Annotated in this window: 49 protein-coding genes and 2 pseudogenes (1 of these 51 running past the window's edge); 22 read left to right on the top strand and 29 right to left on the bottom strand. The window is 63.1% G+C overall.

Annotated features, from left to right (window positions below; translation table 11 throughout):
- Positions 1 to 6: 6 nt before the first annotated feature.
- Entirely contained in the window at positions 7 to 393 is a 387-nt protein-coding gene (locus ACZ0AV_RS05935) for an NUDIX hydrolase (protein ID WP_499150186.1), read from the bottom strand.
- A gap of 233 nt (positions 394 to 626) precedes the next feature.
- The gene (locus ACZ0AV_RS05930; protein WP_499150185.1) at positions 627 to 1,031 is read right to left on the bottom strand and encodes a DoxX family protein; all 405 of its coding nucleotides are present in this window, start codon (positions 1,029 to 1,031) and stop codon (positions 627 to 629) included.
- 269 nt (positions 1,032 to 1,300) lie between these two features.
- Between ACZ0AV_RS05930 and ycaC the strand changes: the two genes are divergently transcribed.
- A complete protein-coding gene (gene ycaC, locus ACZ0AV_RS05925) occupies positions 1,301 to 1,933 on the top strand; it encodes an isochorismate family cysteine hydrolase YcaC (protein WP_499150184.1) in 633 nt (210 codons plus the stop codon).
- Positions 1,934 to 2,338: 405 nt separating this feature from the next.
- Here ycaC and ACZ0AV_RS05920 read toward each other — a convergent pair.
- Positions 2,339 to 2,500 (bottom strand): annotated as a pseudogene (locus tag ACZ0AV_RS05920) (con-10 family general stress protein); the annotation flags it as partial.
- A gap of 396 nt (positions 2,501 to 2,896) precedes the next feature.
- Between ACZ0AV_RS05920 and ACZ0AV_RS05915 the strand changes: the two are divergent.
- Positions 2,897 to 3,166 carry a DUF1652 domain-containing protein gene (locus ACZ0AV_RS05915; RefSeq protein WP_499153302.1) on the top strand — a complete coding sequence of 90 codons (270 nt, stop codon included), beginning with the start codon at positions 2,897 to 2,899 and terminating at the stop codon, positions 3,164 to 3,166.
- A 111-nt stretch (positions 3,167 to 3,277) separates the two neighbouring features.
- Complete coding sequence (locus ACZ0AV_RS05910; RefSeq protein ID WP_499150183.1) at positions 3,278 to 3,520, top strand: hypothetical protein; 243 nt, start codon at positions 3,278 to 3,280, stop codon at positions 3,518 to 3,520.
- A 19-nt stretch (positions 3,521 to 3,539) separates the two neighbouring features.
- Here ACZ0AV_RS05910 and ACZ0AV_RS05905 read toward each other — a convergent pair whose 3' ends face one another.
- Both ACZ0AV_RS05905 and ACZ0AV_RS05900 read right to left on the bottom strand, forming a co-directional pair.
- A complete protein-coding gene (locus ACZ0AV_RS05905) occupies positions 3,540 to 6,062 on the bottom strand; it encodes a PAS domain S-box protein (protein WP_499150182.1) in 2,523 nt (840 codons plus the stop codon).
- A 289-nt stretch (positions 6,063 to 6,351) separates the two neighbouring features.
- The gene (locus ACZ0AV_RS05900; RefSeq protein ID WP_499150181.1) at positions 6,352 to 7,137 is read right to left on the bottom strand and encodes a substrate-binding periplasmic protein; all 786 of its coding nucleotides are present in this window, start codon (positions 7,135 to 7,137) and stop codon (positions 6,352 to 6,354) included.
- A gap of 339 nt (positions 7,138 to 7,476) precedes the next feature.
- Here ACZ0AV_RS05900 and ACZ0AV_RS05895 point away from each other — a divergent pair, with 339 nt between their 5' ends.
- Entirely contained in the window at positions 7,477 to 9,351 is a 1,875-nt protein-coding gene (locus ACZ0AV_RS05895) for a sensor domain-containing phosphodiesterase (protein ID WP_499150180.1), read from the top strand.
- A gap of 43 nt (positions 9,352 to 9,394) precedes the next feature.
- Here the strand turns inward: ACZ0AV_RS05895 and ACZ0AV_RS05890 are convergent, their stop codons facing one another.
- Together ACZ0AV_RS05890 and ACZ0AV_RS05885 are read right to left on the bottom strand one after the other, a co-directional pair.
- Positions 9,395 to 10,861: an alanine/glycine:cation symporter family protein gene (locus tag ACZ0AV_RS05890; RefSeq protein WP_499150179.1), complete on the bottom strand. Its 1,467-nt coding sequence runs from the start codon at positions 10,859 to 10,861 to the stop codon at positions 9,395 to 9,397.
- Positions 10,862 to 11,351: 490 nt separating this feature from the next.
- On the bottom strand, positions 11,352 to 12,413 hold the full coding sequence (locus ACZ0AV_RS05885) for an SDR family oxidoreductase (RefSeq protein WP_499150178.1): 1,062 nt from the start codon (positions 12,411 to 12,413) through the stop codon (positions 11,352 to 11,354).
- A gap of 85 nt (positions 12,414 to 12,498) precedes the next feature.
- Between ACZ0AV_RS05885 and ACZ0AV_RS05880 the strand changes: the two genes are divergently transcribed.
- Positions 12,499 to 12,879: a winged helix-turn-helix transcriptional regulator gene (locus ACZ0AV_RS05880; RefSeq protein ID WP_499150177.1), complete on the top strand. Its 381-nt coding sequence runs from the start codon at positions 12,499 to 12,501 to the stop codon at positions 12,877 to 12,879.
- Positions 12,880 to 12,930: 51 nt separating this feature from the next.
- Here ACZ0AV_RS05880 and ACZ0AV_RS05875 read toward each other — a convergent pair whose 3' ends face one another.
- Both ACZ0AV_RS05875 and ACZ0AV_RS05870 read right to left on the bottom strand, forming a co-directional pair.
- The gene (locus ACZ0AV_RS05875; RefSeq protein ID WP_499150176.1) at positions 12,931 to 13,278 is read right to left on the bottom strand and encodes a hypothetical protein; all 348 of its coding nucleotides are present in this window, start codon (positions 13,276 to 13,278) and stop codon (positions 12,931 to 12,933) included.
- Between the two features lie 58 nt (positions 13,279 to 13,336).
- Positions 13,337 to 14,782, bottom strand: coding sequence for a SulP family inorganic anion transporter (locus ACZ0AV_RS05870; RefSeq protein WP_499150175.1), 1,446 nt, complete (start codon positions 14,780 to 14,782; stop codon positions 13,337 to 13,339).
- 400 nt (positions 14,783 to 15,182) lie between these two features.
- On the opposite strand from ACZ0AV_RS05870, the gene fabV reads away from it, so the two are divergent.
- On the top strand, positions 15,183 to 16,388 hold the full coding sequence (gene fabV, locus ACZ0AV_RS05865; protein WP_499150174.1) for an enoyl-ACP reductase FabV: 1,206 nt from the start codon (positions 15,183 to 15,185) through the stop codon (positions 16,386 to 16,388).
- Positions 16,389 to 16,476: 88 nt separating this feature from the next.
- Here the strand turns inward: fabV and ACZ0AV_RS05860 are convergent, their stop codons facing one another.
- Positions 16,477 to 17,583 carry a Gfo/Idh/MocA family protein gene (locus tag ACZ0AV_RS05860; protein WP_499150173.1) on the bottom strand — a complete coding sequence of 369 codons (1,107 nt, stop codon included), beginning with the start codon at positions 17,581 to 17,583 and terminating at the stop codon, positions 16,477 to 16,479.
- Positions 17,584 to 17,789: 206 nt separating this feature from the next.
- Between ACZ0AV_RS05860 and ACZ0AV_RS05855 the strand changes: the two genes are divergently transcribed.
- Complete coding sequence (locus ACZ0AV_RS05855) at positions 17,790 to 18,188, top strand: DUF1090 domain-containing protein (RefSeq protein ID WP_499150172.1); 399 nt, start codon at positions 17,790 to 17,792, stop codon at positions 18,186 to 18,188.
- Between the two features lie 67 nt (positions 18,189 to 18,255).
- Here ACZ0AV_RS05855 and ACZ0AV_RS05850 read toward each other — a convergent pair whose 3' ends face one another.
- From ACZ0AV_RS05850 to ACZ0AV_RS05800, 11 genes and pseudogenes are all read right to left on the bottom strand, one after another.
- Complete coding sequence (locus ACZ0AV_RS05850) at positions 18,256 to 19,023, bottom strand: methyl-accepting chemotaxis protein (protein ID WP_499153301.1); 768 nt, start codon at positions 19,021 to 19,023, stop codon at positions 18,256 to 18,258.
- A gap of 90 nt (positions 19,024 to 19,113) precedes the next feature.
- Positions 19,114 to 20,118: pseudogene (locus ACZ0AV_RS05845) on the bottom strand (cache domain-containing protein); the annotation flags it as partial.
- A gap of 374 nt (positions 20,119 to 20,492) precedes the next feature.
- A complete protein-coding gene (locus ACZ0AV_RS05840; protein WP_499150171.1) occupies positions 20,493 to 21,323 on the bottom strand; it encodes a metal ABC transporter permease in 831 nt (276 codons plus the stop codon).
- Between the two features lie 2 nt (positions 21,324 to 21,325).
- Complete coding sequence (locus ACZ0AV_RS05835; RefSeq protein ID WP_499150170.1) at positions 21,326 to 22,180, bottom strand: metal ABC transporter permease; 855 nt, start codon at positions 22,178 to 22,180, stop codon at positions 21,326 to 21,328.
- On the bottom strand, positions 22,180 to 23,061 hold the full coding sequence (locus tag ACZ0AV_RS05830) for a manganese/iron ABC transporter ATP-binding protein (protein ID WP_499150169.1): 882 nt from the start codon (positions 23,059 to 23,061) through the stop codon (positions 22,180 to 22,182). Before ACZ0AV_RS05830 ends, ACZ0AV_RS05835 begins: the two co-directional genes overlap by 1 nt.
- The gene (locus ACZ0AV_RS05825) at positions 23,061 to 23,966 is read right to left on the bottom strand and encodes a metal ABC transporter substrate-binding protein (RefSeq protein ID WP_499150168.1); all 906 of its coding nucleotides are present in this window, start codon (positions 23,964 to 23,966) and stop codon (positions 23,061 to 23,063) included. Before ACZ0AV_RS05825 ends, ACZ0AV_RS05830 begins: the two co-directional genes overlap by 1 nt.
- A 265-nt stretch (positions 23,967 to 24,231) precedes the next feature.
- Positions 24,232 to 25,332: a polyamine ABC transporter substrate-binding protein gene (locus ACZ0AV_RS05820; RefSeq protein ID WP_499150167.1), complete on the bottom strand. Its 1,101-nt coding sequence runs from the start codon at positions 25,330 to 25,332 to the stop codon at positions 24,232 to 24,234.
- 41 nt (positions 25,333 to 25,373) lie between these two features.
- A complete protein-coding gene (locus tag ACZ0AV_RS05815; RefSeq protein WP_499150166.1) occupies positions 25,374 to 26,402 on the bottom strand; it encodes a histone deacetylase family protein in 1,029 nt (342 codons plus the stop codon).
- Between the two features lie 129 nt (positions 26,403 to 26,531).
- Positions 26,532 to 27,539: an AraC family transcriptional regulator gene (locus tag ACZ0AV_RS05810; protein ID WP_499150165.1), complete on the bottom strand. Its 1,008-nt coding sequence runs from the start codon at positions 27,537 to 27,539 to the stop codon at positions 26,532 to 26,534.
- A 187-nt stretch (positions 27,540 to 27,726) separates the two neighbouring features.
- A complete protein-coding gene (locus tag ACZ0AV_RS05805) occupies positions 27,727 to 28,599 on the bottom strand; it encodes a tetratricopeptide repeat protein (RefSeq protein WP_499150164.1) in 873 nt (290 codons plus the stop codon).
- 100 nt (positions 28,600 to 28,699) lie between these two features.
- Positions 28,700 to 29,497 (bottom strand): undecaprenyl-diphosphate phosphatase, encoded by a 798-nt coding sequence (locus ACZ0AV_RS05800; RefSeq protein ID WP_499150163.1) that lies wholly within the window; start codon positions 29,495 to 29,497, stop codon positions 28,700 to 28,702.
- A 244-nt stretch (positions 29,498 to 29,741) separates the two neighbouring features.
- On the opposite strand from ACZ0AV_RS05800, the gene ACZ0AV_RS05795 reads away from it, so the two are divergent.
- Positions 29,742 to 31,025 carry an MFS transporter gene (locus ACZ0AV_RS05795; protein ID WP_499150162.1) on the top strand — a complete coding sequence of 428 codons (1,284 nt, stop codon included), beginning with the start codon at positions 29,742 to 29,744 and terminating at the stop codon, positions 31,023 to 31,025.
- A gap of 73 nt (positions 31,026 to 31,098) precedes the next feature.
- On the top strand, positions 31,099 to 31,539 hold the full coding sequence (locus ACZ0AV_RS05790) for an HIT family protein (protein WP_499150161.1): 441 nt from the start codon (positions 31,099 to 31,101) through the stop codon (positions 31,537 to 31,539).
- 105 nt (positions 31,540 to 31,644) lie between these two features.
- On the opposite strand, the gene ACZ0AV_RS05785 is transcribed toward ACZ0AV_RS05790, so the two are convergent.
- Positions 31,645 to 32,574 carry a DMT family transporter gene (locus ACZ0AV_RS05785; RefSeq protein WP_499150160.1) on the bottom strand — a complete coding sequence of 310 codons (930 nt, stop codon included), beginning with the start codon at positions 32,572 to 32,574 and terminating at the stop codon, positions 31,645 to 31,647.
- A 159-nt stretch (positions 32,575 to 32,733) separates the two neighbouring features.
- Between ACZ0AV_RS05785 and ACZ0AV_RS05780 the strand changes: the two genes are divergently transcribed.
- A complete protein-coding gene (locus ACZ0AV_RS05780; protein ID WP_499150159.1) occupies positions 32,734 to 33,162 on the top strand; it encodes a 3-isopropylmalate dehydratase in 429 nt (142 codons plus the stop codon).
- A 37-nt stretch (positions 33,163 to 33,199) separates the two neighbouring features.
- Positions 33,200 to 34,492 (top strand): FAD-dependent oxidoreductase, encoded by a 1,293-nt coding sequence (locus ACZ0AV_RS05775; RefSeq protein ID WP_499150158.1) that lies wholly within the window; start codon positions 33,200 to 33,202, stop codon positions 34,490 to 34,492.
- On the opposite strand, the gene ACZ0AV_RS05770 is transcribed toward ACZ0AV_RS05775, so the two are convergent.
- Together ACZ0AV_RS05770 and ACZ0AV_RS05765 are read right to left on the bottom strand one after the other, a co-directional pair.
- Entirely contained in the window at positions 34,489 to 35,685 is a 1,197-nt protein-coding gene (locus tag ACZ0AV_RS05770; RefSeq protein WP_499150157.1) for an MFS transporter, read from the bottom strand. The two genes, ACZ0AV_RS05775 and ACZ0AV_RS05770, sit on opposite strands and share 4 nt — an antisense overlap.
- Positions 35,686 to 35,774: 89 nt before the next feature.
- Positions 35,775 to 36,503, bottom strand: coding sequence for a substrate-binding periplasmic protein (locus ACZ0AV_RS05765; RefSeq protein ID WP_499150156.1), 729 nt, complete (start codon positions 36,501 to 36,503; stop codon positions 35,775 to 35,777).
- A gap of 254 nt (positions 36,504 to 36,757) precedes the next feature.
- On the opposite strand from ACZ0AV_RS05765, the gene ahpC reads away from it, so the two are divergent.
- Both ahpC and ahpF read left to right on the top strand, forming a co-directional pair.
- Positions 36,758 to 37,321 (top strand): alkyl hydroperoxide reductase subunit C, encoded by a 564-nt coding sequence (ahpC, locus tag ACZ0AV_RS05760; RefSeq protein ID WP_499150155.1) that lies wholly within the window; start codon positions 36,758 to 36,760, stop codon positions 37,319 to 37,321.
- Positions 37,322 to 37,595: 274 nt separating this feature from the next.
- A complete protein-coding gene (gene ahpF, locus ACZ0AV_RS05755) occupies positions 37,596 to 39,149 on the top strand; it encodes an alkyl hydroperoxide reductase subunit F (protein WP_499150154.1) in 1,554 nt (517 codons plus the stop codon).
- A 65-nt stretch (positions 39,150 to 39,214) separates the two neighbouring features.
- Here the strand turns inward: ahpF and ACZ0AV_RS05750 are convergent, their stop codons facing one another.
- On the bottom strand, positions 39,215 to 39,610 hold the full coding sequence (locus tag ACZ0AV_RS05750) for a hypothetical protein (protein ID WP_499150153.1): 396 nt from the start codon (positions 39,608 to 39,610) through the stop codon (positions 39,215 to 39,217).
- Between the two features lie 137 nt (positions 39,611 to 39,747).
- On the opposite strand from ACZ0AV_RS05750, the gene ACZ0AV_RS05745 reads away from it, so the two are divergent.
- The gene (locus ACZ0AV_RS05745; protein ID WP_499150152.1) at positions 39,748 to 40,878 is read left to right on the top strand and encodes a M14 family metallopeptidase; all 1,131 of its coding nucleotides are present in this window, start codon (positions 39,748 to 39,750) and stop codon (positions 40,876 to 40,878) included.
- Between the two features lie 12 nt (positions 40,879 to 40,890).
- On the top strand, positions 40,891 to 41,106 hold the full coding sequence (locus tag ACZ0AV_RS05740) for a hypothetical protein (RefSeq protein ID WP_499150151.1): 216 nt from the start codon (positions 40,891 to 40,893) through the stop codon (positions 41,104 to 41,106).
- On the opposite strand, the gene ACZ0AV_RS05735 is transcribed toward ACZ0AV_RS05740, so the two are convergent.
- Together ACZ0AV_RS05735 and ACZ0AV_RS05730 are read right to left on the bottom strand one after the other, a co-directional pair.
- The gene (locus ACZ0AV_RS05735; RefSeq protein WP_499150150.1) at positions 41,072 to 43,444 is read right to left on the bottom strand and encodes an ATP-dependent DNA helicase; all 2,373 of its coding nucleotides are present in this window, start codon (positions 43,442 to 43,444) and stop codon (positions 41,072 to 41,074) included. The two genes, ACZ0AV_RS05740 and ACZ0AV_RS05735, sit on opposite strands and share 35 nt — an antisense overlap.
- Positions 43,441 to 45,099, bottom strand: coding sequence for a VRR-NUC domain-containing protein (locus ACZ0AV_RS05730; protein WP_499150149.1), 1,659 nt, complete (start codon positions 45,097 to 45,099; stop codon positions 43,441 to 43,443). Before ACZ0AV_RS05730 ends, ACZ0AV_RS05735 begins: the two co-directional genes overlap by 4 nt.
- A 151-nt stretch (positions 45,100 to 45,250) precedes the next feature.
- Here ACZ0AV_RS05730 and ACZ0AV_RS05725 point away from each other — a divergent pair, with 151 nt between their 5' ends.
- The 7 genes from ACZ0AV_RS05725 to ACZ0AV_RS05695 all read left to right on the top strand — a co-directional run bounded on the left by ACZ0AV_RS05725 (position 45,251) and on the right by ACZ0AV_RS05695 (position 54,305).
- On the top strand, positions 45,251 to 46,411 hold the full coding sequence (locus ACZ0AV_RS05725; RefSeq protein ID WP_499150148.1) for a two-component system sensor histidine kinase NtrB: 1,161 nt from the start codon (positions 45,251 to 45,253) through the stop codon (positions 46,409 to 46,411).
- 110 nt (positions 46,412 to 46,521) lie between these two features.
- A complete protein-coding gene (locus tag ACZ0AV_RS05720; protein ID WP_499150147.1) occupies positions 46,522 to 47,964 on the top strand; it encodes an ATPase domain-containing protein in 1,443 nt (480 codons plus the stop codon).
- Positions 47,965 to 47,992: 28 nt separating this feature from the next.
- On the top strand, positions 47,993 to 48,355 hold the full coding sequence (locus tag ACZ0AV_RS05715; RefSeq protein ID WP_499150146.1) for a response regulator: 363 nt from the start codon (positions 47,993 to 47,995) through the stop codon (positions 48,353 to 48,355).
- Between the two features lie 324 nt (positions 48,356 to 48,679).
- Positions 48,680 to 50,185: an ATP-binding protein gene (locus ACZ0AV_RS05710; protein ID WP_499150145.1), complete on the top strand. Its 1,506-nt coding sequence runs from the start codon at positions 48,680 to 48,682 to the stop codon at positions 50,183 to 50,185.
- Positions 50,186 to 50,690: 505 nt separating this feature from the next.
- Positions 50,691 to 51,797 carry a nitroreductase family protein gene (locus tag ACZ0AV_RS05705; RefSeq protein WP_499150144.1) on the top strand — a complete coding sequence of 369 codons (1,107 nt, stop codon included), beginning with the start codon at positions 50,691 to 50,693 and terminating at the stop codon, positions 51,795 to 51,797.
- Positions 51,794 to 53,110, top strand: coding sequence for a flippase (locus ACZ0AV_RS05700; protein ID WP_499150143.1), 1,317 nt, complete (start codon positions 51,794 to 51,796; stop codon positions 53,108 to 53,110). The genes ACZ0AV_RS05705 and ACZ0AV_RS05700 overlap by 4 nt, the downstream gene beginning before the upstream one ends.
- Before the next feature lies 1 nt (position 53,111).
- Complete coding sequence (locus tag ACZ0AV_RS05695; RefSeq protein WP_499150142.1) at positions 53,112 to 54,305, top strand: polysaccharide pyruvyl transferase family protein; 1,194 nt, start codon at positions 53,112 to 53,114, stop codon at positions 54,303 to 54,305.
- Between the two features lie 157 nt (positions 54,306 to 54,462).
- On the opposite strand, the gene ACZ0AV_RS05690 is transcribed toward ACZ0AV_RS05695, so the two are convergent.
- Together ACZ0AV_RS05690 and ACZ0AV_RS05685 are read right to left on the bottom strand one after the other, a co-directional pair.
- Positions 54,463 to 55,266, bottom strand: coding sequence for a WecB/TagA/CpsF family glycosyltransferase (locus ACZ0AV_RS05690; RefSeq protein ID WP_499150141.1), 804 nt, complete (start codon positions 55,264 to 55,266; stop codon positions 54,463 to 54,465).
- Between the two features lie 237 nt (positions 55,267 to 55,503).
- Positions 55,504 to 56,108: the 3' portion of a mannose-1-phosphate guanylyltransferase/mannose-6-phosphate isomerase gene (locus ACZ0AV_RS05685; protein WP_499150140.1), read on the bottom strand. It continues 826 nt past the right edge of the window; 605 of the gene's 1,431 nt are visible here — the last part of the coding sequence; its start codon lies off the right edge, out of view — the gene reads right to left on this strand; its stop codon occupies positions 55,504 to 55,506.

Raw genomic sequence — 56,108 nt, 5'->3', positions numbered from 1 at the left:
GCAGGGTCAGGCTTGCTCGGGGTGTTTTTCGCCGAAGTACAGCGCGAGCAGCTTGCGCGAGTCTTTCTTTACCGCCTTGTCCAGGTCGACAGGGGAAAACCACCGGCAGTCGGCTATTTCGTTTTGCGGCTTGGCGTGCAGCGAATCCGGCACGGTGGCGCGGAAGACATGGTGCGGGCGGCTATCGAATTGGTGCAGGGCCAGGAACTCGAGGGCTTCGGTATCCAGCCCGGTTTCCTCGCAGAGTTCACGCAGCGCAGCTTGCGCCGGGCCTTCGTTCGCTTCGATCTTGCCACCGGGCAAGGTCCATTTCGCCTGGGCTTTGCGCACCAGCAGTACCTTGTCCTGCCGGTGACAAATCACGGTGGCGCGGTGCTTTGCGGATTTGATCATGGGTTACCGTGCTTCAAATTGTTTCTAGTAATAAAGGGCACTGTAACGGCGTAAAGTTCGCCTTTTATGACCAGCGAACGGGTTGACCTGCTGCGCCATCGATAACCGACGGGTGGAAGCGCGCGATGGTTATCGTGTTCAGGCCGGGCAGCTTGCCCGGCAGGCCTGTATGGGTATCGGCACGCGGGCCATATCCTGAACCTGGACCCGCATGATTCGAGCCTGGATTGCGGTTACTGAAACGGCAGACGCCTGCCAAAGGCCAGCCGGCCGGGGCCGCTGATCAGCAGCGTGGTGAAGATGGCCGCCAGCAACCAGGCGAACTGGCCTTCGGCCAGGCTCCATTCGGGATGCACGAGTGCCAGCGATACCAGCAGCACCGCCAGGATCGGCAGGGTGGCGAGGCGCGTGAACGGACCAAGGATGATCAGCAGCGGACACAGCACTTCAGCGAATATGGCCAGGCAAAGCGTAACCGCCGGCCCCAGGCCCAGCGGGTCCTCGATCATGGCGAGTTCAGCCTGCATGTTCAGCAGTTTCGGCAGGCCGTGGATGCTCAGCAGCAGCAAGCAACCGCTGATGCGAAGAAAAAGCAGCGCCCAGTCGCTGCGATCACGGGCCGGGTTGGCTGCGTGCATGAGAAATCTCCAGTCAGATAAGAACCGCTACTGTGAGCTGCCCGCAAGGCGTCGTCTTGGATCGCTGTGCGGGCTTTTGGGCGGGTATCTCCAAAAAGCGTGGGCGCTGCGTTTTGATCGTTCTTTAAATAGAACGCTGTAGACGATTTTTGCCATCTGGTGCGAGAAGGGTGTCGAATTTAATCTTTACCACATGCAGCGACAACTGCACGACACCAACCAACTTCAGCCGAACGACTCGGCAGCCCACTGAAATCGAGGACCGCGCCATGACCACTTCCTTCACCTACAATCGCCTGGACAAAGACAACGCTGCCGTTCTGCTGGTCGATCACCAGGCCGGCCTGCTTTCCCTGGTGCGCGATATCGAGCCGGACAAATTCAAGAACAACGTGCTGGCCCTGGCTGACCTGGCCAAGTTCTTCAACCTGCCGACCATCCTCACCACCAGCTTCGAAACCGGCCCCAACGGCCCGCTGGTCCCCGAGCTCAAGGAGATGTTCCCGGACGCGCCATACATTGCGCGCCCTGGCCAGATCAACGCCTGGGACAACGAGGATTTCGTCAAGGCGATCAAGGCCACCGGCAAGAAGCAGCTGATCATCGCCGGCGTTGTGACCGAAGTCTGCGTGGCGTTCCCGGCGCTCTCGGCGCTGGAAGAGGGCTTCGATGTGTTCGTGGTGACTGACGCCTCGGGCACGTTCAACCCGATCACCCGTGATGCCGCCTGGAACCGCATGTCGAAAGCCGGTGCGCAACTGATGAACTGGTTCGGCGTGGCCTGCGAGCTGCACCGCGACTGGCGCAATGATGTGGAAGGGCTGGCGAAAATCTGTTCTGACCATATCCCCGACTACCGCAACCTGATGACCAGCTACAACGCGCTGACCGGCGGTAAATAAACCTCAGCTGATAGGGGAAACAGGATTTAAACGATCCTGTTTTTTCCGTGTGCATATTAAATGTACGGTAAAGCCCAAATAGGCAGACACCTGTCGTGTACTTCTGTACAGCGTGGCATAACGTTGTACATCGCTGTTGTGCGTATAAGTGCGCGCAGTATATCGGTCAATCTCCTGGTTTGAGATTGTCCGTGGGATGTGGGTGGGTTGTGCAACTTTCACTGGCGTATAAGTTCTTGTGCAAGAAACGTAAACGGCCTTCACCGTTGTTTGGATGCTGGCCAAGCCATCTGCCAATCGTGAGATAGAAAGGCGGTAAGAAGGTAATCCTGGAAGAGCCTGTTGGCACCGGTGCCAATTGAAAAGCAAGGCCCTGCAGACGCCTGGCCTTGCGGGAGGGGTTACTCAAGAGGCACGCTTGCCGCCACCACCACCGTGGCTGTTCTGGCCGCCCTTGCGCCCCGCTTCTGCAGCTTTCTGACGATCATTCGCAAAGTTTCCGCCACTTTGCTTACCTCCTTTACGACCAGCCTCGGATGCTTTCTGACGATCATTGGCAAAGTTGCCAGGATTACTGTGAGCCATGTTTTTATTCCTCGTTAAATGGTGGGTAAGGCTGGGCCTCATGAAGTACGAAGCAAAGACGGTGTGATTAGTTCGAGCGTTATAAGAGCGATGCCGATAAGTGGTATTCGTCATATTGAAATAAGATCATTTTGATTGCATGAGCTGGCGAGTAGTGGCGTGCAAAACGCCATGGGGTTCGCCGTTTGCAGTGCAATCTGCACTGTGAATTCAACTAACTTCTGGGGTTTCAGCCGCGTTCGATTTGGCATCGCTGATGCATGCCCCGTTCTCGTGCGTTGAGTATCGAGGGGGCGGAACGCTTCGTTATCGCAGCGCAGAAGAGAGCACTTTTTGTGCTCGCCCATAACGAAAGCCACTGAATCGAGGTGTGCTGTGATGATGTCGATTTTGGAACAGAGGCAAATCATCGAATCTGCCTTCTTGCCCCTGCACTGCCGATGCACCATCGAGGCGGGTGACACCGTCGCCATTCAAATCCGTTCTCCTGAAAGCGGCCACGTGCTGCTGGACGTCACAGGAATCGATCGCTCGGAGCTCTCCAGCTCACGAAGCATTTCGCAGCTGGTGCTGAGCCTGCGTCACCAGCTGGAAAACCACAGCCATTACCCAGGCCAGCAGCAGCGTGGCAACGACAGTTTCATCTAGATCCGGGCCTGTTGACCTCAAGCACCACCGCGCACTGCGGCTTGCGCTGACACCTCAACAGGTTCCAGGCACGGCAGTACCAAATGTCCTTCTCTCAGACGAGGTAAACGAATGAATAGCGATCAAATGGAGACCTTATGGGCCGAGCAACGCAGCGGCGTTCTCGCCGAGGCGCTTGGCATCAGCCGCGAGGACGTCGAGCAGTGGGTCATCGACGATTACCCCGATGCCGATACCGGGGGGCACGTTGTGGAACTCTCCGATGAAACGCCGCCCTCACTGGTCGACCGGCTCGGCGGCACCACCGTCAAGGTGGGACCGCTGAGCTTCAAACAGGGCCTGGAAGGCGCCTGATCGCGACGTCGGGCCTCTGTCAGGGAGGCCCGGCGATGTTGAACATCTGGGCGAGACGGATGGCGATGTCGCGTCGACGGAACGGCTTGGCCAGCACTTCGAAATTGCTGATTTGCATCGGCGTCAGGTTGGCGTAGCCGGTGATGATCAGCACGGGCAGCGCGGGCATTCGCTGGCGCAGTTCCTGTGCCAGCTGAGCTCCCGTCTTGTTTTCCATGATGTGATCGGTGACCAGCGCATCGGGCGTCAGGCCCTGCTCGATCAGCGCCAGCGCGGCGGCGGCCGAGTCGGCCTCGGTAACCTGGTAGCCGAGGTCGTGCAATTGCAGGCTGGTAGTTTCCCGGACCAGGCCTTCATCGTCGACCAGCAGAATGTGAAGGGGCCGCGGTGCCAGCGGCACTTCCTCACTGATGTCGGTATGTTCACATACGGCTGGCGCATCGGTAGTCGGCAGCCACAGGCTGACGCGCGTGCCCTGGCCCGGAGCAGAGGCAATACCGAAGCCGCCGCCCGATTGCATCAGCAAGCCTTGCACCATCGACAACCCGAGGCCTGTGCCCTTGCCGACGCCCTTGGTGGAGTAGAAGGGCTCAACGCAGCGGCGCAAGGTTTCTTCCTCCATGCCGCTGCCGGTATCGACCACCAGCAGGTGCACGTACTGGCCGCCGCTGAGGCCGCTTACGGCGTCTTCTTCCAGTTCGTTCAGCTCGGCGACGATCTTCAATCGTCCACCTTCGTCCATGGCGTCGCGCGCGTTGACCGCCAGATTGAGCAGGGCCAGTTCCAACTGGTGCGGGTCGATGAATACCGTGGGCAGATCGTGGCGAATATCGATGAGCACTTCGGTCATCGGTCCGAGCGAACGCTGGATCAGGTCGCGCATCTCGCCGATCAGGGTCGCCAGCGCAACGGCCTGGGGTTTCAGGGTTTGCCGCCGGGCGAAGGTCAGCAGGCGCCCCACCAGAATGCGGGCGCGATCGGCAGCCTGCAGCGCGCCGTCGATCAGTTTGATGTAGCGCTCATCCGGCAGGCGCCTGCGAATCAGCTCCAGCGACGCCATGATGGGTGTCAGCAGGTTGTTGAAGTCGTGGGCGATGCCGCCGGTGAGTTGGCCGACCATCTCCATCTTGTGGGCTTCGTGGAGCTGCGCCACCGCTGCCTCGCGCTGGGCGATCATGGTGGCGACGCGATCTTCGAGGCCCTCGTTGAGCTCGCGCAGTTCGGCCTCGGCCTGCATGCGTTCGCTGATGTCCACGCACACGCCGATCATCCCGATAACGGTGCGCTGTTCGCTCAGCAGCGGGGTCATGTGGTTCTGCAGCCACACGCTACTGCCGTCTGGGCGGTTCAGGCGGTGGATATTCTCGAACGGTTGGCCGCGCCGCAGGCTGTGCTCGCACTCGCTGATATCGCCCGCCGGATCCAACTCGCCAAGACCGCGGCCCAGTAGTTCCGCGCGGCTGCGCCCGACAATTTCGCAGTAGCGGTCATTCACCCGCGTGAGCGACCACGCATCGTCGTACACCGCGATGCCTGCGCCCGCCTGATCGAACATCGCCGAAAGCTGCGCAGAACTCGCACGCAGCGCGACTTCGGCGCGTGCATGGGTGATCCAGCCCCAGGCCAGCTTGGCGGTTTCTTCAGCCAGGTGCGTGGCGAATGCCGAGAGCGGGTGGGCGGCGCGGTACTCGATCACCAACACGGCTTCCAATGCGCCATGGCGCAGAACGGGAAAGTGCAGCGTACCAAGGTCACTATTGCCCGCCATGCCTGACAGGGGCTGGCCAGCCAGCAGGCGCTCGGTTTCAACCGGCGTGTAAGGGGGCAGCACCGGATTGCCGGCGGGGGCCGGCGGGTAACTTTGCTGCACGCTCAGCGTCGCGTCGCCAGCGTGGTGCTCGGCGAAGAACACCCGCCTCACATCCAGCTCCTCGGCCAGCCTGCGTAGCACGAGGGCGGTGAGTTTGTCGGGTTCGGTGATCGAAGGCAGCGCCTGGCTGAGTTCGAGCAGGAAGGCCTGGCGACGCTCGAACTGCACGCGCTGCGTAGTTTCGGTAACCACGCAGAGCACGCCGCCAACCGAGCCGTCCGCTTCGCGCACGGCCGAATAGGACACATCGAAGTAGACGGTTTCACCGCAGCCATGGCGCTCGATGTAGAAAGGCCGGTCCTTCGCCGAGAACGTTTCCCCGGTTTCCCGTACGCCCCGTAGCAGCGGTTCCAGGTCGTCCCACAGTTCCGACCAGTTTTCGATGGCCGGCCGCCCGAGCGCCCGGGGATGTTTTTCACCGATGCTCGGGGCGTAGGCTTCGTTGTACAAGGCCACGAATTCCGGGCCCCAGAACAGCGCGATCTGGGCTTTAACCGGCAGCACGGTAGCCATCAGGGTCTTGAGGCTGGGCGACCAACTGGCGGGGGGACCGAGTGGCGAATGGGTGAAGGCGCTGCTTTGCAGCAAGTCGGCGATTTTCCCGCCGTTAGCCAGGAACTCGAGGCGCTCAGTAATGGTGTTTTCTGATGCGGTGTTGGTTAGTGGGTCCATATCATCGAGGCGAGCGCGTAATTATTGAAAAAAGTCAGGCGGGTCATGCCTTTATGAGGTGCAAAAGCGCCGTTGCGTTCCACCGGTTTAAGTGCTTTTCGAACGCCAACCGCCTTTTGGGTCGCTCAACACCCGCAAGGCGCGTGCGGGTGGTCGGGCAGGGCGGCCACGCGCCGCGCAACCGGCGGATGTGGCCAGGAACACCGCGCCTCACCATCCGCCAGCACTGCGCCGGCTGACCAAGCCCGAAAGGGCGGGTGCAACGATTCCGTGATGGGCTCGATACCGCTCAGCGATTAGGGGGCGGGCTGCCGGCTTTGGTGGTCGGAAGGGCCAGATAGCTGCGACGAATACGCTCGACCTCACCACTGCGAATCATCGCTTTCAGGGCTGCGTTCAATTGCGGCAGCTTATCGGCGTATCGGCGTTGCAGCTTCATTACCAGCGGGGCATCGCTGAGCTTCGAGCCGCGGGCGAAAAGCCGGGTTTGCAGTTGGCTGGCGCTGAGCAGGCCGGTGAACACGTCATCCACCACTGCGATGGCGTCCACCCGCCCACGTGTCAGCAGATCCAGCAAGGCTGGCTCACGTGAGGTCTCCACCTTTACCAGCCGGCCGGCCTTGAATGCCGCATCGAGACGCGGGTAGGCATAGCCGCGCACGATGCCGATGCGTAGCCCTTGCAGCTTGTCGAGCGGCAGCGCACGCGCGGGGTGGTCGCTCAGGAAATACAGGTACTCACGAACCTGCAGGTAGGGCCGCGAATACACGAAGCGCTTGCCTGCATCCGTGGTGTTCCAAAGGGGCGAGTCCGCGTAGTTGAGGTCAAGGTGGCCGTCGTCGAGCAGCAGGTTGAGACGCTTGGCCGGGTAGAAGACAAACTCGATCTGCAGACCGCTGCGTTCCATCACCGTGCGCACGATGTCCACGGCGATGCCTTTTGGCTGGCCTTCGGTATCCTGGAAACTGTACGGGTGCCACTGCGTGCCGCCGCCCTGCAGCGGCTGTGCCCCAGCCGTGCTGCACCACAACGCCAGCAGCAGAAAGCAGCTGGAGAGCACCCGGCAATGCCTCATGGCAACCTCGTGAACATCCGATTCGATAGAGGCGTCAGTGTAAACCAGCACTGTGGTGGATTAATGTCGACTGCGATCCGCTCCTGGTCGATTGCAGGGTTTCGCCTGGCCGCTGCGCGGGTTTGTCCGGGGCACCATCCCCGGTAAAAAAACGCCAGGCCAGCGCCACACGGGTTGGCGCAGCCATGGCTTCACGATGCGTATGGTTCCCAGCCGCCCAACGGTCGTGCAGATTGGCACAACGCCACTATGGGTAATGATGTCATTTCGTTATCATCGCCCGTGGCGTCTACTGAATAGCCTGCGGGACCCGTTTTTTGCACACGACGAGACACAACGATGCAGGCACCCAACCCTCCACTTCCGATGAATGAGCTGAGCCGGCAAGCGCTGCTCGATGAGCATCCATGCCTCCTCGACAATCATGCCGATCCGCTTCTCGATGAAGTGGTGAAAATGGCCGCCGCCTACTTCAAGGCGCCTATCTCGCTGATCACCATTCTCGACCGCAAGCGCCAGTGGTTCCGCGCCCGCGTCGGCACCGAGTTGCAGGAAACGCCGCGTACCGATTCGTTCTGCGCCTACAGCGTTGCCATCGGTGAAAGCGTGGAAGTCTGCGATGCCCGCGAGGATGCGCGCTTTCGCTGCAACCCGCTGGTTACTGGCGAACCGGGTATCCGTTATTACGCCGGCGTGCCGCTGACACTCGACGAGGGAGTGATTCTCGGCAATCTCTGTGTGATCGATACCGTGCCGCGCCCGCCAATGTCGATGGCAGACATGGCCATGCTCACTCAGATAGGCCGCCTGGCCGTCAGCCGTCTCAACGAAATGCGCGTCGCCGCGTTCACCGACTCCACCACTGGGTTGCCCAATCGCGCCAAGCTGGACGAAGACATCGGCGACGCGCTGACTGCAGGCGACAGCCCGCTCGCGGTCGCCGTCGAACTGGTTTCGCCGGAACAACTGAACGACATGCTCAAGTCGCTCGGCTTTCAATTCCTTGCCGCATTCACCCTGTCGGTGAAGAACACCCTGCGTGCACTGCTGCCTGCGGGCTGGTCGCTTTACAAGATCAGCGCGCTGCGCTTCGCCTGCACCGTGCCAGCCAGCCAGCATGCGCAGGCCGAGCAGGTGTTCGCGACGCTGGTCGAGGCGTTCGGCAAACCCTTCCATTGCCAGGGGCTGCCCGTGCTGCCGCAGATTGGCATCGGCGTGCTGCGCCTGAGCGCCGACACGCTGCCGGCAGACTGGATGCGCCTGATCGTTTGCGCAGCCGACGAAGCACGCACCGCCGGCCGTGGCTGGGCCTATTACGACCACCAGATGGACGCCGCGCAACAGCGTAGCAGCCGCTTGCTCAACGACCTCGCCGATGCCGTGCGGGCCGATGATCAGTTGCGCCTGGTGTACCAGCCGCGGGTCGACCTGCACACTGGCGCCTGCGTCTCGGTCGAAGCACTATTGCGCTGGCGGCACCCGATCCTGGGGGAAATAAGCCCGGCCGAGTTCATCCCGCTGGCCGAAAAGACCGTACTCATCCATGCCGTCAGCTTTTGGGTCGCTCAGCAGGCCCTCAGCCAGGTCGACGCATGGCGGCGCAGCGGCCTTGCCGTCAAGGTGTCCATCAACGTCTCGGCGGCCGACCTCAACAACGATCACCTCGGCAACGAAATCATCCGCCTGTTGGCCTGCCACGGTCTGCCAGGCAATTGCTTGGAAGTGGAGTTCACCGAAAGCGCGCTGATCGGCAATTTTTCCACTGCCATTGGCCAGCTCGAGCGGCTCAAGGCCCATGGCGTGACCATCGCCATCGATGATTTCGGCAGCGGCTACAGCAACTGGTCGTACCTGCGGGAAATCCCTGCCGACACGGTAAAGCTCGACCGCTCGTTCATGGACGACCTGCGCCCGGGGCAGAAGGACTGGGCTATCGTTCGTGCGTTGATCTGCCTGGCCAAGGAGCTGGGGCTGCACGTCGTCGCCGAAGGCATCGAGACGGCGCAGACGCTGCAGGCCATTCGTGACGCGGGCTGCCAGGAAGCCCAGGGCTTCTTCATTTCCCGGCCGCTGGAAGTTACGGCATCGGTGGCCTGGCTGGCACAGCGTGGCGAAGAAACCAACGCGTCGACGATCGCCGATGCGCTACCACCGTTCAGCACCAGCCTGGTGACCTGGCGCCTTGATGGCCGCAGCCTGCAAGCGGATCGGTGAGGCGACAATAGCGCTCGGTTATCGGCAGTGTCGCGAATCGCGGTCAGCGCTTCGATGGCGTGCTGGCCGAATCGCTGTAGGTTTGCGCGCAGGTGGTGGTGTCGCTGCCGTCCCAGCACTCGATGTTCTTCAGGTCCGGCATGTCGTCGCGGTGGAACACCGGCTCCACACCCTGGCGACGTTGCGCGTTGTAATGGCTGAGCAACCTGGCAACGATGCCGGCGAGCGGCAGAATCGCGATCAGGTTGGTCAGCGCCAGCAACGGCATGAACACATCGGCCATCGACCAGACCACCGACACTTTGGCCACCGAGCCGATCATCACAAACGCCAGTACCAGCACCCGGAACAGTTGCAGCCACAGCTTGCCGCCAAACATGTACTGGATGTTCGACTCGCCGTAGTAGTAGTTGCCGACCACCGAGGTGAAGGCGAACAGCAGAATGGCAAAGGTCAGAAAGTGAATTGCCCAGTTGCCGAGCTCCTCGGCCAGCGCCCACTGCGTGAGGCTGGCGCCCATCGTCCCGTCGCCGTAGGCGTGGCTGGGGTCGGCGAGCAGGATGATGATTGCCGTCATGGTGCAGATCACCATGGTGTCGAAGTACACACCGAGCGTCTGCACCAGGCCTTGTTTGACCGGGTGGGAAACCGACGCCGTGGCGCTGGCATTGGGTACCGAGCCCATGCCCGCCTCGTTGGAAAACAGGCCGCGGCGCATGCCCATCATGATCGCTGCGCCAATGCCGCCACCGGCTATCTCGCGAATGCCGAACGCGTGGGTGAAAATCTCGCCGAACATGGCCGGCACCCGGCCGATATTCATGATAATGACTAGCGCGCCAATGCCCAGATACAGCACCGCCATCACCGGTACCACGGTGACCGATACCTTGGAGATGGTCTGCACACCACCGAAGATGATCACCGCGGTCAGCGCCGTGAGCACGATGCCGATGCCCCAGGCCAATGTCTCGCTACCCCCTTCGCCGCCAAAGGATGTCTGCATGGCATCGACGATGGAGTTGGCCTGCACCGAGTTGAACACCAGGCCGTAGGTGATGCTGATCATCACTGCGAACAGCACTGCCAGCCACCGCCAGCCCAGCGCCCGCTGGATGTAATAGGCCGGGCCGCCGTGGTAGCGGTATTGCTTGTCGGACTTGTACAGCTGCCCCAGGGTGGACTCCACGAATGCCGTGGCGCCACCGAGCATGGCCACCACCCACATCCAGAACACCGCCCCCGGGCCGCCCAGCGCAATCGCCGTCGCGACGCCGGCAATGTTGCCGGTACCCACCCGCGACGCGGCGGAGATGGTGAAGGCCTTGAAGGAAGAAATGGACTGCTTGTCGCCGCGGTTACGCTCGGTAATCACCCGGAACATCTCGGGAATCATCCGCAGCTGTACCCCCCGGCATTTGTAGGTGAGGTACACGCCGCTGAACAGCAGCAAGGGAATGGCGAGGTAGGTCCAGAGCAGGCCGGAGAAGGCATCGAGCAACGCAGACACGGGCGTCTTCCTTTGGTCGTCTTATTCGAAGGGGCGCGAGGATAGGGCAATACACCCAGATTCCCAAACCCGACGCCGCCGTCGGCAGGCCGGTAGGCCCATTCTCCTTATCCGCAGCGGTAATCCTTAGGGCGGGGAAGGGCAGGATGGTTCAGGGAAACGAAACGGTGCGAGTACCGAAACATCCGCCCTCAGTCGCGCTCCTATGACATCTGCTGGGCAAGCAGCCACGCTGCCGGCCCTGCTAAAACCTGGGAGATATCGGTTATCTGCCTGCGGTGCGGGCCGTACTTTGCCGAGCAGCTCATGGACCGATCGGTCGGCGTAGCCGCGGCTGCAGTAAGGCCTGCGTCAGGGACAGTTAAAAAGGTCGTGGATGTTGCCACGACGATAGCGTCGTATCGGCTTGATACGGACCCGCTAACAGGGCATGCCCAGGTGAGTGGGCACCGCGTGGATGCGATGCTTCAACCCACCTGGCCATACTGGCCTAAGGAATCAGTTTGGCTTCGCGCAGGTGCTGGAATACGGCGAAGAACGCTTCGTCACTGGCCTGGTAGTCGAGAAAGCCGAGCTTGCGGCTCTTCGACATGTCGGTGACCACTTCGATGGGCCGGCCAAGGTCGGCGTCGGTGTGCCATGGCGAGATCAGGCGGTCGATGTCGGCTTCGGCCAAGCCGTGCTCGGCCGCGAGCGTGCGCCAGACTTCGGCGTCGTTGGCCATCTGCTGTTCCAGCGGCGCAGGCTGACCGTCGAATGCAGCGGCTTCGATGCCGAACCACTCGGCGATGCGTTGCCACATCCAGCTCCAGCGGAACACGTCACCGTTGACGATATTGAAGGCCTGGTTGGTGGCTGCCGGAGTGGTCGAGGCCCAATGCAGCTGCTTGGCCAGCTGGCGCGCGTCGGTCATGTCGGTGAGGCTGTTCCACTGCACGGCTGAACCCGGGAAGCGGAACGGCCGGCCGGTTTCGCGGCAGATTGAGGCGTAGACGGCGAGGGTGGTCGCCATGTTCATCGCGTTGCCGACTGCCACACCGGTGATGGTGTGGGGGCGGTGCACGCTCCAGGTGAAGCCATCGCGCTTGGCCGCGGCGAACACTTCGTCTTCCTGGGCGTAGTAGAAGTTCTCCACGTCCAGGCGGCCCTGCTCCTCGCGAAACGGCGTCTGCGGCAGGCTGCCCTTGCCATAGGCCTCGAACGGGCCGAGGTAGTGCTTGAGCCCGGTGACCAGCGCGACATGCTTGACGCTACCGGCCGCGCGCAGAGCGTCGAGCAGGTTGCGGATCATCGCCGAGTTGACGCGAATGTTCTCCGCCTCGGTGGCCTGGCGGGCCCAGGTGGTCAGGTACACGTGGCTGGGCTTCAGCCCTTCGAGCGCGCTTGCCAGCGAGGCCGGGTCGAGCAGGTCGGCGGCCAGCGGGGTGATGTTGTCGGCGGCCTTGGGCTTGCGGGCCAGGCCGGTGACCTGCCAACCCTGGTCGGCCAGCAGGCGGGAGGTGGCGCTGCCGACGATGCCGCTCGCGCCAACCACCAGTGCGTGATGTGTCATGGGGTATTCCTCTGCAGGTAGAGCATTGGCACCATAGCGAGGCTGAAGACTCAAACCAAGACGGCACCAAAAGGTAACCACCCCGATGCAAACCGGAACACCCGAAGAGGAGTGGCGCGAAGACTGCGCGCCGCGCCGTGTGCTGGAACTGTTTTCCACCAAGTGGACGAGCATGATCCTGCACACCTTGCACGCGCGCCACGGCGGCAGCGCCCGCACGGGCGTGCTGCACCGCAGCCTGCCCGGCATTTCCAAGAAGATGCTGGTACAGACGCTACGCGAACTGGAATCCAGTGGCCTGATCAACCGGCACGTGCACGACAGCGTGCCGCCTACGGTCGACTATTCGCTCACCGAACTCGGCCAGCGTCTGGTCGAGCCCATCGAGCTGATCTACAGCTGGGCCCGCGAGAACGCGCCAGCGCTGGACGCCTTGCAGCCGCGGCAGACGTCGCGCCGACGTTGAGTTCTTTTGAGCGCCGCGGCGCTTCGCTGTAATGCTTTAAAACGCTACGTTTCAGTTGCTGGCAGGCGCTGTCCTGGCCTTCACCGGCTGCGGTTCAACCATACCTTGTGGCCAATAAACGATGCAGCCGGCAGGGGCGTTGCCATAGCAGTTGTAGGTGTTGTAGCTGGAAAGGTTGGGTTTGAAACCCATGTCACGCATGCACTGCGCCTGCTCATGGATCTTTTGCACGCCAGCACTCATGTAATCGATGAAATCGCATTGCTTCAGCGCTGTTCTGACGTCGGTCTTCGCCTGCTTGGTGGGTTCCCACATGACCTGTGCTGGTTGCGCGGGCTGGTAGGACGAGACGCAGCCTGTGAGGCTGGCAACGATTATCCCTGCGATCAATTTATTCATACGTCTCTCTTCCTTGTAGTGACTTGCAACGGGGAATGCCGGATTCCGCCCGCGTGAATCAGGCCGGATGCATGCCCGCGCGCTTGAGCAGTTGCTTGCAGCGCTCGGACAGGTGAATCACCCGCAGGTGCTTGCCGGCTTTGCTGTAGCGTTCGCGCAGGGTCATCAGCGCGGCGATGGCCGAGTAGTCGACGAAGCTCAGGTGGCGGCAGTCGAGGGTGACCTCGGCCGGGTCATTGGCGGCGTCGAAGAGGTTGAGAAACGGCGCTGTGGAGGCGAAGAACAGCGTGCCGTGGGGCAGGTAGAGTTTGCTGCCGTCGGCTTCGATGTGGCTGTCGGCATACAGCTCGCGGGCGTGGTGCCAGGCGAAGTTCAGCGCCGCGATGACGATGCCGCACAGCACCGCGGTGGCCAGGTCGGTGAGCACGGTGATGACGGTGACCGCGATGATCACCAGCACATCGTTCATCGGCACCTTGCCGAGCACGCGCAGCGAGGCCCAGGCGAAGGTCTGCTGGGCGACCACGAACATCACGCCGACCAGTGCGGCCAGTGGAATCAGCTCGATCAGCGGCGACAGGAACAGCACGTAAAGCAGGATCATCACCCCGGCGACGATGCCGGACAGCCGCCCGCGGCCGCCGGAGCTGAGGTTGATCATGGTCTGGCCGATCATCGCGCAGCCGCCCATGCCGCCACACAGGCCCGAGGCGATATTGGCGGCGCCCAGGGCCACGCACTCGCGGTCCGGGTGGCCGCGGCTTTCGGTGATTTCATCGGTGAGGTTGAGGGTCAGCAGTGTTTCCAGCAGCCCGACCATGGCCATCAGCACCGCGTAGGGCAGGATGATCCACAGGGTCTCCAGGCTCCACGGAATCTGCGGCAGTGCCAACTCTGGCAAGCCGCCAGCGATCTTCGCCATATCGCCCAGGGTATGCGTGGGCAGCTGCAGAAAATAGGTCAGCAGACCCACACCGAGAATTGCCGCCAGGGCTGGCGGGATGGCGCGAGTCAGGCGCGGCAGAATGTAGACGATGGCCATGGTCAGCGCCACCAGGCCGAGCATCAGGTACAGCGCGTTGCCTTCGATCCAGTGCCCATCGTGCTGGAAGTGCTCCAGCTGGGCGGCGGCGATGACGATGGCCAGGCCGTTGACGAAGCCGAGCATCACCGGGTGCGGCACCATGCGCACCAGCTTGCCCAGTCGTAACAGCCCGAACGCCAGCATGATCAGGCCGCCGAGCAATACGGTAGCGAGCAGGTATTCAACTCCGTGCTGCACTACCAGCGCGACGATCACCACCGCCATGGAGCCGGCTGCGCCGGAGATCATCCCCGGGCGGCCGCCGAACAGGGCGGTGATCAGGCAGATGAAGAAGGCACCATACAGCCCCATCAGCGGGTTGACCTGAGCGACCAGCGCGAAGGCGATGCACTCCGGTACCAGGGCGAAGGAAGACGTGAGGCCGGCCAGGACATCGGCACGCAGACGGGCGATTTTCATGAGTTACCTGAATCAAGCAAGACGGACGCGCCTGCGTAGCAGGGGCGTGGTTCGGCCTGTGCGGCCGTGGAGTTGGAAGGCTGCCGATGGTAAGGAATCGCGTGGGCGAAGGCCAGTGCGGGGGGATGGCTGGGGGAAAGATTCCCGGGTTTCGCTGCGCTCTACGCCGGGCTGCGGACCACCGCCATGCGCTCGTAGCCTGGGTTGAGCAAGGCGATACCGGGGAACCTGGATGGCGCCATTCACAACGTCGTCGAGACCCTGCGACAAAACAACCAGGCGACTAAATGTGGCCTGGCTGGCATTTGGAGCGACCAATAGGTCTAATCTCCTTTTTCTCCGGCGGCCAATCGACATTACACTGTCGCCTGCCCACACACCCGATGACGAGGTAAACGCGTTGATTATTCACCCTAAAGTTCGTGGCTTCATCTGTACCACCACCCACCCGCTGGGTTGCGAGCGCAACGTGGCCGAGCAGATCGAGGCGACACGCAAACTGGGCGTGCGTAATGACGGTCCGAAAAAAGTGCTGGTGATCGGTGCTTCCAGCGGCTACGGCCTGGCCGCACGCATCACCGCCGCGTTCGGCTTTGGCGCCGACACCCTGGGGGTGTTCTTCGAAAAGCCGGGCACCGAGACCAAGGCCGGCACCGCGGGCTGGTACAACTCCGCCGCGTTCGACAGGTTCGCCAAGGCCGAAGGCCTGTACAGCAAGTCGATCAATGGCGACGCCTTCTCCGACGAGGCGCGTGCCAAGGTCATCGAGCTGATCAAGAACGAAATGGGCGGCCAGGTCGACCTGGTGATCTACTCGCTGGCGTCGCCGGTGCGCAAGCTGCCGCAGACCGGTGAAGTGATCCGCTCGGCCCTCAAACCGATCGGCCAGCCGTACAAGTCCACCGCCATCGACACCAACAAAGACGTGATCATCGAGGCCAGCATCGAGCCGGCCAGCGAGCAGGAAATCGCCGACACCATCACCGTGATGGGCGGCCAGGACTGGGAACTGTGGATCAACGCGCTGGAAGAGGCGGGTGCACTGGCACCGCAGGCGCGCACCGCGGCGTTCAGCTACATCGGCACCGAAATCACCTGGCCGATCTACTGGCACGGCGCCCTGGGCAAGGCCAAACAGGACCTCGACGAGACCGCCGTACGCCTCGACAAGCGCCTGCAGGCCAATGGCGGCGGCGCCAACGTGGCGGTGCTGAAATCGGTCGTCACCCAGGCCAGCGCGGCCATTCCGGTGATGCCGCTGTACCTGTCGATGGTCTTCAGGATCATGAAGGAAAAGGGCCTGCACGAAGGTACCATCGAGCAGTTGAACCGCACCTTCCGTGATCGCCTGTACCGCGCCGATGGCCAGCCCGCCGAGGTCGATGGCGAAGGTCGCCTGCGTCTGGACGACTGGGAACTGCGTGACGACGTGCAGGACGCCTGCAAGGCCCTGTGGCCGCAGGTGACCACCGAGAACCTGTTCGAGATGACCGACTACGCCGGTTACAAGCACGAGTTTCTCAAGCTGTTCGGCTTCGAGCGCAGCGACGTGGACTACGACGCTGACGTCGCCACCGATGTCGAGTTCGACGTGGTCCAGCTGTAAGCGACCGCCAAGGTCATGCCAAAAAGGGACGCCGCACAGAGTGTGTGGTGTCCCTTTTTGTTATCTGCCAGGTGATGCGCGCGGCCGGTCAGCCCACCGGTTCGCTGGTGTTCACGTAGGGCGGCACCTTGGCGAGCGGCAGGCGCCGTGCCTGCTCCACACTCACGCCGGGGCGCTTGGGCAGTGGGTCGAGGCGCTGCGGCTGGCCGCTCTGCAGCGCGCGCTCGATGGCTTCGAGTACGCGCACGTCGCGCCAGCCTTCATCGCCGTCCGGCTCCGGCTCGCGGTTCTGCAGAATACAGTCGGAGAAATACTGGGTTTCGCCGGCGAACTGGTCGACCACCGGATGCTCGTGCTCGCTGGTCTTGCCATCGATGGTGGCGCGGTAGCTGATCGCCGTGCCTTCACCAAAGCCGAAACTGGGCGAGGCTTCGAATTCACCCTTGCTGCCGATGATCTGCAGGCGCTCGCTGCTGGGCAGGCTGAAGCTGACGGTGAACACCGCCATTCGCTCTTCGGCAAAGCGCAGGATGACCGTCACGGTGTCCGGCGTATTGATCTCGCAGCCCGGCGTTTGCACGGCCACCGCGCGTACCTCCAGCGGCTCGTCATCGAACAGATTGCGCACCGCGTTGATCGGGTATGGACCCATGTCGCTCACCGGGCCGGCCCAGAAACCGCTTTGCATGCGATGGTTGGCCGGGTCGACGGTCTGCGTGAAGGTGGCGGTGAACAGGCGTGGGTCGCCGATCTCGCCGGCACGAATGCGGTGAATCATCTCGACCGTGCCCGGTTCGAAGTGCAGGCGATAGGCGATCATCAATTTGGCCCCGGAGCGTTCTGCGGCAGCGGTAATGGCTTTGCAGTCCTCTTCGCTGGTGGCCATTGGCTTTTCCAGCAGCACGTGGATGCCTGCTTCAAGCGCAGGCTCGGCGAACTCGCGGTGACGAAAGTTGGGGGTCGCCAGGTAGATGGCGTCTATCTCGCCCGAGGCGAGCAGCGCGGGGAAGTCTTCGTAGCGGTAGCTTTTGATGTCATACAAAGCAGCCAGCTCGTCGGCCTTGACCGGGTCTCCGGTCACCAGCGTGGTGATCACCGAGTTATCGGTCTGGCCAACCCCGGGCATGAACGCACCCTGGGAAATCCAGCCACCGCCGACCACTGCATAACGAACCTTGCCTTCAGCATTGGGCATATCGATCGACTCCTGTGTGCAACACCGAACTGCATTGTTCGGCCCTCAGTAAGTCGGCAGGTGGCAGCACCTTAAGTTCACTAAAAGCGCCTGCCGGCATGCACCACAGCAGCTGCCTTGGAGCAACGGGGAAATCATCCGGACATTCTGCGGTCTGTATGCGCGCCAATCAGGCTCAGTTGTTTCGTCGTTTATGGAGAGTGGTAATGAAAGCCCTTGTTTCCGGCCTTTTGCTCGTCGCCGTACTGCCGGCGATGGCCGACACCACGGCCAATCCACGCTGTGAGGCGAAGGCTGCAGATATCGAGCAGCAGATCCAGCGCGCCGACGCCCAGAGCCGCAGTGACCAGGTGGCCGGTTTGAAGATCGCGCTCGACAAGGTGCGCAGCACCTGTACCGACAAGCAGTTATTGCAGGAGCTGGAAAGCAAGGCCAGCGAGGCACGCGAGGAAGTACGCGAGCGCGAGGCCGACCTGCGCGACGCGGAACTGGAGGGTGATCAGGGCAAGATTTCCAAGCGCCAGGGCAAACTCGATGAGGCCCGCGAGGAGCTGCAGCACATCGAGGCACAACTCAATCCGCGTGCTGCGCAACCGCTGCAATAAACGAGCAGGGCGGAGCGCTCGCGCGTCTGCGCCCCGCCTGTCGAGGATGCGTCGCCAGGGCGCATCCTCAGGTCCTGAAACGCCCCACCAGTCCGTTCAGCTCGCCCGACAGGCTTTCCAGGCGCTGTGAATCGCTGCGCGCCGAGTGCGCGAGCTCTTCGACCAGTTGCGCATCGGTGTGGATCTGCGCGATGTGCCGGTTGATGTCCTCGGCGACGTGGTGTTGCTCTTCGGCTGCCGTGGCGATCTGGCTGTTCTGATCACGGATTTCATCGACCGAGATACGGATCTGCTCGAAGCTGTCGCGGGCGTGCTGGATACGCTCCACGCTCTGCTGCGACATGCTCAGGCTGCTCTGCATCTGCTTGGTCACGTCCTGGGTGCGCTTGGCCAGACCGCCGAGCAGGCTGTCGATCTCGCCTGTGGAGTCGGCGGTGCGTTTGGCCAGGGCGCGCACTTCGTCGGCCACCACCGCGAACCCACGACCCTGCTCGCCGGCACGTGCCGCCTCGATGGCCGCGTTGAGCGCCAGCAGGTTGGTCTGCTCGGCAATCGAGCGAATGGTGTCGAGAATCGCGTTGATGTTCTTGCTGTCCTGCTCGAGCACCTGCATGGCCTGCGCGGACTTCTGCAGGTTGTCGCTGAGGCGCGAGACGCTACCGGTGGCCTCGTCGATCTGCAACTGGCCGTCATGCACCTGGCGCTGCCCCGAGTCGGCCGAGGAAGCGGCCTGGCTGCAGGAACGGGCCACTTCGTTGGCCGTGGCGACCATCTCGTTGAAGGCGGTGGACACCAGTTCCACGGCTTCGCGCTGGCGGCCGGCAGCGTCGTTCATGTCGCGGGCCACCCGGGTACTGGCGTCCGAGGCGGTTTGCAGGTCTGCCGAGGCGCTGCCGATACGCTGCACCAGGGTGCGGATCGCGCCCAGGAACTGGTTGAACCAGCGTGCCAGCATGGCGGTTTCGTCGTTGCCGCGCACCTCCAGGCTGCGGGTCAGGTCGCCTTCACCCTGGGCAATGCCTTCCAGGCCGCCGGCCACGCTGCGGATCGGCCTGACGATCAACCCGGCGAAGCTGGCGCCGACGATGGCGAACAGCACGGCCAGCACGGCGGCGATCACCCCGATCTGCCAGGTCAGGCTGGTGGCCTTGGCCATTACTTCGCTGCGCTCGATCAGGCCGATGAAACGCCAGCCAAGGGTGCTCGACGACCAGACGTTGGCCATGTACGGCACGCCACCGAGTTCCACTTCCACCAGGCCACTCTGCACACCGGCGAGTTGCGCGTAGCCATCGCCCAGTTCGCTGATCAGCTTGAAGCCGTGGGAGGGATCGCGTGGATCGACCAGCACGTTGCCGTTGTTTTCCAGCAGCATCAGGTAGCCGCTTTCGCCCAGCTTTATCTGCTTGACCAACTCGGTGAGCTGTTTGAGCGAAACGTCCAGGCCGAGCACGCCGGCCGGTTGGCCCTGGTTATTTTCGATGGTGCGCACGGTGCCCATCAGCACCACGTCATCCGGCGCCCAGTAATAGGCCGAGGTGCGTACGGTCTTGCCCGGCGAGGCCATGGCGGCCTTGTACCAGGGACGCACACGCGGGTCGTAGCTGATCAGTTTGGCGTCGTCCGGCCATGAAGCGTAGCCGCCGTCGGGCTTGCCGATCGACAGGTAGGCAGTGCTCGGGTGGCTGGCCGCGAACTCACCGAACATCTGCAGGAAGGCCTTGTTCTGATCGGTCAGCGGGATCTGCGCCGCGTCGGCGCCCGAGTAGTTCTTCAACTCGCCCGCATTGCGGATGTCGGGGTGCTTGGCCAGGTATTCGACGTTCTGCGTGATCGCGTCGAAAAACTGGTTCATGGCGTTTTCGATCTGGCGGATCTCGCGGCTGCTGTTGTCCAGGAAGTCGTCCTGCGCCTGCGCGCGCAGATTCACCACGACCACGACGGCGACCAGTACGACGGGCACACAGGCAATGGCCGCGAAGGCCCAGGTGAGTTTCTGTTTGATGTTCACGGGTTGTTCCTGCTCGAGCGAGAGATGTTGTTGTTGAAGCGACAGGCAGTAAACGAAAAATGCTCAGGCCTTGTGCCGGCCCGTAACCACTGCATCGGCTGGGCGCCCATTAACTTAAACGGTATTTGGTATGCCGAAAGTGAGTTTGACGTCAGCTCGGCCCGCAGGGCGTCACAGGTCCGCCAGGCACTGCCCTTTGGCAGTGCCGCTCTGAAAGAGTAGCCAATGCTGGCCGGGGGCGAGAGTTTCTGGCGGTGGAGGGTGGGCGTCCCGGTGACACCGGGCCGGGCAGCCTATGACTGCTCGGCTATCTTGCGCTCGCGTCGGCCGGAATAGAGGAATACCACCACGAACAAAGCGCTGAGCAATACCACGATGGTCGGCCCCGGGGCACTGTCGAGGAAGAAGCTCAGGTACACGCCGCACAGCGCTGCACCGACGGCGATGCCTACGGCAGTCAAGAGCATGGCGCCCATGGTGCGGGTGAGCAGGAAGGCGATGGCGCCAGGGGCGATCAGCAGCGCCACGGTGAGCACGATGCCGATGGCCTTGAGCGCGCCGACGATGGTCAGCGACATCACCGCCAGCAGGCCGTAATGCAGCAGGCGCACCGGCAGCCCGACGGTACGCGCCTGTACCGGGTCGAAGGCATGCAGCAGCAGGTCGCGCCATTTCAGGCCGATGAAGGCGGTGACTGCCAGGGCGATCAGGCCGCTTTCCAGCAGGTCGGCCCAGCCGATGCCGAGCATGTCGCCAAACAGGATGTGGTCCAGGTGCACGTCGCTGTGAATCTGCGTGTACAGCAGCAGGCCGAAGCCGAACATGCCGGAGAACACCACACCCATCAGGGTGTCCTGCTTGATGCGGCTGTTTTCCTTCAGGTAGCCCGAGGCCACCGCGCAGAGCATGCCGGCGACGAATGCGCCGAGCGAGTAGGGCAGGCCGACGATGTACGCGATCACCACGCCGGGAAACACCGCGTGGGCGGTGGCATCGCCCATCAGTGCCCAGCCCTTGAGCACCAGAAAGCACGACAGCAGCGCGGCGGGAATGGCCACCAGCACGGCAATCAGCAGCGCGTACTGCATGAAGTCGATTTGCAACGGCAGGAGCAGCATGTCCATGGTCACATCTCCAACCGGGCCTGGGCGGCACGGCGGCGGGCGGCGAGCAGGCCATGCTTGGGCGCGAAGACGAAGGCCATCAGGAACACACAGGTCTGCAGCACGATGATGATTGCGCCCGTGGCGCCATCGAGAAAGTAGCTGGCGTAGGCGCCGAAGAAGCTGCTCAGGCCGCCGATGCAGGCTGCGATCAACAACAGCCGCTCGAACCGGTCGCTGAGCAGGTAGGCGGTGGCGCCGGGGGTGACCACCATGGCGATGACCAGGAAGGCGCCGACCGTCTGCATCGCCGCGACGGTGCAGGCCGACAGCAGGATGAAGAAGATCGCCTTGAGGCGCGTCGGGCTGAGGCCGATGGTGCGGGCGTGGTGTTCGTCGAAGAACACTACCATCAGATCCTTCCAGCGCAGCGCCAGTACGGCCAGGGTGATGCCGGCGATCAGCAGCAACTGCAGGGTGTCGCCCGGGGTGATGGCAAGGATGTTGCCGAGCACGATGGTCTGAATGTTCACCGAGGTGGGCGACAGGGACACCATGAACAGCCCGAGGCCGAAGAACGAGGAGAAAATCAGACCGATGATCACGTCTTCCTTGAGCTTGCTGCGCTGGTTGAGAAACAGCATGGCGCCCGCTGCCAGCGTGCCGGCGCCAAATGCACCCAGGGCGAAGGGCAGGCCGAGCATGTAGGCGCCGGCGACACCTGGCACGATGGAGTGCGCCAGGGCATCGCCGATCAGCGACCAGCCCTTGAGCATCAGGTACACCGACAGCAGCGCGCAGACCACGCCAACCAGGGTCGACACCCACATGGCATTGACCATGTAGCCGTAGGAAAAGGGTTCGAGCAGGGTGTGCACTATTGATCCTTGTCGTCGACGCGGCCGCGGATGGTCGACTTGCCGTCGTAGAGCACCAGCGGGCGCTCGTCGTCGGTGATGATGCCGATCAGCGGCGAGGTGCGCTGGCCTTCGCCCGGCAGTTCGAAATGGCGCAGCACGCCGCCGAAGGTGCGCTCCAGGTTCTCGCGTGTGAACACCCGCTGGGTCGGCCCGTAGGCGAGCACGGTGCGCGCGAGCAGCACGGTGCGGTCGCAGAACTCCGGCACGCTGCCCAGGTTGTGGGTGGACACCAGCATCACCCGGCCTTCGTCGCGCAGCTCGCCGAGCAGCCGCACGATGGCGTCCTCGGTCTTCACGTCGACGCCGGTGAACGGCTCGTCGAGCAGGATCACCCGCGAGTCCTGCGCCAGTGCGCGGGCGAGGAACACGCGTTTTTTCTGGCCGCCGGACAGCTCGCCGATCTGACGTGTGCGCAGGTCGCTCATGCCGACCCGGCCAAGGGCCGCGTCCACGGCTTCACGGTCCGCGGCACGGGGGCGGCGCAGCATGCCCATGTGGCCGTAGCGGCCCATCATCACCACGTCCTCGACCAGCACCGGAAAATTCCAGTCGACGTCTTCGCTCTGCGGCACGTAGGCGATCAGGTTGCGCTTCAGCGCGTCGCGCACCGGCATGCCGAGCACGCTGATAGTGCCCTGAGTCAGTTTCACGAAACCCATGATGGCCTTGAACAGCGTCGACTTGCCGCTGCCGTTGACGCCCACCAGCGCGGTGATGCTGCCGCCGGGGCTGCCAAAGCTGGCGTTGCGCAAGGCGGTGTGGCCATTGCGGTAGGTCACGCTGATGCCGTCGACGCGGATACCGCCCAGGCTGTCCTCTTCATGCAGGGCGTTGGGCATTATTCGGCCAGCCCGTCGGCGATGGTCTGCGAGGTGACGCGCAGCAGGTCGAGGTAGGTCGGTACCGGGCCGCTAGGCTCGCTGAGCGAGTCGACATACAGCACGCCGCCATACCTGGCTCCCGTTTCACGGGCGACCTGTTGGGCAGGCGAGGCGGAGATGGTGCTTTCGCTGAAGATCGCCGGAATGCGGTTGGCGCGCATCGCGTCGATCACCTTGCGCACTTGTTGCGGGGTGCCCTGCTGGTCGGCATTGATCGGCCACAGGTACAGCTCCTTGAGGCCGAAGTCGCGTGCCAGGTAGCTGAACGCGCCCTCGCTGGAAACCAGCCAGCGGCGGTTTTCCGGGATTGCCTTCAGGCGCTCGCGAATCGGCTCAACGGTCGCCCGGATGCGCGCCTTGTAGGCCTCGGCGTTGGCCTTGTAGGTTTCGGCGTTGGCGGCGTCGTGCTCGACCAGCGCATCGCGGATATTGTCGATGTAGACCATCGCCGAGTCCGGCGACATCCAGGCATGCGGGTTGGGTTTGCCGCTGTATGGGCCATCGGCGATGCCGATCGGCTCGATGCCGTCGCTGAGGGTCGCCGAAGGCACGCCCTGCAGGCGTTGCAGAAAGCGTTCGAACCACAGTTCCAGGTTCATGCCATTGCGCAGGATCAACTGGGCGTCACGGGCTTTGAGGATGTCGCCCGGGGTCGGCTGGTAATTGTGGATCTCGGCACCGGGTTTGGTAATCGATTCGACCACAGCCGCGTCGCCAGCGACCTGGCGGGCCATGTCGGCGAGAACGGTAAAGGTGGTGACGACCTTGAACTTGCCCTCGGCGGTGGCCAGTTGCGGCAACAGGGTCAGGAGCAGGGCGGCGAGCAGGGGAGCACGGGTGCGCGAGTGGATCCGCTTGAACATCTTCATCCTCGTATGGCTTGACCGGTCAAATCACCGGGATGGTCGTGACCCCGGACAGGGTTGTCACTCTAGCGATAAATCGTTGCTAATGAAAACTATTGGCATTAGAGATTTATTTTCGATGGCGCGCTTGGGAGCGCTGTGCCAGGGCATCGCCTCGGCGCCTGTTCATGTGAGCCGTCACGCGTGCCCAGGTTCCGCCAACCTTAATAGCACGCCATGCAAAACCCCGCGACTGGCGCGGGGTTCGCTGTGTCGGCAATGCTCACCTGCCGCTCTTGATCCTGGTCCAGGCACGGGTGCGTACCCGTTCGACTTTCTGCGGCAGCGGTTCGACGCTGTAGAGGGTCTTTTGCGCTTCGGCGGTGGGGGTCAGATCGGCGTTGGCGCTGATCGCCTTGTTCACCAGCAACATCCCCTCCTTGTTGGGGTTCGGGTAGCCGAGGAAGTCGCTGATCGGCGCGATCACCTTGGGGTCGAGCAGGTTGTTGAGAAACTCATGAGCCTCGTCGACGTTCCTGGCGCTGAGCGGAATCGCGAAGGTATCGAACCAGATCGGCGCGCCTTCCTTGGGCAGGCGCCATTCGACCTTCACGCCGTTGCCGGCTTCCCTGGCGCGGTTGGCGAACTGGTAGAAGCTGCCCGAGTAGCCGACGGCGACGCAGATGTCGCCGTTGGCGATGTCGGTCATGTACTTGGCGGAGTGGAAGTAGGTCACGTACGGGCGGATGCTCATCATCAGCTCGGTGGCCTTGTCGTAGTCCGCCGGGTTGGTGCTGTTGGGCGGCAGGCCCAGGTAATGCAGCGCCAGTGGCAGGATCTCGTTCGGCGCATCGAGCATGGCGACGCCGCATTGCTTGAGCTTTTCCATGTTCTCGGGTTTGAACACCAGGTCCCAGCTGTCCACGGGCGCGTCGGCGCCCAGCGCGGCCTTGACCTTGTCCGGGTTGAAGCCGATCAGCACGGTGCCGTACATGTAGGGTACGCCGTACTGGTTGCCGGGGTCGTTGGTCTCCAGCAGCTTGAGCAGTGCGGGGTCGAGGTGTTTCCAGTTGGGCAGCTTGCTCTTGTCGAGCTTCTGGAACACGCCAGCCTTGATCTGGGTGTCGAGGAACATGTTGGACGGCACCACCAGGTCGTAGCCCGAGTTGCCGGTGAGCAGCTTGGCTTCCAGCGCCTCGTTGGTTTCGAAGGTGTCCCAGGTCAGCTTGATGCCGCTCTGCTGCTGAAAGTCCTTGAGGGTTTGCGGCAGGATGTAGTCTGCCCAGTTGTAGACCCGCAGTTCACGGGCCTCGGCCATGGCACTGCCGACGAGCAGGGCCGCGCCGCAGAGGGTGGTGCCGAACAGACGGTGGAGATTTTTCATCGTTATGTGCTCCGTTGAATGCGTAATTATCGGCAGTAGGCTCAGGCGCCCTCGAAACCTTCCAGTACGTTCACCGCGTTGACGCCGATCTCCTCGACGGCATAGCCGCCCTCCATCACGAACAGGGTTGGCTTGCCGAGGCGGGCGATGCGTTCGCCCATGCGCAGGTAGTCGGGGCTATCGAGCTTGAACTGGGAAATCGGGTCCTCCTTGAAGGTGTCCACACCCAGGGACACCACGATCACGTCCGCTGCGTAATGTTCGATACGTGCACAGGCGCTCTCCAGCGCCGCGCTCCATTGCTCCCAGCCGCTGCCGGCAGCCAGCGGCAGATTGAGGTTGAAGCCTTCGCCGGCGCCCTCGCCAGGTTCATCGGCATAGCCGAGGAAGAACGGGAATTCGAAGGCTGGGTGGCCGTGGATGGAGACGAACAGCACGTCGCTGCGGTCGTAGAAGATCGACTGGGTGCCGTTGCCGTGGTGGTAGTCCACGTCGAGGATGGCGACCCGCTTGCAGCCCTGATCGAGAAAGGCCTGAGCGGCAATGGCGGCATTGTTCAGGTAGCAGTAGCCGCCCATCAGGTCGGCCGCTGCGTGGTGGCCTGGCGGGCGGCACAGGGCGAAGGCGCTGTTGGCGCCATCGCTGATCAGCTTCTGCCCGGTAAGGGCGACCTGGGCTGCACTCCAGGCGGCCTGCCAGGTACCGGCGGTGATCGGTGCGCCGCCGTCGAAACTGTAATAACCCAACTGGCCGTGCAGGTTGTCCGGCACCACGCTGCGCAGCGTGCGGGCGGGCCAGGTGAAGGGCATCAGGTCGCCGTCACGGCCCATGGCCGCCCAGCGTGCCCAGGCGCCTTCGAAAAAGCTCAGGTAGTCGCGGTGATGAATGCGTTCGATCGGTGCTCTGCCGAAGTCGCTGGGGGCGATGACCTCGCCCAGTTGCTGCTGGCGTACACGGGCGAGCACATGGTCGGCCCGCGACGGCATTTCGAAACAGGGCTTGAGCTCCCCGTCGATGATTTCGCAGCGACCATGATGCAGGTGATGGTCATCGCTGTAGATCGTACGCATGGCTGAGCCTCCGACTATGACACCTGCATTCTTGGCCCGAGTCTGGCGCTGGCGAAATGAGCGCAATGGCCAAAAGGGGATAGATATGGCCACGAAATGGCGCAGCAGCGATCCGTATCGGTGCAGGTTCTAGGCGCTGACCGGGCGCCGATAGCGGCTCGGTGACATACCGCTCCAGCGCTGGAAGGCGTGGCGGAAACTGGCGGTTTCGCTGTAGCCGAGCTCCTCGGCGATCCGGGCGATGGGCAGCCGCTCCTGATCCAGCAGATGGCGTGCCTGCTCGAAGCGCAACTCATCGAGCAGCGTCTGGTAGCTGGTGCCGACCTCTTGCAACTGCCTGCGCAGGGTGCGCGATGAACAGCGTAGCTGGCGCGCGAGGCCATCGAGCCCTGGCGCCGTCGGCAACTGGCTGGCGAGCAACTGGCGTACGCGGGAAATCAGCGCCAGGTGGGAGATGAACTCGCGATTGAGATGGCGGCAGCGTTCCAGGGTGTCGCGGTGAGTCACCGGGTCTGCCAGGGGCAGGCGTCGATCCAGCCACTGGCTGTCGAACACGATGGCGTTGTCGGCGGCATTGAAGCGCACCGCACAGGCGAAGTCGCGGCTGTACTGGCGCTGGTAGCGCGGCGCTTTATGGATGAAGCGGGCTGCTTCCAGGGGCAGGCTGCGACCCAGCAGGTCGTCGCAGATCAGCTTCAGCGAGGCCAGGCAGAACTCGGTGTTGAAGGTCTCCATATCCGCCGTGTCGCGATAGTGGCTGGCCTCGATCCAGGCCTGCGAGCCGTCGCGGCGCAGACGCAGATCGAAGAGGGTGCCGAGCAAGGCGGGAAAGCTGAAGGCCACTTCCAGCGCATCGCCCAGCGTCGATGCCGAGAGCAGGCTGAAACCCAGCAGGCCATAGGACGATACGTGCATACGCCTGCCGAGCAGCAGGCCGAGATCCTGCCGCCTGGCGGTGGCGTTGCGAAACACCTGGCGTTCCTGGGCGATGCTGATGCGCATCTGCGGACGCTGCAGATCTGCTGCGTCGATGCCGCTGCCGGCCAGGAGTTGGTGGGCGTTGCAGTCGCCATTCTGGCAAAGGGTATCGAGGGCCAGAACGACGGCATGCAGGGTGGTCAGGTGGGAGTGCAGCATGGGGGCACGCCTTCTCGGAGCAGAGTCGAGAATCACGCAATAAGCGTGCCTTGCGGCTTGCCGAAAGGCACGCCCTGCCTGGCATGCTGCCTGCCGGAGGTATCGATGGCCAACAAGCGGCTCGTTCGCCAGCGCGCGTCGGGGTGTCTGTAGGAGATGGTAACGCCAGAGACGTCAACGCTCGCTCTCAGCCTGCTTGCCCAGTCAGCCCGCCTTCATCGCTTTCCTGTCTGGACGGCAGCGCCGGGCAGCTTGCGACTTCGTCGCTCATCTGCCGCTTTGCCCAATTTTCTACGCGGGTGTACCAGGCAGTGCCACTTTCATCCAGCCAGCTCAGCGCTTCTTCGTGGCCGTTTTCACCAGCCTGAGTAAGCCAGAGGTAGCGCTGAATGCTGCTGGCGGGCACGCCTCGACCGATGCTGTAGGCTTCGGAGATGGCAAACTGGGCGTCCGCATCGCCTTGCTCGGCAGCCTTGCATACCCAGTACGCGCCCAGCTCTTCGTCACCGCCATAGCGCATCGCCAGTTGATCATCAGCGGCGAAACCCTCGATGCCGCGATCCGCCCAGTAACCCTCGCCAAGCAGATACTGGCCCTGGATATTGCCCTGAACTGCCGCCTGCTCGAACCAATGCATGGCCTGGTAAAGCTGCTCGTTGTCGTCGCGCTGTTCCCAGTGATCGATACCAAGCTCGATCTGCGCCAGATCAGCGCCCAACGCGGCAGACTTCTCCAGCCATTGTCGGCGCTGCCCGGCGTCGTCTTCGAGCAAACCATCGCGGTACAGGATGGCGATCTCGAACGCTGCGCGCGCGTTGCCTTGCTCGGCCGCGAGGGCGTACATCCGCTCTGCCGCGTCATATGACTGATGGGTGTAGTGGTAGAAACCGAGGTTGAACTGGGCGCAAAGATCACCCGACTCGGCTTTGTCGCGCACCACGCCGACACTCTCCGGGTCATCGGCTATGTCGTTTACCGGGCAGGGTGGTGAGGAGTCTGCCTGCGCGGCAACGGCGCAGGCGAGGAGTAGCGGGGCGGCGAGCAGTGCCAACGGGTGCATGAACAGATCCTTTCATAAGCCGAGAGACGGCGAGCCCCGAACGGGGCGTCCTTGGACCGCACGTTACGCCAGCGCTGCCGATAGCGGCAAGGCGCTGCGATTACAACGCTATGAACAACAGCAATGTGCCGAGGATCAGGCGATAGATTACGAAGGGCAGCATGCCGATACGATCCAGCGCGGCCAGGAACAGCTTGATGCACAGGAACGCCGACAGGAACGACAGGCCGATGCCCCAGGCGATGTCGCCCCAGTGCGCGCCAGCCCCTTCCTGCACCAGGTGCACGGCCTTGAGGCCGCCTGCGGCGAGGATCAGCGGAATCGACAGCAGGAAGGAGAAGCGCGCAGCGCTCTGGCGGTCGAAACCGAGCATCAGCGCGGCCGTCATGGTGATGCCCGAACGTGAGGTGCCGGGGATCAGCGCGATCATCTGCGCGAGGCCGATGAACAGTGCCTCGCGCCAGGTCATGCGGCTCATGTCGGCGTCCCGCGCGCCGGTCGCATCTGCCCACCACAACAGCAGGCCGAAGACGATTGTGGCGGTGCCGATCACCAGCATCGAACGGGTGTACTGCTCGATCATCGACTCGAACATCAGGCCGGCCAGCGCCGCCGGAATGGTCGCCAGGATGATCATCCAGCCCATGCGGCTTTCCGGGGTGATGCGCCGGTGCAGTACGTGGCCCAGCCAGCCCTGCGCGATGGCGATGATCTGCTGGCGAAAGGCGAGTATCACCGCCAGCAGGGTGCCCACGTGGACGGCGACATCGAAGGCCTGGCCCTGGTCTTCCCAGCCGAGTAGTTGCGACGGCAGGATCAGGTGGGCGGAGGAGGAGACGGGCAGGAATTCGGTAATGCCCTGGATGAGCGACAGAAACAACAGGTGGAGCCAATCCATGGTTTTCCTTAAACGGCAGTGAGCGAACGCGGACCGCGGGTATGACCCGAGTAGGGCTGGTTTTCTCCATGCAGCATTTTTTTTCCTTGAAATGCATCCCCATTCCAGGCCTGCCCGTCGCACCACGACCAGCTTTCCAGAATTGCGCGGGTACTGCCGCCAGGCCGCGGATTTGTTATCGTGGGGGCCCTTGAGCCGCTGCGCGCGGCCAATGCTTTGTGCAACCCTCCCGAGATTTTCCCGCATGCCATCCGCAGCATCGCCGGTACCTGCCCGGCCCCTGACCCGTAGCGATTACAAGACCCTGTCCCTGTCTGCCCTGGGTGGCGCGTTGGAGTTCTACGACTTCATCATCTACGTGTTCTTCGCCACCGTCGTCGGCAAGCTGTTCTTCCCGCCGGACATGCCCGACTGGCTGCGCATGCTGCAGACCTTCGGCATCTTTGCCGCAGGTTACCTGGCGCGGCCGCTGGGCGGCATCGTCATGGCGCATTTCGGTGACCTCATAGGCCGCAAGCGCATGTTCACCCTGAGCATCCTGATGATGGCCGTGCCCACGCTGATCATGGGCCTGCTGCCGACCTATGCGCAGATCGGCATTCTCGCGCCGTTGCTGTTGCTGGCGATGCGCATGATCCAGGGCGCGGCGATCGGTGGCGAAGTGCCGGGCGCCTGGGTGTTCGTTTCCGAGCACGTGCCGGCACGTTACATTGGCTACGCCTGCGGCACGCTGACCTGCGGCCTGACCGTCGGCATTCTGCTTGGCTCGCTGATGGCCACGCTGATCAACAGCGTCTATACCGAGCAGGAAGTGCTCGACTGGGCCTGGCGCCTGCCCTTTCTGCTCGGCGGCGTGTTCGGCCTGTTCGCGGTCTACCTGCGCCAGTGGCTGCACGAAACGCCGGTGTTCACCGAGCTGCAGCAGCGCAAGGCGCTGGCCGAGGAACTGCCGCTGAAAGCCGTGGTGCGTGACCATCGCAGCGCTGTGGCCGTGTCGATGCTGCTGACCTGGCTGCTCTCGGCCGGCATCGTGGTCGCGATCCTGATGACCCCGACCTTTCTGCAGACCCTCTACGGCTTCGGCGCCGTGACCGCGCTGCAGGCCAATAGCCTGGCCATCATCATGCTCAGCATCGGCTGCATCATCAGTGGCGCGCTGTGCGATCGTATCGGCGCCGGCCGCGTGCTGGTGGTCGGCTGCACGGCGCTGGCGGTTTCGGTATGGTTGTTCTATAGCGGCCTGCACGCCAACCCGCACTGGCTGTTCCCGCTGTATGCGTTGGTCGGCCTGTTCGTCGGCACTATCGGCGCGGTGCCGTTCGTGATGGTCAATGCATTCCCGGCCCGGGTGCGTTTCAGCGGACTGTCGTTTTCCTACAACATGTCCTACGCGGTATTCGGCGGGCTGACACCGGTTACCGTGTCGCTGCTGGTGAAGTGGAGCCCGCTGGGCCCGGCCTACTACCTGATAGCCCTGTGCGGCCTGGGCGTCGTCATCGGGCTCAGCCTGCTGCGCAAGGGGCGCTGAGCACGTCACTATTTCGCACCTGCCGGCCAAGCCGGTATGGTGCGCGCACGTTCACAACGCGATGGAGAAGCCCATGAGCCTTTACGGCGATTACGATCCGCAAAACATCTTCGCCAAGATCATTCGCGGTGAGATGCCTTGCTACAAGCTGTACGAAGACGACGACGTGCTGGTGTTCCTCGACCTGTTCCCGCAGTCGTTCGGGCACACCCTGGTGATTCCCAAATCCGCGCAAGCGCGCAATCTGCTCGAGATCGACGCCGACAGCCTGACCAAACTGACGCTGGCGGTACAGAAGGTCACCCGCGTACTGGCTGACGAGCTGCAGCCCGATGGCGTGCAGATCGCTCAGTTCAACGGCGCGCCGGCAGGGCAGACGGTGTATCACATCCACATGCACGTGATTCCGCGTTTCACCGAACAAGGGCTGCACAGCCATGCCAGCGGCAAGGCTGATCCGGCCGAGCTGGAGCAGTTGCAAGCCAGGCTGGTGAAGCGCTTTCAGAGTGCTTGAACGGGTGCGCGTTTGGTGGGCCTCAGCCTGCCGATGCGCCCTGGGCAGCCAGCGGGGCGGGGCACTGATGAGCCGTGTCGGGCACTGCTTTGCTCGACCTCCAGCCTAGGAGCGCCGCCGCTTCTGCCACTGGCTCAGCCACTCGTACCCGCTGACCAGCAGGATGCCGCACAGCACCAGCAGCGCGCCGATGATGAAGTTGAACGCCAGGGGCTCGCCCAGCAGCACCACGCCGAACACGATGCCGAACATCGGGGTCATGAACGACAGCACGCCAAGGCGTGACGCCAGGTAGTTGCGCAGCAGCCAGAACCAGGCCAGGAAGCTGGCGAACGACACCAGCAGCGCCTGGAAAACCAGCCCGCCTACGGCGATCGGTGTGGGGTTGAAACGCAGCTGGCTGGTGACGATGCAAACCAGCAGCAACAGCACGAAGCCGCCCAGCAACTGGTAGAAGAGCGTTTGCGTGACCGGCGCGTTGGCCAGCCGCGAGCAGCGCACCACCACGGTGGTGGCGCCCCAGGCCATGGCGGCGAGCAGGCCGAGCGTATCGCCGTACAGTTGCCTGCCGGCGTCTCTGGCTTGCAGGTCGCTGGTCCCCCCGGCGAACGACACCACGATCCCCGCGAAGGCGACACCGATGCCCAGCCATTGCAGGGGCCGGAGGCGCTCCGCGGGCAGGCGCCAGTGCAGCCCCAGGGCGGCGAAGATCGGCGCCGTGTAGAGAAAGATCACCATGTGCGAGGCGCTGGTGTGGCGCAGGCCTTCACCGACCAGCACGAACTCCAGGGCGAACAGCGCGCCGACCGCCATGCCGGGCCGCCAGTTGCCGGCGCGCAGCGACAGGCCGTCACGGCGCCAGAGCATCAGCAGGGCCACCAGCAGCGCAGCGATGCCCGAGCGCAGGGCCAGCATCAGCACCGGCGGCACGTCGTCGGCGGCAGCCTTGAGTACCACCTGCTGCATGCCCCAGATCATGCAAAGCCCGACCATCATGGCGGCGGCCAGCCCGTCGATGTTCTTGCGCGTGTCCATTCCGATCGCTCTTCGAGAGTGGGGCGCCATTATGGTGCGGCCAGTCGATGCAAGCCAGCGGCGCCAGGCACGATGGATTTATTGCACGCTTATGGCAATGTGCTTGTCTGTGAGCTGAGCCTGTCGCTCGCCAACCCTGCGATTCTCTGGAGAGAACCCATGCGTCTGATCTACGCCGTACTGCCTCTGCTGGCCCTGGCTGGTTGTTCGTCCTACCAGGCCGACCCGGACCAGATCACGGACATTCCTGCCGAGCGCCTGCGCGCCTATCAGGCGCCCGTGCAGGGCGGTGGCGAAGTGGTGGTCACCCGTGACCTGGGGCTGATGGGCGGCGGCTGCTACGTGGCGGTAATGGTCGACCGTCAGGTGGCCGCGCGTATTGCCGTGGGCGAGCAGGGCCGCTTCCAGGTGCCGGCAGGCAATCGTGTGGTGGGCATCGCCACCGACAGTGAAGACAAGACCCTGTGCGGCAAGGGGCGCCTCAATCGTGAGGTGGCGGTCAAGGTCGAGGCCGGCGGCGTGGCCAACCTGCGTATCGTCAGTCAGAACCGTGGCGGCTTCGACATCCTGGCGGACGAAGCACGGTAGAATCACGCATTCCTTCAATGCAGCACAGGATGTGCCCGTGCAAGTTCTACCCATTGCCATCGTCGGCGCCGGTACCGCGGGGCTGGCCAGCGCCATTTTGCTGGCTCGCCAGGGCTGGCGGGTCACCCTCTACGAACGTGTCGCCGATCTGCAGCCGGTCGGTGCGGGGGTCCTGCTGCAGCCTTCCGGGCTCGCCGCGCTGCGTCACCTGGGGCTGCTCGACGAGTGCACCGCCCTTGGTGCGCCGGTCAGCCGGCTGTTCGGCACGTCCGCCTGCGCGCAGCGGGTGATTCTCGACACCCGGTACGCGCATTGGCAGGCCGGTGCTGTCGGCCTTGGCATCCACCGCGGTGTATTGATGACCGCCTTGCTCGGCGCAGCGCGCGCGGCCGGGGTAACTATCCGCACCGGTATGGGCGTCTCCCGCTTCGCGCAATCGGCTACCCATGTGCGCCTGTTCGCCGAGGATGGCCAGGGCAATGAAAGTTTGCTGGGCGAACACGCGGCGTTGATCCTGGCCGATGGCACCCGTTCCCGGCTACGCACGCAGATGCAGGTGCGCCAGTCGGTCAAGGCGTACCCGTGGGGCGCGCTGTGGAGCATCGTGCCGACTCCCGTGGGGGCTGACTCTACCGACCTGCGCCAGTGGTACCGCGGCTGCTCGCAGATGTTCGGCATCATGCCCACCGGCTGTACCCACCTGGACCGCCACACGCGGCTGAGCAGCCTGTTCTGGAGCCTGCCGGTGGCGGGCCATGGCGTCTGGCAACAGGCGGGGCTGGAGGCCTGGAAGCAGTCCGTGCGCCAGCTTGCCGGCGAGCCGGCGGAAGCATTTCTGCATACCCTCGACAAGGCCGAAAAACTGATGCTGGCCAGCTACGCCGACGTGCGCATGCACCAGTGGCACGACGGCCGTGTAGTGGCCATCGGCGATTGTGCCCATGCCATGAGCCCGCAGTTGGGGCAGGGCGCGAACATGGCGCTGGTCGATGCCGTGGCGCTGAGCCAGGCTCTGGGCACGGGCGAGGGGACCCGGGCGGCCGACTTTTCCAGCTGTTTCGCCGCGTATGGCGCGGTGCGCCGCGCTCACCTGCGTTACTACCGTCAGGCGAGCCGCTTGCTGACGCCTTTGTTCCAGTCGCACAGTGCAGGGTTGGCGCTGTTGCGCGACAGTGCTCTGTTCGTGGCGCGGCACCTGCCGGCGGGCCGCCGCCACGCGGTTACTACCCTGGTCGGCGCGCGCACCGGGTGGCTGTTCTCCGGCAAAGGCGCAGCCCCTCTGCATGCCTGGGAGAACCCGTCGTCCGCGCCGCCGGTGCAGTGCCCTTAGACAGCGGCCCGTGCCTGCTGAACCCGCCATGCCCAGGCAAATATCGCCAGGCCGGCTAGGGCGGTTACCGCGCCGATATAACCGGTCGAGGTCCAGCCGAACCCGGCGCTGATGGCCAGGCCGCCCAGCCAGGGGCCGAGGGCATTGGCGATATTGAACGCGGCGTGATTGGAGGCAGCGGCCAGGGTCTGTGCACCGGTGGCGACATCCATCAGGTGGGTCTGCAGTGCGGGGGACAGGGCCGCGATAGTGCCCAGGGCCAGAATCGCCGGCAGCATCGTCCAGATCGACTGTGTAGCGGCCGGCAGCATCAGCAGTACCAGCGCACTCCACAGCAGGATCCACGCCACCGACTTGAATTGCAGGCGGTCGAACAGCCAGCCGCCGGCCATGTTACCGAGGATGCAGCCGACGCCGAATACCGCCATGGCCACCGGGATCATCCCCGGGTTGACCCGCGTGACTTCCAGCAGCGTCGGCGCCATGTAGCTGAACACGCAGAACATGCCGGCAAAGCCGATCGAGCCGATGCCCAGCGCCAGCCAGATCGGTGCGCGGTTGAAGGCGCGCAGTTCGTTGATCGGGCTGCTGCGCACCTCATTGCGGTCGAGCGGCAGGAAGATCGCGACCATGGCCACGGTCAGCAGGGCGATCACGCTGACCAGAGCGAAGGCGTAGCGCCAACTGACGCTCTGGCCCAGCCAGGTGGCCAATGGGTTGCCAACCAGAATGGCCACGCTCAGGCCCATCAGCACGCGGCTGACCGCTTTGGCGCGCTTGTGCGGAGGGGCCATGGAAGCGGCAACCAGCATGGCGACGCCGAAATAGGCGCCGTGGGGCAACCCGGCAAAGAAACGGAACACCAGCAGCGAGGCGTAATCAGGCGCCAGAGCGCTGGCCAGGTTGCCGACGGCGAATACGCTCATCAGCAACAGCAGCAGGTGCTTGCGCAGCAGCCGTGCGCCAAGCAGTGCGAGGATCGGTGCGCCGACCACCACGCCGAGGGCATAACTGCTGATCACATGGCCGACTTGCGGCTCGCTGACGCCCAGGTCCTGGGCGACGTTGGGCATCAGGCCCATGATCGAGAATTCACTGGTGCCGATGGCGAAACCGCCAAGTGCCAGCGCCAGTTCGATCAGCAGGATCGCCCCCGCGCTCAGGCGGGTGGCGTCGTGGGCGGGGCCACTCATGTATCTACCTCGATAGTTTGCAGCGAATCAGGCGGGGCATTATTCACGCAAAGGCGTAGCGAGAGAACCGCTTTGTTGGTCGGGGCCGGTCAGCGGTAGCGCTGCAGGATGGCCTCGAACTCGCCGTCTCGCTGCATTTCCAGCAGGGCGCGCAACAGTGCCTCGGTCGGCACATCGGGAGCGTTGCGTACCAGGCAGGCCGCCGGGTCGCTGGACAGTTCGTGCACGTCGTGGAGCCTGCTGGCTGCATCACGATCGCGGTTGTGCCAGTGCAGGGCCAGTTCGTTGCTGATCGCATAATCGTAACGTCCGGCAGCCAGCTTGTTGAGTACCAGGCCCTGGGTGCGGGCATCATTGCGTCGCAAGGTGCCGGCCACCAGCCGCGGGTAGAGGGTCGGGTAATGAAACCCCAGTACGGTGCCGATCGATTGCCTGGGCAGTGTCTCGGGTGTCACCGGCTCGGGGCTGCGGCTGACCAGCAGATCGCGCTGGACCATGAAGGGCACGCTCCACAGATACCCCGGATAGGTGTCGCTCAACCAGGCTGGATTCACATAGCAGCGCACGTCGATCTCGTCGTTCAACAGGGCGCGGTGCACGCGCAAACGGGGCATTACCAGCAGCTCGGCGCGCCGCCCGAGCTTGTCGGCGAGCCGCATCGGCAGGTCGTGGAGGATGCCGCCTACGGCCTCCCCGTCGCGGATCTCGACCAAGGGCATCACGCCGCTTTCGGTGATCGAGAAGCGCAATGGGCGTTGCTCGGCAGCGCAGCAGATACTGAGCAGGGCAAGCGCAACGGTGGTCAGGGTACGTGGCATTGGGAACGAACCAGATAAGATGGGGTATTGTCTGACAGGCTACGGCACCTGCCAGCGACGTGCCGCTGCAGGCGCGTGCGGCGCGCCTCATCGGTTGCACCGTGCGAGCGCTTCAGACTACTGTTTTAAAAGGCTTTTTATATGGGTCGATTGAGTCAGCTTATTGGTTTCATGGTTTCAATCAATGGGCTCTTCGATCCATATGGGGCTACTATCTGTCCTGTAAATTTTTCAACCCTCCAAGGAGTTCACTGATGTCTTTGATTAACACTCAAGTTCAGCCGTTCAAGGTCAATGCATTTCACAATGGCAAATTCATCGAAGTCACCGAAGAAAGCCTGAAGGGCAAGTGGTCGGTACTGATCTTCATGCCGGCAGCTTTCACCTTCAACTGCCCGACCGAGATCGAAGACGCCGCCAACAACTACGAAGCCTTCCAGAAGGCCGGTGCCGAGGTGTACATCATCACCACCGACACCCACTTCTCGCACAAGGTATGGCACGAGACCTCGCCAGCCGTTGGCAAGGCTCGGTTCCCGCTGATCGGCGACCCGACTCACCAGCTGACCAACGCCTTTGGCGTGCACATCGCTGAAGAAGGCCTGGCACTGCGCGGTACTTTCGTGATCAACCCGGAAGGCCAGATCAAGACCGTCGAAATCCACTCCAACGAGATCGCTCGTGACGTGGCCGAGACCCTGCGCAAGCTGCAAGCTGCCCAGTACACCGCTGCCCACCCGGGCGAAGTGTGCCCAGCCAAGTGGAAGGAAGGTGCCCAGACTCTGGCTCCGTCCCTGGACCTGGTCGGCAAGATCTAAAAACGGTCGGCAAACTACTGCGCGTCGTCGATGCGGCGTTGAAATCAGGTGGGGCCGCCCAGGCTCGGGCTCGTTATTTACAGCTCGTAAAGTCGCCCGCGACTCCGACCTGCCCGAGCCTGATTTCGCCTTGCCTCGACACCGCTCGCTACGTTTGCCAATCCGTTTTCCGCGCTGACCAGATCAACCGCTGATTCTGGAAGCGCGCCCGAACGCCCGGGCGTAACCCGTCCGGGCGTTTTATTGCCCGAATTTCGTCATTGAGGACCCGTATATGTTGGACGCAACCCTTAAAACCCAGTTGAAGGCGTACCTGGAAAAGGTCAGCCAGCCGTTCGAGATCGTCGCGTCCCTCGATGACAGCGACAAATCCCAGGAGCTCAAAGGCCTGCTCGACGACATTGTCAGCCTGACCGACAAGATCACCCTGAAGACCGACGGCACTGACGCCCGCGTGCCGTCGTTCGCCCTGAATCGCCCGAATGGCAACATCAGCCTGCGCTTCGCCGGCCTGCCGATGGGCCACGAATTCACCTCGCTGGTGCTGGCCCTGCTGCAAGTCGGTGGCCACCCGTCGAAGCTTGCAGCCGAAGTGATCGAGCAGATCCAGAACCTGGAAGGCGAATTCAACTTCGAGACCTACTTCTCGCTGTCCTGCCAGAACTGCCCGGACGTGGTCCAGGCGCTGAACCTGATGGCCGTGCTCAACCCGAACATCCGCCACGTCGCCATCGACGGTGCGCTGTTTCAGGATGAAGTCGAGTCCCGCCAGATCATGTCGGTGCCGAGCATCTACCTCAACGGTGAACTGTTTGGCCAGGGCCGCATGGACGCCGAGCAGATCCTCGCCAAGATCGACACTGGCGCCTCGGCCCGTGACGCCGAAAAGCTCAATGCCAAGCAGGCCTTCGACGTGCTGGTCATCGGTGGTGGCCCGGCCGGTGCTGCGGCAGCCATCTACGCCGCCCGCAAAGGCATCCGTACCGGTGTTGCCGCCGAGCGTTTCGGCGGTCAGGTGCTGGACACCATGGCCATCGAGAACTTCATCTCGGTGCAGGAAACCGAAGGCCCGAAACTGGCCCGCGCCCTGGAAGAGCACGTCAAGCAGTACGAGGTCGACATCATGAACCTGCAGCGCGCCAGCGCGCTGATCCCGGCGTCCAGCGCCGGCGGCCTGCACGAAGTGAAGTTCGAGAGCGGTGCGAGCCTGAAGGCCAAGACCGTGATCCTCTCTACCGGCGCGCGCTGGAGAGAGATGAACGTGCCGGGTGAGCAGGAGTACCGCAACAAGGGCGTGGCCTACTGCCCGCACTGCGACGGCCCGCTGTTCAAAGGCAAGCGCGTGGCGGTAGTTGGCGGTGGTAACTCGGGTGTGGAAGCGGCCATCGACCTGGCGGGTATCGTGGCGCACGTTACCCTGCTGGAGTTCGACAGCAAGCTGCGTGCTGACGCCGTACTGCAGAAAAAGCTGTACAGCCTGCCGAACGTCAAGGTGATCACCAGCGCCCTGACCAGCGAAGTGAAAGGCGATGGCCAGAAGGTCACCGGCCTGGTCTACAAGGATCGCAACTCCGACGAGTTCGTCCCGCTGGAACTGGAAGGCATCTTCGTGCAGATCGGCCTGCTGCCGAACTCCGAGTGGCTCAAAGGCTCGGTGGAGCTGTCGGACCGCGGCGAGATCATCGTCGACGCCCGTGGCGAGACATCGCTGCCCGGCATCTTTGCCGCCGGTGACGTGACCACCGTGCCGTACAAGCAGATCGTCATCGCCGTGGGCGAGGGCGCGAAGGCATCGCTGAGTGCCTTCGACCACCTGATCCGCAGCTGATTTTTCGCAAGACCATGAAGAACGGGCCCATCGGGCCCGTTTTTTATGCCTGCATCACGCGTGACTCAGTCGGTGTTTTGGTCGCGAATCAGCACGAAGGTGCTGCCGTGTTCGTCATCGAGGCGCTCGCAGATGAAGTACATCTCCACCTGGCCCTCTTTCATGGCGGCCAGCAGGTCACCGGCCTGGGGCGTGAAGAACGCCTTGGAGCCGGGCTTGGCTTCGCAGGCGATCAGCGCGGTGAAGAACAGCGCCGGGTCAATGCCGTCGAAGTAGTCGTCGCGCTCGGCGGCGTCCCATTCCTGCGGAGGCTCGAAGGGGCCAGTGAACAACACCCTGGCATCGCCCAGGTCCTGCTCTTCGGAGTCCAGGTCGTCCTCGTCGGGGCGATAGACCGTGCAGTCCAGCGATTCGGTGGCATCCAGCACGCGCTGGCGTTGTTGATCATCGGCTAGGGACATGGTGGCTCCGGTCATCTGCATAAGTGAGGCCTGCAGTGTGAGGCGCACCACGGTGAGCTGCAATCAGTGCCTATGGATTTCCCGTTGGCCAGGAACCTGCGATGCTGGTGCGATCGTGAATAGCGTTGGGAATAACCATGAAGATCGGTTCTGATTTCGACAGCGGCAATATCCTCGTGCAGGACGCCAGCGACCCGCACAAGGTGCTGCTGGCCATGCGCAAGGACCTCAACAGCGACCACTTCCAGTGGTTCCATTTCCATGTCGACGGCCTGACGCCCGGCACGCGCCACGACTTCAGCATCACCAACGCCGGGCAGTCGGCCTACAGTCGCGCCTGGACGGGCTACAACGCAGCGGCCTCCTACGATCAGCAGACCTGGTTCCGCGTGCCGAGCCGTTTCGAGAATGGCGCACTGAATTTTGGCCTGGAGCCCGAGCAGGCGCAGATCTGGTTCGCCTATTTCGAGCCCTACAGCCGCGAGCGCCACACTGCGTTGATCGCCCAGGCCCTGGCGTTGCCGGGTGTCTCGCTGCATGCGCGCGGGCGCAGCATCGAGGGCCGCGACATCGAGCTGCTGCGCGTGCACCGCCATGCGGGTGCGAGCCGCAAGGTGTGGATCATCGCCCAGCAGCATCCCGGAGAGCACATGGCCGAATGGTTCATGGAGGGCATCATCAGGCGCCTCGGCGATGCGGGTGACGACGAGTTGGACGCGTTGCTGCAGCAGGCCGATCTGTACCTGGTGCCGAACATGAACCCGGACGGCGCCTTTCGTGGGCACCTGCGCACCAATGCGGCGGGCCAGGACCTCAATCGCGCCTGGCAGTCGGCGAGCCTGGAACGCAGCCCGGAGGTGTTGTTCGTGCAACAGGCGATGCGTGAGGTCGGTGTGGACCTGTTTCTCGATATCCACGGCGACGAGGAAATTCCCCATGTGTTTACCGCCGGGTGCGAAGGCAACCCAGGGTTCACACCGCGCCTGGAGGCTCTGGAAAACGAGTTTCGCCAGCGTCTGGTGAGCAGTGGCGCGGCGTTCCAGACCCGCTTCGGTTACCCGCGCAGCGCACCGGGCAAGGCCAACCTCAACCTGGCCTGCAACGCGGTTGGCGAAGAATTCGACTGCCTGTCATTCACCCTGGAGATGCCCTTCAAGGATCATGACGATACCCCTGACCCGCAGACCGGCTGGAACGGTGAGCGCTCAATGAAACTGGCCGCCGATATGCTTGGCGTGATTGGCCAGGTGGTCGATCGCCTGCGCTGATCAGGTGTGTTCGTGCAGGGTGTCCTGTTCATCCTGCGCCGCCTGGAGTTCCTGGAGGGTCTGCCTCTTCTCGGCGATTTCCCGCTCGGCCGCGGCACGCTGCTCAGGCGGCAGCCTTGGAGTGCGTCGTCGGTTACGCCGACTTCCTTGAAGACGGATTTTGCCACTGGCGGCAACGGCTACCGGCTGACGTTCAACCTGGCGGGTCGAACAAACCGCGTTGGGTGATACCGGGCAGCCGCTCGGTCGAGATCGGCTTCGCTGGCGGCGATGGTTGCCGGGCCAGGGGCGGTAGCAGCGTTTGCGGCACCCGGCTGCGCTGCACCTGCCACCAGCCCGGCAGCAGGGCGCGTACTTCAGGCAGAGTGAAACGGTCGTCCATCAGGTGCACGACGCCGTTGTCCTGCGGGGTGCGGATGACCCGCCCAGCGGCCTGCACCACCTTCTGCAGACCGGGATACAGGTAGGTGTAGTCATAGCCGCTGCCGAACATTTCCGCCATACGCAGCTTGATCTGCTCGTTGACCGGATTGATCTGCGGCAGCCCCAGGGTCGCGATGAAGGCACCGATCAGGCGATCCCCCGGCAGGTCGATACCTTCGCCGAACACCCCGCCCAGCACGGCGAAACCGATGCCCTGGCCGCCGGGCCGGAAACGGTCGAGGAACTGCTGGCGTTCGGCTTCGTCCATTTGCCGCCCCTGGACCCAGCGTTCAAGCTGCGGATGCTGGCGCTCGAACAGCTCCAGCACCTGCTGCAGATACGCGTAGCTGCTGAAGAATGCCAGGTAATTGCCGGGGCGCTCGCTGAACTGCCGCGCCATCAGCGCGACGATGGGCGCCAGCGAGCGCTCGCGGTGCTGGTAGCGGGTCGACAGGTTGCCGACCGCCTGCACCTGCAGTTGTGCGGCCTGGAACGGTGATTCGACGTCCACCCAGGGGGTCGCCTCAGGCAAGCCGAGCAGGTCGGCGTAATAGCGGGCCGGGCTCAAGGTTGCAGAAAACAGCGTGGTGCTGTGGCTGTCTTCGAAACGCGGCGCCAGAAAGGGCGCCGGCACGATATTGCGCAGGCACAGCACCGAATGGCTGCGCTTGCGGGGATCCTCCTTGCGGCTGACATCGAACAGCGAATGCGGGCCGAAGGCTTCTGCCAGCCGGCAGAAGGCCATGGCGTCGAGGTAGAACTGCAGCAGTTCGCCGTCATTGCCGGTGGGCTGATCGGTCAGGTGGTCGGTGAGGGCACTGACGGCCTTCTGCAGCGCCAGGAGCAGCAGGTCCGGCGGTTGGGCATAGGTCTGGTAGTCCTCGCGCTGCTCCTTGTGCAGCTGTTTCCAGTGGCGACTGATGCGCGTCAGCACGGCATTCAAGCCCTTGGGCGCGGTGCTGCGCATGGCCTCGAAACGCGCCTGGTCGAGTTCGGCGCTGTACATGCGTCGGGCGCGCTCGATCAGGTTGTGGGCTTCGTCGACCAGCAGCGTGACGCGCCACTCGTTGATCAGCGTGAGGCTGTAGAGCAGGGCGCTGAGGTCGAAATAGTAGTTGTAGTCGCACACCACCACGTCGGCCCAGCGGGTCAGCTCCTGGCTGAGGTAGTAAGGGCACACCTCATGCTGCAGGGCGACTTCGCGTACGGCAGCCTGATCCAGCCAAATACGCTCGACCGCCGCCTGGCGCGCGGCAGGCAAACGGTCGTAAAAACCACGGGCGAGCGGGCAGGATTCGCCATGGCAGGCCTTGTCCGGGTGCTCGCAGGCCTTGTCCCGTGCCACGTGTTCCAGCACCCGCAGTGGCAGCGCTTCGCCACGCAGAATCTGCAGGGCGTGCAACGCCAGCTGGCGGCCCGGCGTCTTGGCGGTCAGGAAGAACAGCCGGTCGAGCTGCCGCTCCGGGAACGCCTTGAGCTGGGGGAACAGCGTGCCCAGTGTCTTGCCGATGCCCGTGGTGGCCTGGGCCATCAGGCAGTGCCCGTCGCGGGCTGCACGGTACACGGCCTCGGCCAGTTGCCGCTGGCCGAGACGAAACTCGGCATGGGGAAAACGCAGCGTATCCAGCGCCGCGTCGCGGGTCAGGCGGTGCGCCTGCTCCTGTTCGGCCCAGGCGATGAAACGGCTGCAAAGCTCGGCGAAGAACACGTGCAGTTCGACCGCCGTGCGGGTTTCACGGAAGACGCTTTCCTTTTGGGTGAGCACGTTGAAGTACACCACGGCGAGGTCGATCTGCGGCAGGCCGCGGCTTTCGCACAGCAGCCAGCCGTACACCCGCGCCTGCGCCCAGTGCAGTTGCCGGTGGTTGTCGGGAATCCGACTGATATCGCCGCGGTGGGTCTTGATCTCTTCGAGCAGGTTGCTCTGCGGATCGAAACCGTCCGCCCGGCCACGCACCTGCAACGCTTCGAACTCACCGGCCAGCGGCACTTCGGATTGATAGTGATCACCGCGCCGGGCAACCACCGTGGCATGGCCGGCCATGCCCTCCTGGGCGGTGGGCGACGGCGTGAAGCGCAGGTCGAGATCGCCGCACTTGGCGGTGAATTCGCAGAGTGCGCGCACCGCCACCCGGTAGCTCACGCGTCGGCCCACTGCACGTAGCAGACATCCACCGGCATGCCGTGCTCGGCGCAGAACGCCAGCCAGCGACGCTGGTTGTCCTGCAGCCGATCGCCAGGACCTTTCACCTCGATCATGCGATAGCGCTTTTCCTCGGGCCAGAACTGGATGAGGTCGGGCATGCCCGCGCGGTTGGCCTTGATATCGCCGAGCAGGCGACGAAACCAGGCCTGCAGGTGAGCCGCCGGCAGGCAGTCGAGAGCCTGCTCCAGCAACGCTTCGCTCAGCACGCCCCAGTGCACGAAGGGTGACAGGATGCCGAATTTGTCGCGGTAGGCCTGGCGGATGCTGGCTCGATAGCTGCCATCCTCCAGCTGCGCCAGGCACGCGGCGAACATGGCGCGCCGGCGAGGGTAGAAATCGGCGTTGAGCAGGTCAGCCGGGCCATGCTGGAAGGGGTGGAAGAACGCCCCGGGTACCGCGGCGAAGATCGCCGGCCAGCAGAGCAGGCCGAACAGGCTGCAGATCAGCGTGTTCTCGACATAATGGACCGGCGCTTCGTTGCGTTGCAGGTGCTGCTGCACCAGCCGTTCGACCGCCAGCGATGGCAGCCTGGGCAGTTGCAGGTCGAGCCGCGCTGGCGCAGGCGGTTTGCTGCGCTTCGCGCTGGGCAGGCCCAGTTGCCGTGCCAGGCGTGCTGCCGCGCGTTCTGCCAGTTGCAGTTCAGCATCGCCGGTGGGCGTCGCGATGGCCTGGCTGACGAGCTCGAAGGCTTCGCCATGACGCATCATGCGCTCCAGCACACGAACCTGCCGTTGGCGCGCCGCGCCATAACCGCTGCTGGCATACACCGCCAGTGCCTGCTCGAACTCGGCGCAGCGCTCCAGGTGCTGGCCGATACGAAACAGCAGTTTGGCTCGGCGCTCGGCGATATAGGGGTTGTTGTAGCGCCGCGTGTCGATGCACTCGCGTAGCGCCTGCGAGGTGTCACCGGCTTCGAACGCTTCACGGCAGCGCTGCAGGTGCAGGTAGTCGTCGACGTCCTCGCGGCAGCGCAGCGCCCGCGAGTCAGGCGGAAAATCAACGCTTTCGTAACGGAATATTCCCAAATCGGCGAGCACGAACTCCGACCATTCCTGGCGCAGGTTGCCAAAAAACATCAGCCGCAGGCGCTCGCTGAGCGCATCGATGGTCAGGCTGTAAAGCGCGTCATCGAACGTCGGACACCACTCGCCAAAGGCTTGGGCTTGGGCTTGGTCGCCGTCGCCGTCGCCGTCGGCGGCGAGCTGCTCCAGCAGGTCGCCCTTGCGGGCGCGGCGGTCGCTGAGCCGGTCGGCGAAGCAGGCGACAATCTCGTCCTTGCGCAGCAGCCCCAGCAACTCGTGCAGGTGCAGCGCGGCGTCATCGATCACCCAGCCGCGGCCCAACAGCGGGAGTGCCGCCTGGCGGCAACAGCCAATCTCGTCGTAGTTGAGCTTGCTGGCCCGAAAGTGCACGCCCTTGCGCATGATCATCCGCACCAGTAGCGCCTGGGACGGCCGCTCGAGAATGTCGAAAGCCTGCAGAAAATCATGCTCATGGCGGCTCAGCAAGTCGGCATGGCGCGCGCCGATCCACGCCAGGGCCTTCTGGAAGTTATGCAGGTAATAGAAGCGCGGGTCGCTGGACAAGGGCATGCAACACTGTGGAGTACTGTTTTTATATACAGATACCAGGCCGCTGGCCATCTGGCAATCGGCGTGAGATCGGCGGGCTGCACGTCACACTGTCGCAGCGTGCGTTTGGCGGATTAAACTGCACGACCTCCGCCGCCTTGAACGGGCCATCATGAGCAGCCAGTTAGCGCCTCTTACCCCAAGCACCCTGACCGAACGCCATTACGAATTGCTGGTTCAGGCGGTGGTCGACTATGCGATTTTCATGCTCGACCCCGCGGGATGCATCGTGTCCTGGAATGCGGGTGCCCAGCGTATCAAGGGGTACGAGGCGCACGAGGTGGTCGGGCGACCGCTGTCGATCTTCTACACCGACGAGGACCGCCACAACGGCAAACCCGTGCAGCTTCTCGAGCGCGCCTTGCGTGACGGCCGCGCGCAGGACGAAGGCTGGCGGCTGCGCAAGGACGGCACGCGCTTCTGGGCGCTGGTGGCCATCGACGTGATTCGCGACGATGCCGGCACGGTGATCGGCCTGGCCAAGATCACCCGCGACATCTCCGACCGCTACGAGGCGGACCTGCGCTACGACGCCTTGCGTGCGCAGCTGTTTCAGGCGCAGAAGCTCGAGGCCCTAGGCCAGCTGAGCGGTAGCATGGCCCATGACTTCAACAACCTGCTTACCATCATTCTCGGTGCCGCCAAACTCGCCAGCCGGGCCAGCGACCCGCAGCGCCTGGCCAGCCTGCTGGCCAGCATTCAGGATGCTGGCGAGCGAGGCGCGCAGATGACCCGCAACCTGCTGACGTTTGCTCGCTGCGAACAGATGCCCAAGCGCCTGGTCAGGCTCGATGAGCTGCTGGCCAGCGCGCATTCTTTCATCACCCAGGCCCTGCCCAAGGCGATGCACCTGCACATGCAGGTCGCTGCCGATCTGTATCCGGTGGAACTGGACCCGGCCCAGCTGGAGATGGCGCTGCTCAATCTGGTGCTCAATGCCCGCGATGCGATGGATGGCTGCGGCGAGGTAGAGGTGCGGGCGGAGAATCGCACGCTGAATGGCGAGCTGGAGGATCTGCATGGCGAATTCGTGCTGATTTCGGTGATCGACCAGGGCGTGGGTATCGACCCGGGGATTCGCTCGCGGCTCTTCGAGCCCTTCTTCACCACCAAGGATGTCGGCAAGGGAACCGGGCTGGGGCTCAGCCAGGTCTACGGATTTGCCCGACAGGCGGGCGGCAGCGTTTACGTCGAGAGCCAGGCAGGGCAAGGCGCCACGGTCGTTCTGTGTTTGCCTGCAGCCGTTGGTGAATCAGCAGATGCGGGTGATTGAACATGTTAGTATCGCCCAATCGCTTTTCCGGTCAGGGCGTCAACCAGTAGGAAGAGCACTTTCAAAGCGTAAGCTATTACGGCGTATTTTCGACTGAGGCAGACCCTAACTTGGAACAGCTACAACGCCTAAGAAGTGGGATCGAGGGGCTGGACGCGTTGCTCAAGGGCGGCCTGGTGGCTGGCGCATCCTATATCGTTCAAGGACGCCCCGGCTCGGGCAAGACCATCCTGGCCAACCAGGTTGCGTTCAATCATGTCCGCGATGGGGGCCGTGTACTGGTGGCCACCCTGTTGGCCGAGTCCCATGAGAGGCTCTTTCAATTTCTCTCCACGATGAGTTTTTTCGATCCGGACAGGGTCGGTGCGGAAATCCAGTTCGTCAGTGCTTTCGATACGCTGGAGAACGAGGGCCTCGACGAAGTGGTGAAGTTGCTGCGCCGTGAGATCAGCCGCCAAAAGGCCACGCTGCTCATCGTCGACGGCCTGCTGAACGCCCGCTCCAAGGCAGAAAACCAGATCGACACCAAGAAATTCATCTCCGAACTGCAGGGTCATGCAGCGTTCGCGGGCTGTACCGTGTTGTTTCTGACCAGCTCCCGTCTCGACGATGGCAGCCCCGAGCACACCATGGTCGATGGCGTGATCGAGCTTGGCGAAGAGTTGTTCGGTGCGCGTTCGGTACGTCGCATCCACCTTCGCAAGACCCGCGGCAGCGGTGCGCTGTCCGGTCTGCACGAATGCGAGATCACCGATGACGGCCTGGTCGTTCATCCTCGCCTGGAAAGCCTCTACAGCAAGCCAACCCTGCCTGACAGTGTGGAAATGTCGCGCGTATCCAGCGGCGTGCCGAGTCTGGACAAGCTGATCGGTGGTGGCCTGTCGGAGTCATCCGCAACGTTGATCATGGGGCCCTCGGGCGTCGGCAAGACCAGCCTTGGATTGAATTTCCTCGCGCAGTCCACGGTCGAGTCCCCCGGCCTGCACTTCGGTTTCTACGAGACGCCCCAGCGCCTGCTCCTGAAGGCCGAGGCCTTGGGCCTGGATCTGCGCTCGCTGGAAGAATCGGGCGCGTTGCACATCATGTGGCAGCCTACTACCGAAGGGCTGCTCGATGGCCTTGGCGCTCGGGTCATCAAAGCGGTGGAAGAGAACGGCATCAAGCGCCTGCACATCGACAGCCTCGGCGGCATGGCCCGTGTGGCGGTTGGCAGCACGCGGCTGATCGAATTTTTCAGCGCCCTGATGAGCCAATTGCGCTCGATGGGCGTGACGGTTTTCGCCACCTGGGAGATGCGTGACCTGTTCGTGGCCGAGATCAATGCCCCGGCCCCCGAGTTGTCGAGCATCGTCGACAACCTGATCCTCATGCGTTTCGTGGAAAAGGATGCTGAACTAAAACGCCTATTGTCCATTCTGAAAATGAGGGATAGCCATTACGACGCGTCTCTCCTCGAAGTGGTCATTAGCGATCATGGTATTGAACTGAGCAAGGCATTCAAGAACGATGCAGGTGCCTTGTCAGGGACAGCGTTACCGGCTCAGGAAGCCTGAGCAATATGCCTGATCGAGCCTACGGACTATGACAACCATCCTGATAGTCGATGACGAATACCTGATCGCGGATATTCTCGGCTATGCCATGGAAGACGAAGGCTACATGGTGGTGAAGGCGAGCAACGGCCGCAAGGCCCTGGAAGTGCTCGATCGTGACCGTCCCGAACTGGTGATCACCGACTTCATGATGCCGATCATGGATGGCCTCGAGTTCGCTCGCGCGGTACGGGCCAGGTCGGCGTCCGTCGACCTGCCGATTATTCTCATGAGTGGCGCGCAGGGCAGTGTCGGGCGCGCCAGTCCCGATTTGTTCGCGGCGGTTTTCGACAAGCCGTTCGACATCAATCAGGTCATCGCCAAGGTAAGGGAACTGATCGGCCCCAGCTGATCGACTGCCCGACTTGTCGCCCGCTGCCGCACGCCGGCTGCCTGCCCAATCTCCCTGCGCTATTTCTGGAACGGCCTCTCGCCAGGGCGGTCGAAGGCTGCGTATACCCTCATGCGTGGTCACGTGCTGAGGCAGCCCGTTGTGTCGAGAGCAGAATTCCATGGAAGCGGTGGTAGTACGGGCGCCTGTTGGCGTTCGCTGGTTGGGTGCTCGGTGCATCGTTTCCTTCTTTGTGAAGAAGTGGCTATCTAGCCCTGCGCCAAGCGCGGGATACCAGCTGCTGCGCCGATTTGGCGCCTCGCTGCGTTGTCGGGGGGAGCCAGCATGCGCGTGCTGATCTGCAGTGACGAAGCGCCGCTGTTGTTACCACTACTCGCCCCTCTGCAGCTGTCTGTCGAAGGGTGCGACGTCGCTGCGCTGGCAGCGACGGCGAGCGCCGATATTGGCGCCATCCTGATGGACGAAGACGCCTGGGCGGCCGGTGGCGAGCATGCCTGCGCAGCGCCGTTGCGCGCCTCGGTTCCGGTCATTCTGCTGGGCGCCGTCGGCAGTTCGCCGAACCACGCATCGTTCGCAACACCGGGCGTGCTGGTGCTCGAACGTCCGTTCAGCTCGCGTTCGTTGTGCAGTTGTCTGGCTGCGGTTCTCGATCGGCCGGTAGACGACGGGGCCAGGAACGACGCCGACCTGGCTTTGCTGCAAAGCCAGAAGATGGACGCCGTGGCATCGCTGACCGGCGGCATCGCCCACGATTTCAACAACATGCTGACGGGCGTCATCGGTGCGCTCGACATCATGAAGCGGCGCATTGCCAGGGGACAGGTGGAGGGGCTCGAGCGGTTCATCGAGGCGGCCAGCGTTTCCGCGGACCGCGCCAGCGCATTGACCCAGCGGCTGCTGACCTTTTCCCATCGCCAGCCGCTGGATGCCCGGCCGGTGGACGTTGGCCCGTTGCTGGGCTCGCTGGAATTGCTGGTCCGGCGTACCGTCAGCGACGGCATCACCTTGCGCAGCCATCACCGGCCCTGCACGGCCAGGGTGATGGTGGACGCCCGACAGCTGGAAAGTGCGATCCTCAATCTCGCCGTCAATGCCCGCGATGCCATGCCCGAGGGCGGGCAGATACAGTTGCAGACATCGCTAGTCGACCTGGCTGCCGAAGACATGGCTGCGCTGCCAGATCTGTCACCGGGTGGTTATCTGTTGATCGAGTTCTCCGACACCGGCGCAGGCATGGGCAGCGATACCCTGGAAAAGGTCTTCGACCCGTTCTTTACCACCAAGTCGCTGGGGCAGGGCAGCGGGCTGGGGCTGTCCATGGTGCACGGCTTTGCCCGTCAGAGCGGCGGGCAGGTGACCATTCACAGCGAGCCCGGGGTCGGCACCACCGTACGCCTCTATCTGCCAGCCGTCGATTGCAACGCGGCAGCGCCGACATCAACCGCCAGCAATAGGCAGGCACGCACCGCCACCCACAGGGTGTTGGTGGTCGAGGGCGACTCGGCAGCCCGTCTGCTGGCATGCGAGGTGCTGGTGGAAATGGGCTGTGAAGCTGTCAATGCGGCCGAGCCGCAGGCGGCCATCGACCTGCTGACCTCAGGCACACCCTTTGACCTGCTCATTTCGGATGTCAGCCTGCCCGGCATGACCGGTGTGCAACTGGCCGCCGTAGCCTACCGGCACAGGCCCGAATTGCCGGTATTGCTGATCGCCGGGAAGGGCGAAGGCGTACCGTCGGTGGCCGGTCAGGCGGTGCGTTCCATCGCCAAGCCGTTCTCCATGCGCGAGCTGCACGAAACCCTCAGCGAAATACTTCCGGTCAGGCACTAGGCACTGGGCTCATCGCGGCGCGCGGTTTCGTGCGTATCAATCACGGGTCCAGACCGCCGTGCTGAAGCGCCTCCAGCGTCCGCCAGCCGCGCTGGAACGCCCGTTCCAGCGCGGCTGGCGTAAGCAGAAACGACCTTCCAGCAACTTTTTCCCAGGAAAACATCCGGTCGCGGAATCAAAGCGTTACTCCGTAGTCCTAACCCCTGACAACGAAGGGCGGCAATCCATAACGCCGCCCCCAGCCCTCGAAGTGCTGGGTTGGATGTCGATCCGTTAGCAGTACCAAATGCCGTTTGTCCCGCCAGCTGCAGTGAGCTGCTGGAGCGCGCGCGGTGATTGCGGTAGGGAAGGGATGCTGCTGTATGCGCCAGCCAGGAAAGCTTTATGGCGGCGTACAGACGCTTGCGGTTCGGCTGCCAACTGCCTGCGTCCACCAATTCAAATGTCGCCGTGCCGCACGGCGATTGTGGGGGAGATATTAACCATTGAACGGTAATCACAGCCTATGAAAATGTTGAAGGAATCCCTCAAGAAGGTATTGCCGCGCAACAGTATCGATAACCTCAAGGGCGTGCAGAAAAAGCTCGCCATGAGCTGGATCCGGGCGCTGTCGCGCTCCTCCACGTTGCGCCGCTTCCATTATTCGTTCTTCTCCTCCGCGTTCGACCGTGAAGCCTACGCGGTGGTGGTTGGCCACTTGCAGCATGAGCAGAACCTGTCCGGCGCCGAGCCGGTGAATTACTTCCTGCGCCGCGCCGTACACCGCATCGAGAAGGGCCTGATCATGCAGCCGCGGCGTGAGGTATTCGCCCTGGATTACATTGGCGACACGGTCGACAGCTACATCGCTTCGCTCAACGGCAATGTGGATCGCGACGAGGTCAGCTGGGCACACGATGTGCTGGCCGAGTATTTTGCCGTCACCGGCGAGCACCCGGTTATCGCCCGCGCCCGCGAGAAGTTCGCGCGCTTCGAGCGGCCGGCCGGCTCGCCGCACAGCCTGCGTAATCCGGATGCCCAGCGCGTGCCATTCGTGGCGGACGTCAGCACGCCGAGCGTGGACTACACCGCCATGCGCCAACTGTCGATGAAGCGTCGCTCGGTGCGCTGGTATCAGGATCGCCCGGTGCCGCGCGAGGTCATCGACAAGGCCGTAGAGGTTGCCGTGCAGTCGCCGAGTGCCTGTAATCGCCAGCCCTACCGCTTCCTGATCTTCGACGATGCCGCTTCGGTGGCCCAGGCGTCGCGCCTGCCGATGGGTGTTGCCGGGTTCGATCACAACTTCCCGGCCATCGTCGCCGTGGTGGGCCGCCTGCGGGCCTATCCACATGTGCGCGATCGCCACGTGATCTACATCGACGGCGCACTGGCGGCCATGTCCTTCATGTTCGCGCTGGAGACCCAGGGGGTTTCCTCGTGCTCGATCAACTGGCCGGACATCCCCGAGCGCGAGGTGGCGGCGGCCAAGCTGCTCAAGCTCGACCCGGACGAGCGCATCGTCATGTTCATCTCCCTCGGCTACGCCGCGGACACCGGCCTGGTGCCGTATTCGCAGAAGCTGTCGCTCGATGAAGCCCGCAGCTATGGGCACCTGGAGATGTCCAGTCGATGAGCGCCACGCGTGTCCAGGAGGGCATGAAGTACCTCCTCAATTCCGGCTGGATGCTGGCCGAAAAGTTTCTGATGTTGGCCATTGGCCTGGCGACTACCGTGGTACTGGCCCGTTATCTGGGCCCCGAGGATTTCGGTTATCTCAACTACGCACTGGCGTTGCTGGGCCTGCTCAGCATCGTCGTGCACCTCGGGTTGACCGGCCTGGTAGTGAAGGAGCTGCGCAGCAACCCCGATAACGAAGACCAGATTCTCTCCACGGTATTCGTGATCAAGGTGGCCTGCTCGGTGTTCGCCTTCGCGATCATGATGGGCACCTACCTGATCGGCAACGACCAGAATTTCCTGGTGCTGCTGTTCACCGCCCTGGCGCTGTTCTTCACGCCGTTCGAGATGCTCATCGACTGGTTCCAGGCGCGCGTGCAGGCCAAGTACGCGGCAGTGGCAGGCTTCGTCGGCCAACTGGGCGGCAACGGCCTGAAGATGATTCTGGCCATCGCCGGTGCCGGCCTGGTGTACATCGCCCTGGCCCACGTGGTGGTGGTGATGGTGACCTCGGCTATCCTGGTTTGCTACGCGGTGATGCTCAAGCGCGATTTCCGCTTCGACTTCTCCTGGACGCTGGGCAAGACGCTGCTCAAGAAAAGCCTGCTGATCTTCCTCGGCTCGCTCTCGGCAGTGATCTACCTGAAGGTCGATCAGATCATGCTGCAGTACATGCTCGGCGAGTATTCGGTCGGCGTGTATTCGGCAGCCTCGCGGCTGTCCGAAGCCTGGTACCTGATCCCGACCATTCTCATGGCCTCGGTCTTCCCGAAGATGATCGACCTGCACAAGACCGACACCGCCGGCTATAACCGCTTCATGCAGGTGGCGCTGGACGTGTTGTTCTTCATGGCCTTCGGCCTGGCCGTGGTGGTGTTCTTCCTGTCCGACTGGATCGTGCTGACGCTTTATGGCGACCAATACGTCGATGCCGGCCCGGTGCTGGCGATCCATATCTTCGCGGCCACCTTCGTGTTCATGCGCGCGCTGTTCAGCAAGTGGATCATCATCGAAGAAGCGTTCATCTTCTCGCTGGTCACCCAGGGCCTCGGCGCCGTGAGCAACATCGTGCTCAATTACTTCCTCATCCAGAGCCACGGCGTGGTCGGCTCCGCCTGGGCGACGCTGATTTCCTATTCCATCGCCGGTTACGTGAGCTTGCTGCTGTCACGCAAGACACGGCCGCTGTTCATCATGATGACCAAGAGTATTTTTCTGCACGTGTTCATTAGCGTGCCCCAGTTGATTCGTGAATTCAGGAGAACGTGATATGTACGTTGAGATTCGCAAAGCCGGCTTCGTCAACAAGGGCGCAGCACTGATGCTGCACGCAGCCCTGCAGCAGGTGCGCCAGAACCTCCCGACTGCCAAGGTGGTAATGGAGCCTGGCCGCGCCAAAAGCCCCTATCCTTACGTGAATCGCGCTTCCCTGGGGCTGTATCAGAAAGCCTGGCTGTGGCGCTCGGGCATCCCGTTCGGTGACTTGGCGGCGCTGGTGCCGGCCGGCATCCGTGAGCAATATGGGATCGTGCTGGACAAAGACATCAACGTGGTGCTCGACGCTGCGGGTTTCGCCTACAGCGATCAGTGGGGCCCGGACCTGTCTGAAGAGCTGGCACGTTCCAGCAAACGCTGGAAGAAACAGGGCTCGAAGGTGATTCTGCTGCCCCAGGCGTTCGGGCCGTTCCGTGACCAGAAGAGCAAGGACGCGGTGAAGGAATTCGTCGAGAACTGCGACCTGATTTTCGCCCGTGAGCAAATCTCTTACGACTACCTGACCGAAATCGTTGGTGAGCGCGCCAACATCAAGATCGCGCCGGATTTCACCAACCTGATCTCGGGCCCCGTGCCGGACTACTTCGATCCTGAAATCCATCAGGTTTGCGTGGTTCCCAACTGCCGGATGCTGGACAAGACCGGCGACAGCGTCGCCAAGGGCTATGTGCCGTTCCTGCAGCGTGCGACCAAGATGCTGGTGGAGCGCGGCGCCAAGCCGTTCCTGCTGATTCACGAAGGGGAGGGCGATGCGCGCGTAGCCGAGCAGGTGTCGCAAGCGGTGGGCGGCCTGCCGATCCTGCGTGAAACCGATCCGTTGGTGATCAAGGGCATCCTGGGCGCCTGTCGTGGCACCCTGGGCAGCCGCTTCCACGGCCTGGTCAGCGCGCTGTCGCAAGGTGTGCCGTCGCTGGCCACTGGTTGGAGCCACAAGTACCAGATGCTGTTCGCCGACTACGGCTTTGCCGAAGGCGTGCTGAACATCGAGCTGAGCGACGAGGAGCTGTCCAGCGCGCTCGACTACCTGACCGACCCGGCGCAGATGCAGGCGCTGTCGACTCGCCTCAGCGCGCATTCGGCCGAGCTGAAGACGCGTACCCAGGCGATGTGGAACGAGGTGTTCGCGCTCATCGAACAGGGCCAAGGCGTGCGCAGCCAGAAGCCGCTGGCGGTGGCCGCAGGCCGCTAGGTACTGCCGGCGCTACAACGCAGCGGACAGTTCGCTGCGTTGTAGCCTGATCTGTGCAGGAGGCGCTGCCGAGGTGCATTTCAAGGCGCCGCCGACGCTCAGCAAAAAGCCCCGGACGATCACTCGTCCGGGGCTTTTTCGTTACGGCCGGGATGACTCAGGATTTACGGTTGTAGGCGCTTTGCTGTTCGTTGACCGTGCCGGTGCTGCTGTCCATGCCATTGCGCACGATGTAGTAGAAGAACTGCGGGATGCCGATGATATAGCGGGCAAACAGGCGTCGTGGCTCCATCAGCAGGCGGTACAGCCATTCCATGCCGACCTTGCGGATGACCACGGGAGCACGATTGAATCGCTGCGCGGCAAAGTCGAAGATCGCACCGCCGCAGACCATCAGGGCAGGGCGGCCAAGCTGGCGTTGCAGGTGAACGGCAACCTTCTCCTGGCGGGGCATGCCCATGCCCATGACGATAAGTGGAATCTTGCCGGGCTGCAGGTGCTCCTGGACGAACTCCAGGTAACGCTCGACGGGTTGGAAACCATCGATGGCGTGGAACTCGTGGTCGCCGAACAAGGCGCTGGCGCCCTCGTGGATCCAGGGTTCGCTGGTGCCCATGGCGAACAGCTGGTAACGGTCGCGCTGCTCACCGTGCACCACGTGCTCGATCAGCGCAGGAATGAAGTCGGTACCGTTGAGGTTGGCGCCAGGTGCGAGGCCGTTGAGCGAGCAGGCCAGCTTCACGCCGATTCCATCACGCAACAGGTAGTTGACCCGCATGAAGTCGCGGCGCGCGCTTTGGTCATGCTGGATGATGTTGTAGCCGTGTTGATTGAGGAAGCCAATGATCGTGGGCTTCTTGGGTGCGCTCAGTTCGTCCAGCAACGCAGGCACATCATGCTCATCCAATAACTTCAACTGGTGGATTAAAGGATCGTACAGCTTGAGGTGGTTAGTTTTCACAGGCGAGCCTCGTAGTCGGAAAGTAAGTGAATAATCCGGTGTCTGTTCACTGTGGCTTCGCGCTTTGCTTATTCTTATAGAGGTCCATTGTTTCAGCGAAATGAACGGGCCGTCCGTGGCCCGCTGTTGTCGTGAACGGGTGATGCCATGCAGGGATTGCCCCGCTGCCGAGCTCGATGGCGCTCGGCGTTCTGCTGGCCAGCCTCGTACCGCGTCGGTAACGGCGCTGGCCATGCATCAGGCAGCAGAAACCTTGAGTTCCTTGACCCGACCATAGTTGTCGGAGAAGCGTACGATGTCGTCTTCGCCGAGGTAGGTACCCGACTGCACTTCGATCAGCTCCAGGGGAATCATGCCGGGGTTTTCCAGGGCATGGATCTGGCCGATCGGAATGTAGGTCGACTGGTTCTCGGTGACCATGTAGGTCTCCTCGCCGTTGGTCACCCGAGCGGTGCCGCTGACCACGATCCAGTGTTCGGCGCGGTGATGGTGCATCTGCACCGACAACTTGGCGCCCGGTTTCACGGTGATGCGCTTGACCTGATAACGCTGGCCCTGATCGATCGAGTCATACATGCCCCACGGGCGGTAGACCTCACGATTGTTGAGATGCTCGCAACGCTCTTCACGCTTGAGCTGCTCGACGATACGCTTGACCTCCTGAGCCTTGTCCCTGTGCGCGACCATGATGGTGTCCTTGGTCTCGACGATGATCAGGTCCTCGACACCCACGGTCGTCACCAGGCGGTAGTCGGCATGCACGTAATTGTTGCGGCTGTCGTGGCTGAGCACGTCGCCCTTGTGCACGTTGCCCTGAGCATCCTTCTCGCTGACGTCCCACA

The sequence above is a fragment of the Pseudomonas sp. AC532 genome, from assembly GCF_979258965.1.
This window is presented reverse-complemented; position numbering and strand designations above follow the sequence as displayed.

What these genes read in the sequence shown, in the direction of transcription:
- ACZ0AV_RS05780 (WP_499150159.1), top strand. Translation starts at nt 32,734, where the DNA reads ATGCGTCTGATCTACGCCGTACTGCCTCTGCTGGCCCTGGCTGGTTGT.
- ACZ0AV_RS05850 (WP_499153301.1), bottom strand. Translation starts at nt 19,023, where the DNA reads ATGAACGACGCTGCCGGCCGCCAGCGCGAAGCCGTGGAACTGGTGTCC.
- ycaC (WP_499150184.1), top strand. Translation starts at nt 1,301, where the DNA reads ATGACCACTTCCTTCACCTACAATCGCCTGGACAAAGACAACGCTGCC.
- ACZ0AV_RS05750 (WP_499150153.1), bottom strand. Translation starts at nt 39,610, where the DNA reads ATGTCCCTAGCCGATGATCAACAACGCCAGCGCGTGCTGGATGCCACC.
- ACZ0AV_RS05695 (WP_499150142.1), top strand. Translation starts at nt 53,112, where the DNA reads ATGTACGTTGAGATTCGCAAAGCCGGCTTCGTCAACAAGGGCGCAGCA.
- ACZ0AV_RS05910 (WP_499150183.1), top strand. Translation starts at nt 3,278, where the DNA reads ATGAATAGCGATCAAATGGAGACCTTATGGGCCGAGCAACGCAGCGGC.
- ACZ0AV_RS05710 (WP_499150145.1), top strand. Translation starts at nt 48,680, where the DNA reads ATGCGCGTGCTGATCTGCAGTGACGAAGCGCCGCTGTTGTTACCACTA.
- ACZ0AV_RS05860 (WP_499150173.1), bottom strand. Translation starts at nt 17,583, where the DNA reads ATGCCCAATGCTGAAGGCAAGGTTCGTTATGCAGTGGTCGGCGGTGGC.
- ACZ0AV_RS05770 (WP_499150157.1), bottom strand. Translation starts at nt 35,685, where the DNA reads ATGAGTGGCCCCGCCCACGACGCCACCCGCCTGAGCGCGGGGGCGATC.
- ACZ0AV_RS05935 (WP_499150186.1), bottom strand. Translation starts at nt 393, where the DNA reads ATGATCAAATCCGCAAAGCACCGCGCCACCGTGATTTGTCACCGGCAG.
- ACZ0AV_RS05840 (WP_499150171.1), bottom strand. Translation starts at nt 21,323, where the DNA reads ATGGACATGCTGCTCCTGCCGTTGCAAATCGACTTCATGCAGTACGCG.
- ACZ0AV_RS05855 (WP_499150172.1), top strand. Translation starts at nt 17,790, where the DNA reads ATGAAAGCCCTTGTTTCCGGCCTTTTGCTCGTCGCCGTACTGCCGGCG.
- ACZ0AV_RS05745 (WP_499150152.1), top strand. Translation starts at nt 39,748, where the DNA reads ATGAAGATCGGTTCTGATTTCGACAGCGGCAATATCCTCGTGCAGGAC.
- ahpC (WP_499150155.1), top strand. Translation starts at nt 36,758, where the DNA reads ATGTCTTTGATTAACACTCAAGTTCAGCCGTTCAAGGTCAATGCATTT.
- ACZ0AV_RS05700 (WP_499150143.1), top strand. Translation starts at nt 51,794, where the DNA reads ATGAGCGCCACGCGTGTCCAGGAGGGCATGAAGTACCTCCTCAATTCC.
- ACZ0AV_RS05895 (WP_499150180.1), top strand. Translation starts at nt 7,477, where the DNA reads ATGCAGGCACCCAACCCTCCACTTCCGATGAATGAGCTGAGCCGGCAA.
- ACZ0AV_RS05830 (WP_499150169.1), bottom strand. Translation starts at nt 23,061, where the DNA reads ATGCCCAACGCCCTGCATGAAGAGGACAGCCTGGGCGGTATCCGCGTC.
- ACZ0AV_RS05885 (WP_499150178.1), bottom strand. Translation starts at nt 12,413, where the DNA reads ATGACACATCACGCACTGGTGGTTGGCGCGAGCGGCATCGTCGGCAGC.
- ACZ0AV_RS05905 (WP_499150182.1), bottom strand. Translation starts at nt 6,062, where the DNA reads ATGGACCCACTAACCAACACCGCATCAGAAAACACCATTACTGAGCGC.
- ACZ0AV_RS05765 (WP_499150156.1), bottom strand. Translation starts at nt 36,503, where the DNA reads ATGCCACGTACCCTGACCACCGTTGCGCTTGCCCTGCTCAGTATCTGC.
- ACZ0AV_RS05900 (WP_499150181.1), bottom strand. Translation starts at nt 7,137, where the DNA reads ATGAGGCATTGCCGGGTGCTCTCCAGCTGCTTTCTGCTGCTGGCGTTG.
- ACZ0AV_RS05715 (WP_499150146.1), top strand. Translation starts at nt 47,993, where the DNA reads ATGACAACCATCCTGATAGTCGATGACGAATACCTGATCGCGGATATT.
- ACZ0AV_RS05880 (WP_499150177.1), top strand. Translation starts at nt 12,499, where the DNA reads ATGCAAACCGGAACACCCGAAGAGGAGTGGCGCGAAGACTGCGCGCCG.
- ACZ0AV_RS05875 (WP_499150176.1), bottom strand. Translation starts at nt 13,278, where the DNA reads ATGAATAAATTGATCGCAGGGATAATCGTTGCCAGCCTCACAGGCTGC.
- ACZ0AV_RS05730 (WP_499150149.1), bottom strand. Translation starts at nt 45,099, where the DNA reads ATGCCCTTGTCCAGCGACCCGCGCTTCTATTACCTGCATAACTTCCAG.
- ACZ0AV_RS05930 (WP_499150185.1), bottom strand. Translation starts at nt 1,031, where the DNA reads ATGCACGCAGCCAACCCGGCCCGTGATCGCAGCGACTGGGCGCTGCTT.
- ACZ0AV_RS05915 (WP_499153302.1), top strand. Translation starts at nt 2,897, where the DNA reads ATGATGTCGATTTTGGAACAGAGGCAAATCATCGAATCTGCCTTCTTG.
- ACZ0AV_RS05705 (WP_499150144.1), top strand. Translation starts at nt 50,691, where the DNA reads ATGAAAATGTTGAAGGAATCCCTCAAGAAGGTATTGCCGCGCAACAGT.
- ACZ0AV_RS05820 (WP_499150167.1), bottom strand. Translation starts at nt 25,332, where the DNA reads ATGAAAAATCTCCACCGTCTGTTCGGCACCACCCTCTGCGGCGCGGCC.
- ACZ0AV_RS05815 (WP_499150166.1), bottom strand. Translation starts at nt 26,402, where the DNA reads ATGCGTACGATCTACAGCGATGACCATCACCTGCATCATGGTCGCTGC.
- ACZ0AV_RS05870 (WP_499150175.1), bottom strand. Translation starts at nt 14,782, where the DNA reads ATGAAAATCGCCCGTCTGCGTGCCGATGTCCTGGCCGGCCTCACGTCT.
- ACZ0AV_RS05825 (WP_499150168.1), bottom strand. Translation starts at nt 23,966, where the DNA reads ATGTTCAAGCGGATCCACTCGCGCACCCGTGCTCCCCTGCTCGCCGCC.
- ACZ0AV_RS05805 (WP_499150164.1), bottom strand. Translation starts at nt 28,599, where the DNA reads ATGCACCCGTTGGCACTGCTCGCCGCCCCGCTACTCCTCGCCTGCGCC.
- ACZ0AV_RS05725 (WP_499150148.1), top strand. Translation starts at nt 45,251, where the DNA reads ATGAGCAGCCAGTTAGCGCCTCTTACCCCAAGCACCCTGACCGAACGC.
- ACZ0AV_RS05790 (WP_499150161.1), top strand. Translation starts at nt 31,099, where the DNA reads ATGAGCCTTTACGGCGATTACGATCCGCAAAACATCTTCGCCAAGATC.
- ACZ0AV_RS05800 (WP_499150163.1), bottom strand. Translation starts at nt 29,497, where the DNA reads ATGGATTGGCTCCACCTGTTGTTTCTGTCGCTCATCCAGGGCATTACC.
- ACZ0AV_RS05785 (WP_499150160.1), bottom strand. Translation starts at nt 32,574, where the DNA reads ATGGACACGCGCAAGAACATCGACGGGCTGGCCGCCGCCATGATGGTC.
- ACZ0AV_RS05810 (WP_499150165.1), bottom strand. Translation starts at nt 27,539, where the DNA reads ATGCTGCACTCCCACCTGACCACCCTGCATGCCGTCGTTCTGGCCCTC.
- ahpF (WP_499150154.1), top strand. Translation starts at nt 37,596, where the DNA reads ATGTTGGACGCAACCCTTAAAACCCAGTTGAAGGCGTACCTGGAAAAG.
- ACZ0AV_RS05795 (WP_499150162.1), top strand. Translation starts at nt 29,742, where the DNA reads ATGCCATCCGCAGCATCGCCGGTACCTGCCCGGCCCCTGACCCGTAGC.